Raw genomic sequence first — 57,671 nt, 5'->3', positions numbered from 1 at the left:
CGACGGTGAACGAGATGCCCTTGACGGCTTCGATCTTGCCGTAGGCGACGCGGAGGTCCTCGACCTCCAGCAGTGCGGTCATCGGTTGCCCTCCTCTTCCGTCTCTTCCGTGCTCGTGTGGGCCTCGGCCGCTTCGACCTCGGCGACTTCGTCCGCGCCGGGGGCGCCTTCGAAGGGGGTGCCGAGGTAGGCGGCGATGACGCGTTCGTCGCTCTGGACCTCGGACGCGGTGCCTTCGACGAGTTTCTCGCCCTGGACGAGGCAGGCGACGCGGTCGCAGAGGTTGAAGATGAAGCGCATGTCGTGCTCGATGACGAGGACGGCGATGCCCTGGTCCCGGATCGCGAAGATGAGCTCTTCGGTGACGCGGGTCTCCTGGGGGTTCATGCCGGCGGTGGGCTCGTCCAGGAGGAGGAGGCCGGGCTCGCTGGCGAGGGCGCGGGCGATCTCCAGTTTGCGCTGGTCTCCGTAGGGGAGGTTGCGCGCGAGGTGGTCGGCCTTGTCCTGGAGGCCGATGAACTCCAGGAGTTCCATGGCGCGTTCGCGGCTGGAGTTCTCCGCGGCCCGGTAGCCGGGCAGGTGGAGCAGGGCGGACCAGAGCCCTTCCTTGGTCCTGGTGTGGCGTCCGACGAGGACGTTCTCCAGGACGGTCATGTTGGCGAAGAGCCGGATGTTCTGGAAGGTGCGGGCGATGCCGGCCTTGGTGACGAGGTGGGGCTTGGGCGGCAGGACGGTGCCCTTGTAGCTGACCTTGCCCTCGGTGGGGACGTAGAGGCCGGTGAGGCAGTTGAAGAAGGTTGTCTTGCCGGCGCCGTTGGGGCCGATGAGGCCGACGATCTCGCCGCTGTTGACCTGGAGGTCGACGTCGCGGACGGCGGTGAGGCCGCCGAAGCGCATGGTGACCCCGCTGGCGTCCAGGACGGTCGTCCTGGTGGCGGTCTCTGTGGTGGTGGTCATGGTGTTACGCCCCCGCCTTGGCGATGCCGGCGTCCGTTTCGTCGGACTTCCGGGGTGTGGGCACGTCGAGCTGGTCGGTCTCGTGGAATTCGAGCTGTTTCCTGCGGTCGGCGATCAGGCCCTCGGGCCGGAAGCGCATCAGGAGGACGAGCGCGATTCCGAAGAGGAAGAGCTGGTAGTCCTGCATGAACTGGAGCTTGGCCGGGATGAGGTAGAGCAGTGCGGCGCCGACGAAGGGTCCGCTGAGGGTTCCCATGCCGCCGAGGATGACGGCGGCGAGGAGGAACGCGGAGTTCGGGGGCACGGATCCGGCGAACTGGTACTGCTCGGGCGTCACGGTGTAGTTGACGTGTGCCTGTACGGTGCCGGCGAGGCCGGCGAGCGTGGCGCCGAGGGCGAAGGCGAGGAGCTTGAGCCGGAAGGCGTTGATGCCCATGGCGGTGGCTGCGGTCTCGTCCTCGCGGATGGCGACCCAGGCGCGGCCGATGCGGGATTCCCCGGAGCGGCGGAAGACGAGGACGACGACGGCGGTGACGACGAGCATCAGCAGGTAGTAGTTGGCCGGCCTGCTGAGGGTGAAGGGTCCGACGTCGTGGCTGAGGGCGAAGTCGATCCCGAATATGTTGAGGTCGGGGATGCTGGGGATGCCCTGGGAGCCGTTGGTGAGGTCGGGGCCGCTGTTGCCGTTGAGGTTGTTCACGGTGACGCGGAAGATCTCACCGAAGCCGAGGGTGACGATGGCGAGGTAGTCGCCGCGCAGGCGCAGGGTGGGGGCCCCGATGAGGACGCCGAAGATCATCGAGACGACCGCTCCGGTGAGGACGGCGGCCCAGAAGGGGAACTTGACGCCGATCGCGGAGAGGGGTGCGCCGGAGACCAGGGCGGCGGTGTAGGCGCCGACGCCGAGGAAGGCGACGTAACCGAGGTCGAGGAGGCCGGCGAGGCCGACGACGACGTTGAGGCCGAGTGCGACGGTGGCGAAGATGAGGATGTTGACGCCGATGAGGGCGTATTCCGCGGTGTCCTGGGTGAAGGGGAAGCAGAGTGCCGCGACGAGGGCTGCGGCGAGGGTGACGTTGCGGTGCTTGGCGGTCAGCGCGGTGAGGCGGGCGATGAGGCCGGCCCGGGTGAGTGCGGTGAAGGCGAAGGCCGCGGTGATGAGGAAGCCGATGAACTGTTCGGAGTCCTCGGTGGGGATGTCGATCCCGTAGGTGAAGATGTACAGCGCGAGGCCGAAGGCGACGGCGATGATGATGATCTCGGCCCAGGCCGGGAGGGCCTTGGTGCGGGGTGCCGAGGGTGCGGCGAGGCTGTTGCGGAAGCGCTGCCAGGCGCCCGGCGCGGGGCCGTCGGCGGGGAGCGGGACGTCGTAGGGGAGGGCGAGGGAGGCGATGACGGCGACGAGTGCGCCGATTCCGCTGACCCAGGCTCCCGGTTCGAGGTTGACGACGCCGCCGAGTTCGTAGGAGATGGCGCCCATGGCGTAGCCGGTGGTGCCGAAGGTGGCGAGGGCCGCGAGGCGGACGGGGCTGTTGGTGCCGGCGGGGGTGAGCCAGCGCAGTCCGGGGATGCCGTAGCCGGTGAGGGCGAGGAGCAGGGTGAGGACCGCGCCGGTGAGGGTGAGGACCTGGAGGCCGCCGGGGTAGCCGGTGACGGTGAGGTCGCCGGGGAATTCGGAGGTCCAGGTCCAGGGGAGCAGGGTGCCGGCGAGGGCGGCCGCGGCGCCGGTGAGGGTGGCGATGCGGGCGGCGGGGGCGGGGATGGGGAGGAGTGCGGTGGTCATCCGTATCACGCCCTGTCCGCGACGCGTTCGCCGAGCAGGCCCTGGGGCCGCAGCAGCAGGACGACGATGAGGAGGACGAAGGCCCATACGTCCTTCCAGGCGCCGCCGCCGAAGAGGTCCATGCCGGGTACGTCGCTCATGTAGCCGGTGGCGAGGGATTCGGCGACACCGAGGACGACGCCGCCGAGCATGGCGCCGTAGATGTTGCCGATGCCGCCGAGGACGGCGGCGGTGAATGCCTTGAGGCCCATGAGGAAGCCCATGCGGAAGCCGATCTGGCCGTTCTTGAGCCCGTAGGCGACGGCGGCGACGGCGGCGAACGCGGCACCGATGGCGAAGGCCATGACGATGATGCGGTCGGTGTTGATACCCATGAGCTTGGCGGTGTCGGGGTCCTGCGAGGTGGCCTGCATGCCGCGGCCGGCGCGGGTCTTGGAGACGAAGAGCCCGAGGGCGATCATGCAGACGGGGGCGGAGATGAGGACGAAGAGGTCACCGCGCTGGACGTGGGCGCCGAAGAGTTCGAAGGCGTCGCCCTTGAACTGGGGGAAGGGGTGGTCCTTGGTGGCGTCGGGGTACCACTTCCAGATGGCCTGCTGGAGTGCGAGGGAGAGTCCGATCGCGGTGATCAGCGGGGCGAGCCGGGGGGCGTTGCGCAGGGGCCGGTAGGCGAAGCGTTCGGCGGCGACGCTGACGGCGACGGAGCATATGACGCCGCCGATGATCATGAGGGGGACGATAGCGAGGAGGTTGGAGCCGGCCGGCATCCAGAGGTACACGGTGAGAGCTCCGAAGCCTCCGATCATGAAGATCTCGCCGTGGGCGAAGTTGATGAGCTGGATGATTCCGTAGACCATCGTGTAGCCGATCGCGATGAGTCCGTACATCGCGCCGAGGATGAGTCCATTGGCCAGCTGTTGCGGCAGTTCGTGCACCGCAGGGCCTCCGTGGAGTGGTTCGGATATGGCACCGCGCGGGAGTGCTCGTAGCGCTCCCGCGCGGTCTGGGGTCGGTCGGGGTGTGCCCGGGAGCGGTTACGGCTTGTAGGCCTCGCTGAGCTTGGAGGCCCACTTGCCGCCGTCGACCTGGTAGGCGGTCATCATGGTGTTGGTGGTGTCGCCGTACTCGTCGAAGGAGACGGGGCCGGTGACGCCGTCGAACTTGACCTTGCTCATGGCGTCGAGGACCTTGGCGCGGGCGTCGTCGGGGAGCTTGCCGTCGTTCTCGGAGACGGCGAGCTTGACGGCCTCGATGATGGCCCAGGTGGCGTCGTAGGTGCCGCCCCCGTATGCCTCGTAGGCGTCCTTGTAGCCGGCGGTCTTGTAGTCCGCGATGAACTTCTTGGCGGAGTCGAGTTCCTCGACGGGCTTGCCGACGGAGGTGGCGATGTCGCCCTGGGCCTTCTTGTTGAGCTTGATGAAGTCGGCGCTGTACATGCCGTCGCCGCCCATGAGCGGGATCTGGACGCTGTCCTTGAGCTGCTGGCTCAGGGGGGCGCCGGCGGGGTATTCGCCGCCGTAGTAGACGGCCTTGGCGCCGGACTTCTTGACCTTGGTGACGACGGCGTTGAAGTCGCGGTCGTCGGGGTTGACGTGGTCGGAGCCGACGATCTTGCCGCCGAGGCCGGTGAAGGTCGCCTTGAAGGAGGCGGCGAGACCGGCGCCGTAGGGCTTCTGGTCGTCGATGAGGTAGACCTGCTTGATCTTCGCGTTGTTGTACAGGTACTTCGCGGCGAAGGCGCCCTGGATCTGGTCCGTGGTGGCGGTGCGGAAGTAGGTCTTGAAGGGGCGCTTCTTGTCGCCGGTCTTCCAGTTGTCGCCCTGGGTCAGCTCGGTGCCCGTGTTGGCGGGGGAGACCTGGGTGAGGCCGGCGTCGTTGAGCGGCTTCTGCATCGACTGGGAGACGCCGGAGTTCAGCGGGCCGACGACACCGACGACCTTCTTGTTGTCGATGAACTTCGTGGCGTTCTGCTGGCCGACGGAGGGCTGGGCCTGGTCGTCGAGCGGCTGGACCTCGAAGGTGATGCCGGGGACCGTCTTCTCCTTGTTCGCCGTTTTGGCGGCGAGGTCGGCGGAGTTCTTGATGCCGAGGCCGAGGGCGGAGAGGTCACCGGTGAGGGGCGCGTCGACGCCGATGACGACGGTCGTGTTGGAGCTGCCGCCGTTGCCGTCGCTCTTGTTGTCGTCGTCGCGCGACCCGCAGGCGGTGAGTGTCAGTGCACCGGTGGTGAGCACTGTGGTGAGGATGAGCAAAGAACGGTGTCGCACGAAAGGTCCTTTCCCTGGCGCGGCCTCCTCGCTTGAGGTGCCGTGTCGTTCGCCGGGCCGTACTGGGTTGGTACAGGGCCGTGCTTGCAGACGCGCCCGGCGGCGCGGTGACTGGCCGTGACTCTAAGGGCAGTGGTGGGGGTCGGGAGTGGTGGCGGCCAAGGATGTGACTGTCTTGTTATGCCCTTGAGCAAGGCTTGAGGTGGCTGGGTGGACATGTACGGCTTTTTACCGGACCGTGAAGTGACCGCAATGTGAGAACGCGCAGCTCTGCTAAGGGGCTTGAGGTGATCTTGCTGCTGTCGCGCGGCGGGGCCCGGTGCGGGGGCGCGGGGGCACGGCGAAGGGGCCCGGTGGCTGCGGGGCCGGGCCGGTCGCGTCACGGCGGAGGGCTCCATCCCGGGCGTTGATTACGCTGCGTTACGTGGGAGGGGGTGCGGCGACGCGGTGTGGTGGTGGGGGCGGGTGAGGTGTGGCAGCTGAGTGGGCCATGGAACGGGGCGCCGGGTCAAGGGGGTTGAAGCGGTGTGCCGTTCAATTTGCCTGTCTGTGGCGGTGGTTGTGCCCGGATATGCCGCTGCCCGGCCGTTTTGGGTCACGGCCGGGCAGGGGGTGGCGCGGGGTCAGGAGGCTTGGGGGGCGGGGGCCTCGCGCAGCAGGCAGGTGAGGCGGGCGGTGCAGACCCGCTTGCCGTGTTCGTCGGTGATGGTGATCTCGTACGTGGCGGTGGAGCGGCCGCGGTGTACGGGGGTGGCGGTGCCGGTGACGAGGCCGCTTCGTACCCCGCGGTGATGGGTGCAGTTCAGGTCGACGCCCACGGCGACCTTGGAGGGGCCGCCGTGCAGCATCGACCCGACGGAGCCCAGGGTCTCGGCGAGGACGGCGGACGCGCCGCCGTGCAGGAGCCCGTACGGCTGGGTGTTGCCTTCGACCGGCATGATGCCGACGACGCGCTCGGCGGAGGCTTCGACGATGCGGACGCCCATGCGTTCGCCGAGGTGGCCGGCGGAGAAGAGGGCGGGCAGGTCGACGCCGAGCGCGGCGTACTCGTCGATGATCTCCTGGGGGAACGTGGGTGCGGTGTGCTCGCCCATGGGTCCGCCTTTCGTCTCGGTGTGGTGCTCGTCTGCGTCGTTCTTATCAGACGCCTGAGCGGGCGCTTAGCGCGCGGGTTCGAAGCGCACCACGACGGACTTGGAGGCGGGGGTGTTGCTGGTGTCGGCGGTGGAGTCGAGGGGGACCAGCACGTTGGTCTCCGGGTAGTACGCGGCGGCGCAGCCCCGGGCGGTGGGGTAGTGGACGACCCGGAAGCCGGGGGCGCGGCGTTCGACGCCGTCCTTCCACTCGCTGACGAGGTCGGTGTAGGACCCGTCGGCGAGCCCGAGCGCCTCGGCGTCCCCGGGGTGTACGAGGACGACGCGGCGGCCGCCCTTGATGCCCCGGTAGCGGTCGTCCAGGCCGTAGATGGTGGTGTTGTACTGGTCGTGGGAGCGCAGGGTCTGGAGCAGCAGCCGGCCTTCGGGGAGTTCGGGGAACTCGACGGGGGCGGCGGTGAAGTTGGCCTTCCCGGTGGCGGTGGGGAAGCGGCGGGAGTCGCGGGGGCCGTGCGGGAGGGTGAAGCCGCCGGGGTGGGCGATGCGCGCGTTGAAGTTCTCGAAGCCGGGGACGACGCGGGAGATGCGGTCCCGGATCGTGGCGTAGTCCTTCTCGAACTCCTCCCAGGGGGTGGCGGATCCGGTCCCGAGGACGGCGCGGGCGAGGCGGGCGACGATGGCGGGTTCGGAGAGGAGGTGGGGGCTCGCGGGGGTGAGGTTGCCGCGCGAGGCGTGGACCTTGCTCATGGAGTCCTCGACGGTGACGAACTGCTTGCCGCCCGCCTGGACGTCCTTGTCGGTGCGGCCGAGGGTGGGCAGGATCAGCGCGCGGGCGCCGGTGACCGCGTGGGAGCGGTTGAGTTTGGTGGAGACGTGGACGGTGAGGCGGGCGTTGCGCATGGCGGCCTCGGTGACGTCGGTGTCGGGGGTGGCGGCGACGAAGTTGCCGCCCATCGCGAAGAAGACCTTGGCGTCGCCGTCGCGCAGGGCACGGATGGCGCGGACCACGTCGTAGCCGTGGTGGCGCGGTGAGGTGATCCCGAACTCCTTGTCGAGGGCGTCGAGGAAGGCGGGTGCGGGGCGTTCGAAGATGCCCATGGTGCGGTCGCCCTGGACGTTGGAGTGGCCGCGCACGGGGCACACGCCGGCGCCGGGGCGGCCGATGTTGCCGCGCAGCAGGAGGAAGTTGACGACCTCGCGGATGGTCGGCACGGAGTGCTTGTGCTGGGTGAGGCCCATGGCCCAGCAGACGACGGTGCGTTCGGAGGCCAGGACCATCGCGAGGGCCTGTTCGATGGCGGTCCGGTCGAGTCCGGTCGCGGCGAGCGTCGCGTCCCAGTCCGCGTCGGCCGCGGCGGCGGCGAACTCCTCGTAGCCGTGGGTGTGTTGGGTGACGAACGTGTGGTCGACGGCGCCCTCGGTCTCCAGGATCAGTTTGTTCAGGAGGCGGAAGAGGGCCTGGTCGCCGCCGATCCGGATCTGGAGGAAGAGGTCGTTCAGCGGGGTGCCCTTGAGCATGCCCTGCGGGGTCTGCGGGTTCTTGAAGTGTTCGAGGCCGGCCTCGGGCAGCGGGTTCACCGAGATGATCTTCGCGCCGGCCGCCTTGGCCTGTTCCAGGGCGGAGAGCATCCGGGGGTGGTTGGTGCCGGGGTTCTGCCCGGCGATGATGATCAGGTCGGCGTGGTGCAGGTCCTCCAGGGACACCGAGCCCTTGCCGACGCCGATCGTCTCGGTGAGCGCGGAGCCCGAGGACTCGTGGCACATGTTGGAGCAGTCGGGCAGGTTGTTGGTGCCGAATTCGCGGGCGAAGAGCTGGAGGAGGAACGCGGCCTCGTTGCTGGTGCGCCCGGAGGTGTAGAAGACGGCCTCGTCGGGGGAGGCGAGGGCGGTCAGCTCCTCGGCGACGATCTCGAAGGCCCGCTCCCAGGTGACGGCCTCGTAGCGGTCGGCGCCCTCGGGGAGGTGGACGGGCTGGGTGATGCGGCCCTGCTGGCCGAGCCAGTAGCCGCTGCGCCCGGCGAGGTCGGAGATGGGGTGCGCGGCGAAGAAGTCGGGGGTGACCCGGCGGAGCGTGGCCTCTTCGGCGACGGCCTTGACGCCGTTCTCGCAGAACTCGGCGGTGTGCCGCTTGTCGCCCTCGGGCCAGGCGCAGCCGGGGCAGTCGAAGCCGTCCTTCTGGTTGACCTTGAGGAGGGTCCGGGCGGTGCGGCGCAGGCCCATCTGCTGCTGGGCGACGCGCAGGCTCTGGGCGACGGCGGGCAGCCCGGCGGCCGAGTGGTGGGCCGGTCCGACCCGGGGGGCGTCCTGGACGGGGTCTCCTGCGGGCGGCTTCTTGGCCATGGTGCTCCCCTTCGGGCCGGCTGCGGGGCCCCGGGAGGTGTCTCGCGGGTCCGCCGTGGGTGATTCCTGTCCTCCGATCCTGGCACGGGGTGCGGGCCGGGTGCTTGGTGAGGCGTCGCGGGCGGTGGCCGGTCCGGATTGTCAGTGGTCCGTGGCAGGATCGGGGTGTGGCTGAGACGGCATCGAAGAAGACGGCAGACAACCGACCGCGCCTGCTCCTGATGGACGGGCACTCCCTGGCGTACCGGGCGTTCTTTGCGCTGCCCGCGGAGAATTTCACGACGGCGGCGGGCCAGCCGACGAACGCGGTGTACGGCTTCATGTCGATGCTCGCGAACACGCTGCGTGACGAGGCGCCGACGCATTTCGCGGTGGCGTTCGACGTGTCCCGCAAGACGTGGCGTGCGCAGGAGTTCCCGGAGTACAAGGCGAACCGGTCGAAGACCCCGGACGAGTTCAAGGGGCAGGTCGAGCTGATCGGGGAGCTGCTGGACGCGATGCACGCGGACCGGTTCGCGGTCGAGGGCTTCGAGGCGGACGACGTCATCGCGACGCTGGCCACGCAGGCCGAGGCGGCCGGCTTCGAGGTCCTGATCGTCACGGGCGACCGTGATTCGTTCCAGCTGATCACGGACAACGTGACCGTGCTCTACCCGACCAAGGGCGTCTCCGAGCTGACCCGGTTCACACCGGAGAAGGTCGTGGAGAAGTACGGTCTCACCCCCCGGCAGTATCCGGACTTCGCGGCGCTGCGCGGTGACCCGTCGGACAACCTTCCGAGCATCCCCAAGGTCGGTGAGAAGACCGCCGCCAAGTGGATCAACCAGTTCGGCTCGTTCGACGAGCTGATCGCGCGGGCCGACGAGGTCAAGGGCGTGGCCGGGCAGAATCTCCGCGACCATCTGGACGCGGTGAAGATGAACCGCGTGCTGACCGAGATGGTGCGGGACGTGGAGCTGCCGAAGACCCCGGAGGGTCTGGAGCGCGCTCCCTACGACCGCACGGCGGTCACCGGCATCCTCGACATACTGGAGATCCGCAACCCGAGCCTGCGCGAGCGGCTGCTCGCGGTGGACCCGGGCGCGGCGGAGGCCGAGCCGCCCGCGCCCGCCGCCGGGATCGAGCTGGACGGGGCCGTGCTCGGTACCGGAGAGGTCGGGCCCTGGCTGGCGGAGCACGGCGCGCAGCCGCTGGGCGTCATGACGGTCGACACCTGGGCGCTCGGTACCGGTGCGGTCACCGAGGTCGCGCTCGCCGCCGCCGACGGTTCCGCCGCCTGGCTGGACCCGGCGCAGCTGGACGAGGCAGACGAGCAGGCGTTCGCCGCCTGGGTCGCGGACCCGGCGCGGCCCAAGGTCATGCACAACGCGAAGAGCGCGATGCGTGTCTTCCCGGAGCACGGCTGGCACCTCGACGGTGTCGCGATGGACACCGCGCTCGCCGCGTATCTGGTGAAGCCCGGCCGGCGCTCCTTCGCGCTGGACGCGCTGGCCGTGGAGTATCTGGGCCGGGAGCTGGCCCCGGCCGCGGCGGCCGACGGTCAGCTGGCGTTCGGCGCCGACGACCGGGCGGAGGCGGACGCGCTGATGGCGCAGGCGCGCGCGGTGCTGGATCTCGGTGACGCGTTCACGGAGCGGCTGAAGGAGGTCGGCGCGGCGGAGCTGCTGCACGACATGGAGCTCCCGACGTCGATTCTGCTGGCCCGCCTGGAGCGGCACGGCATCGCGGCGGACCGGGCCCATCTGGAAGGCATGGAGCAGCAGTTCGCCGGTGCGGTCCAGCAGGCGGTGAAGGAGGCGCACGCGTCGGTGGGCCGGGAGTTCAACCTCGGTTCGCCCAAGCAGCTCCAGGAGGTCCTGTTCGGCGAGCTGGGTCTGCCGAAGACCAAGAAGACCAAGACCGGTTACACGACGGACGCGGACGCGCTGGCCTGGCTGGCCGCCCAGACCGAGCACGAGCTGCCGGTCCTGATGCTCCGCCACCGGGAGCAGGCGAAGCTGCGGGTCACGGTCGAGGGCCTGGTGAAGACGATCGCGGCGGACGGCCGCATCCACACCACGTTCAACCAGACGGTGGCGGCGACCGGCCGCCTCTCCTCCACCGACCCGAATCTGCAGAACATCCCCGTCCGCACGGACGAGGGCCGGGCGATCCGTCGCGGCTTCGTCGTCGGCGAGGGCTTCGAGACGCTGATGACGGCGGACTACAGCCAGATCGAACTGCGGGTGATGGCCCATCTCTCCGAGGACGCGGGCCTGATCGAGGCGTTCACCTCCGGCGAGGACCTGCACACCACGGTCGCCTCGCAGGTCTTCGGCGTCGAGAAGACGGCGGTCGACCCGGAGATGCGGCGCAAGATCAAGGCCATGAGCTACGGCCTGGCGTACGGGCTCTCCGCGTTCGGCCTCTCCCAGCAGCTGAACATCGAGGCGGGCGAGGCCCGGGTGCTGATGGACACCTACTTCGAGCGGTTCGGCGGAGTCCGGGACTATCTGCGCCGCGTCGTGGAGGAGGCCAGGGCCACCGGGTACACGGAGACGATCTTCGGCCGCCGCCGCTACCTCCCGGACTTGAACAGCGACAACCGCCAGCGCCGCGAGACCGCCGAGCGGATGGCGCTCAACGCCCCGATCCAGGGCACCGCCGCCGACATCGTCAAGGTCGCCATGCTCCACGTCGACCGGGCGCTGGCCGAGGCGGGGCTGAAGTCCCGGATGCTGCTCCAGGTGCACGACGAAATCGTGCTGGAGATCGCCGAGGGCGAGCGGGAGCGGGTCGAGGGCATCCTGCGCCATGAGATGTCCGCGGCGGTGCGGCTGCGCGCCCCGCTGGACGTGTCGGTCGGCGTCGGCGGCGACTGGGAGTCAGCGGCCCACTGACCGCTTCGAGCCGGGGCCCGGTTCTTCGGACAGGTCCCGGCCGGTCCCGGCCGTGTCCCGGCGTACGGAGGCCGGGCGTACCGCCGCCGCGTACAGCAGGAGCCCGGCCGCGAGGCCCGCTCCGGCGCCGAAGCAGGCGGTCGGGATGATGTCCAGCGGTGTGTCGATGTGCCCGTGGTACGCGTACCAGCGGGCGCACCGGTGGGCGGTGCCCAGCACGGCGCAGAGCCCGATCGAGGCGAGCGCCCAGCCCCGGACCCGCGCGGTCAGGACCGGTACGGAAGCGGGTACCGGCCGGGCCCCGGTCCGCCGCAGCCCCGACACCGTGAACCACGCGAGCAGCAGCAGGGCCGGGGCGGACGTGCCGTACTGGACGAGCGTGAAGACGGGGTACCCGGCGACGCTGCCGTCGAGCCCCGGCACCAGCCGTACACCCCACCGGTCGTGGTGGGTGAAGGCGTCCCAGACGACGTGGGTGGCGGACCCGGTCACCGCCGACACCGCGAACCACGCGGCGTCCCTGGGGCGAAGTCCCCGCCGCCCGGGGCCGGTCGCGGGTCCGCCGCCCCGCAGCCAGGCGTGTACGCGCCCCCGCCACCGCTCCGGCAGCAGCGCCACCAGCGGGTCGCGCAGCAGCAGCCACAGTCCGAGCGCCAGCGCGGTGATCAGGACGTCCACGGTGACGACGCCCCACACCGCGTGGGTGACCTCCCCGAACTCCATGGCGCCCGGGATCACCGAGTCCGCGAAGTACGTCAGGTCGGGGGCGAACGACCCGGCGACCAGGGCCGAGGCGAGGAGCGGACCGCGGCCGGAGCCGTCGCGGCGTATCCCCGGGAGCACGGCGGCGGCATGGCTCAGCGTGAAGGGCATGCGGGCAGTATGCGTGACCCGGAGGGGCAGTTACGGGGTGGCCCGTCGGGCAGGAAGGTCCGTCACGGGAATGTCCTCACGTGGACGACTTGTGTTCAGGAAGGTGAGAAGGCGGTAAGAACCGTCCCGCCCGCTGTGTGCGAGCCGGAGGAGTTGCCGTAGGGTCGCCTGAGTCCAGGCGCAGGGGAGCGCCGACAGCGACAAGGGGGAGGGCCCACACGTCATGGCAGCACAATTCGGTCGCCGGTTCTACAGGGGAGCGGCCACCACCGCCGTGGCCGCTGTGGCCGTGGCGGCGCTTTCCGCCTCGCAGGCCCCCGGGGCCCCGTCCCCGCTGATCGCGGGGGACGGCGACCACCCCACCGCGGGCTCCTCCACCCCCGCCGGCCAGGGCGGCGGCGTCTCCGGCGACTCGCCGTACTACACGGACCTGCCGCCGCTGAACACCCCCGACAAGCCCGGAAGTTCGGCCAACCTGCCGGTGACCGGCAGCGCGGAGTCCGGCATACCCGCCTCCGTCCTCGCGGCGTACAAGAAGGCCCAGGACACCGTCGCCGGCACGGACGCTGCCTGCCGGCTGCCGTGGCAGCTGCTCGCCGCGATCGGCAAGGTCGAGTCCGGGCAGGCCCGTGGCGGCCGGGTCGACGCGCAGGGCACCACGCTCTCCCCGATCCTCGGCCCCGCCCTCGACGGCAACGGCTTCGCCCTGATCAAGGACACCGACAACGGCGCCTACGACGGGGACCGGACGCACGACCGGGCGGTCGGTCCGATGCAGTTCATCCCGTCCACGTGGGCGACCTGGGGCCAGGACGGCAACGGCGACGGCCGCAAGGACCCCAACAACGTCTACGACGCAGCGCTCGCGGCCGGACGCTACCTCTGCGCCGGTGACCGCGACCTTTCGACCGCCACCGACCTGGACCGGGCGGTCCTGAGCTACAACCACTCCGACGTGTACCTGCGTACGGTCCGCTCCTGGTTCACGTACTACAACCGCGGTACGCACGAGGTCCCCGACGGCACCGGTGTCCTGCCGACCGGCCCGACCAGCCGGAACCCGGGCCCCAGCCGGCCGGGCGGCGGCCCGTCGAGCACACCGTCCCCGACGCCCTCGCCGTCCACGTCCGAGACCCCGGGGCCGGGTGCTTCCCCGAAGCCCCCGAAGCCCTCGAAGCCGTCCGAGCCGTCCGCCGAGCCCGCGGACCCGGCCGGGACCACCAAGCCGCCGGCGCCGTCGCACACGCCGAAGCCGGAGACCAGCCCGACGCACGTCGCGGCCTCGCTGGAGAAGGTGTCCGGCATCGGGGACACCGCCATCGCCGGCGAGACCTTCAAGGGGCACGCGGCGGTGCGGGCGCGCAGCCTCCTCGGCGGCCCGGTCCCCAACCAGGTCGTGGCCTTCAGCATCACCGGTAACACCGGTGTCACGTTCGAAGGCGGCCTCAGGACCGTCGAGGTCCAGACCGGAGCCGACGGCATCGCGACCGCCCCAGCCGTGCGCGCGGGCGAGCAGACCGGCGAGTTCCAGCTGAATGCGAGTGCCCGCGGCGTCACGTCGGTCTGGACCTACTTCCGCGGTACGGTCACCTCGCACCTGCCCGACGCCCTTGTGCTGACCGGCACCCCGAAGCTGACCGCCGTCGCCGGTGAGGCTTTCGAAGGCATCACGGTCGCCGCCACCTACAAGGGCAAGCCCGTGGGCGAGCTCATGGCCTATCCCTCCATCGTCACCGACGGCCGCGACCCGGACGCGCCCGGCCAGGGCCCGTTCTGGACGAGCGGCTCCGGCGACGAGGACGACGTCACCCGCAGCCTCGACGAGCAGTACACGGATGCCAAGGGCGTCTACAAGGTGCCGACGTTCTACGCCGACGGCCCGGCCGGTACGTACACGCTGCGCATCACCGTCGGCTCCGCCGCGATCGACATCGAGTTGACCGTCGTGGCGCCCCCGGTCCGCGCCGGCTCCTGACGCGATGCGCCGGACAGCCCCTCCGCCGCTCGCCGGCCGAGGGGCTGTCCCGTGTCTCACTCCCGCTTCGGCCGCGCCTTCGTGAACCGGGTCGCCTCCACCGTCGTCGGGTCCTCCGGCCACGGGTGCTTCGGGTAGCGGCCGCGCAGCTCCGCCCGGACCGCCTTGTAGCCGTCGCGCCAGAACGACGCCAGGTCCGCCGTCACCGCCGCCGGCCGCCCGGCGGGGGACAGCAGGTGCACCAGGACCGGCACGCCCGCCACCCGTGGGGTCTCCTGGAGGCCGAACAGCTCCTGGAGCTTCACCGCGAGCACCGGCTGGTCCCCGCCGTACTCCACCCGGATCCGCGAACCGCTCGGCACCTCGATCCGCTCCGGTGCCAGCTCGTCCAGGCGGACCGCCTCGCCCGTCGCCCACGGCAGCAGCCGGCGGAGCGCCTGCCCCGCGTCGAGCACGGCCAGGTCGGAGCGCCGCCGCGCCCGGGACAGCTCGGGCTCCAGCCAGGCCCCGGGGTCCGCGAGCAGCGCCCCGTCCGACACGTCCGGCCACGGTTCACCCAGCACCCGGTGGAGGAAGGCGAGCCGCTCCCGCAGCTGCCCCGCGTCCCGGCTCCACCGCAGCAGCTCCGGGCCCTCCTGCCGCAGACCTTCCACCAGGGCGTCCCGGACCAGCGCGGGATCGGGCCGCTTCAGCGGGCGCGCGGCCAGCTCGACCGCGCCCAGCCGCTCCACCCGGCGGGCCACCACGTCCCGGCCGTCCCAGCGGACCTCCTCGCCCGCGAACCGCAGCGGGCCGGCCGCCAGGAGTGCGGTGTCCTCGTCGATGACGGCCGCCAGGCGCACCCGGGCGGACGCCGCGTGCGCGGGCCGGTCCGCCACCGCCACGGCCAGCCAGGGCGCCCCGCGCAGCCCGGAGCCCTCGCCGGGTTCCGCGCCCGTGCCCGACGCCATCAGGAACGCGCCGCCGCCCCGCGCCCGCGCCACCCGCTCCGGGAAGGCGAGGGCGGCCACCAGCCCCACCGCCGCGTCGTCCGCTACGGACCGGCCGCCGTCGGCCTTGAGCGCGGACGACAGGCGCCGCACCTCCTGGCGCCAGCGCCCCGCGTACGCGTCCTGGCCCCGGCGCGCGGTGCGCAGCGCGGCCGCCAGATCGTCCCCGTACGAGCGGGGCGGTTCCTCGCTCAGCAGCGCCACCACCTCGGCGGCCCGGCGCCCGCCCACTTCGGCCGCCCCGTCCAGCAGCGCCCGGGCCAGCCGGGGGTGCAGGCCGAGCCGGGACATCCGCACCCCCCGCTCGGTGACCCGGCCGTCCGGGCCCACCGCGCCGACCGCGCCGAGCACCTGGCGCGCGGCGGCCATCGCCCCGTCCGGCGGCGCGTCGAGCAGGGCCAGCCCCGAGGCGTCCGGGTCGCCCCAGCAGGCCGCCTGGAGGGCGAACGCCGTCAGGTCCGCCACCCGGATCTCCGGCGACGGGAAGCGGGCGAGCCGGCCGTCCTCCGCCTGGTCCCAGCAGCGGTAGACCGTTCCCGGTGCCTCGCGTCCGGCCCGGCCCGCGCGCTGCCGGCCCGCCGCCTGCGAGGCCCGTACGGTCGTCAGCGCGCTCAGCCCCCGGGCGTGATCGGTGCGCGGCTCACGGGCCAGCCCGGAGTCGACGACCGTCCGGACCCCGGGGACCGTCAGCGAGGACTCGGCCACCGAGGTCGCCAGGACCACCCGACGCCCCTCGGCCGAACCGGCCAGCACCGCGTCCTGCACCGCCGCCGGGGCCCGCCCGTGGACCTGGAGCACTTCGGCCCCGACGCCCGCCAGCTGTCCGGCGACCCGGCCGATCTCGCCGACGCCGGGCAGGAAGCACAGCACGTCGCCGTCCCGCTCGGCGAGCGCCCGCCGCACCACGGAGGCGACATGGGCCAGCAGCGCCGGATCGACCCTCATCCCGTGCGGCGGGCGGACCGGGGCCGGCGGCGGGGCCCACACCACCTCCACCGGATGCGACACGCCCCGCGCCTCGATGACCGGGGCGTCCCCGAGCAGCCGCGCCCAGCCCTCCGCGTCCGTCGTCGCGGACGCCGCCACCAGCCGCAGATCCGGGCGGAGCGCCGCGCGCACGTCCAGCAGGAACGCGGCCACCGTGTCCGCGTCCAGGTGGCGCTCGTGGCACTCGTCGATGATCACCGCGTCCACCCCGGCCAGCTCCTGGTCGCGCTGCAACCGCTGGAGCAGCACGCCGGTCGTGACGACCTCCACCACGGTGTCCGGGCCCGCCACCCGCTCGCCGCGCACGGTGAACCCGACGCGTTCCCCGGTCTTCTCACCCAGCAGCCACGCCATGCGCCGGGCCGCGGCGCGGGCGGCGATCCGGCGCGGCTCGGCGACGACGACCCGGCGCACCGGGCCCTCGCCGGTCAGCCCGGCCAGGGCGAGCGGGACGAGGGTGGTCTTGCCGGTGCCGGGGGGTGCGCACAGCACCGCGGTCCCGCGGTCGTCCAGCGCCCGCCGGAGGGCGGGGACGGCGGTGCGGACGGGCAGCCGGTCGAGGGCGTCGGTGCGGATCACGCCTCCAGTCTCGTACGGCGTGCCCCCGGGGCCCGCACCGGCCGGTGGCTAGTCCCGTACGCAGACGAAGATCGCGGTTCCCGGGATCAGGTTGCCGCGCAGCGGGGACCAGCCGCCCCACTCCTGGTCGTTCCAGGCGGGCCACTCGGGCTCGACCAGGTCCACCAGCCGGAAACCGCCCGCGACCACGTCCCGGATCCGGTCGCCCAGGGTGCGGTGGTGCTCGACGTAGACGGCGTCGCCGTGCTCGTCCTGCTCGACGTAGGGGGTGCGGTCGAAGTAGGAGGCGGCCACCGACAGCCCCTCGGGCCCGGGCTCGTCGGGGAAGGCCCAGCGGACGGGGTGGGTCACGGAGAAGACCCAGCGGCCGCCGGGGCGCAGCACCCGGTGCACCTCGCGGAAGACCTCGACCGGGTCGGCGACGAACGGCACCGCGCCGTAGGCGGAGCAGGCCAGGTCGAAGGAGGCGTCGCGGAAGGGCAGCCGGCCGGCGTCCGCCTCGACCAGCGGGACGTCGTCGCCGATGCGCAGGGCGTGCTGGAGCTGGCGGTGGGAGAGGTCCAGGGCGACGGGGCGGGCGCCCTGCGCGGCGAGCCAGCGGGAGCACTGTGCCGCGCCGGCGCCGATCTCCAGGACGTCGAGCCCCTTCAGCGCGTCGGCGGGGCCCAGGAGACCGGCCGTCGCCTCGTCCAGGCCCTCGGGGCCCCAGACGAAGCGGTCGTCGCCGAGGAAGGCGCCGTGGTCGCTCTGGTACTCGTCGGCGTTGCGGTCCCACCAGCCCCGGCTGGCCCGGCTGCTCTCGGCGGTCCCGGCGCCGCGGCGGGTCGCCTCGGGTTCGGCGGCGTACATCTCTTGGCTCATCGTGTCCGTCGTTGTAGTTTGCCTTCACCCCGCCGTACGCGGTACGTACCAAGGGGGCCTGCGCAGCGCTGGACGGGTGTGTCCGGATGTTGTCGGACACGATCTGGCCTCGGTGAACCCGAGTTGTGCCGGATATCGGGCTTTCCGCCCGCGGTGTCCGCCTTCGCGCATTGACCGTGCCCTGCTGCCCCCGTATGCTACAAGTTGCGCTGCGAGCCTGCGCTCCTCAGACCTAGCAGGCCGCGCTCGCATCTGTTGCTAGTCCCCTCGGTTCACGAGGCGCCTTCCGGTCACGGAATTGGCGCTTCCCGGGCTGTCCGGCTTAGGCAGAGGCGATACGGGCTTTCGGCGTAGCAGTACCTACGACTCACTGTCCGTACCGGAGCCCTTTCCCACATGACGAGCAGCACCGAGACCACCGCCACCACTCCGCAGGTTGCGGTCAACGACATCGGCGACGCGGACGCGTTCCTCGCGGCGATCGACGAGACGATCAAGTACTTCAACGACGGCGACATCGTTGACGGTGTCATCGTCAAGGTTGACCGGGACGAGGTTCTCCTCGACATCGGTTACAAGACCGAAGGTGTCATCCCGAGCCGCGAGCTCTCGATCAAGCACGACGTCGACCCGAACGAGGTCGTCAAGGTCGGTGACGAGATCGAGGCCCTGGTTCTCCAGAAGGAGGACAAGGAAGGCCGCCTGATCCTCTCGAAGAAGCGCGCTCAGTACGAGCGTGCCTGGGGCACCATCGAGAAGATCAAGGAAGAGGACGGCATCGTCACCGGTACCGTCATCGAGGTCGTCAAGGGTGGTCTCATCCTCGACATCGGCCTCCGTGGCTTCCTTCCGGCGTCGCTCGTCGAGATGCGTCGTGTCCGCGACCTCCAGCCGTACGTGGGCAAGGAGCTCGAGGCCAAGATCATCGAGCTGGACAAGAACCGCAACAACGTGGTCCTGTCCCGCCGTGCCTGGCTCGAGCAGACCCAGTCCGAGGTCCGCCAGACGTTCCTCACGACCCTCCAGAAGGGTCAGGTCCGCTCCGGCGTCGTCTCCTCGATCGTCAACTTCGGTGCCTTCGTGGACCTGGGTGGCGTCGACGGTCTGGTGCACGTCTCCGAGCTGTCCTGGAAGCACATCGACCACCCCTCCGAGGTTGTCGAGGTCGGCCAGGAGGTCACCGTCGAGGTCCTCGACGTCGACATGGACCGCGAGCGCGTCTCGCTGTCGCTCAAGGCGACGCAGGAAGACCCGTGGCAGCAGTTCGCCCGTACCCACCAGATCGGGCAGGTCGTCCCCGGTAAGGTCACCAAGCTCGTTCCGTTCGGTGCGTTCGTCCGCGTGGACGAGGGCATCGAGGGCCTGGTCCACATCTCCGAGCTGGCCGAGCGCCACGTGGAGATCCCGGAGCAGGTCGTCCAGGTCAACGACGAGATCTTCGTCAAGGTCATCGACATCGACCTCGAGCGCCGCCGCATCAGCCTCTCGCTGAAGCAGGCCAACGAGGCGTTCGGTGGCGACCCGGCCTCGGTCGAGTTCGACCCGACCCTGTACGGCATGGCCGCGTCCTACGACGACCAGGGCAACTACATCTACCCCGAGGGCTTCGACCCCGAGACCAACGACTGGCTCGAGGGCTTCGAGGCTCAGCGCGAGGTCTGGGAGACCCAGTACGCCGAGGCGCAGCAGCGCTTCGAGCAGCACCAGGCCCAGGTCATCAAGTCCCGCGAGGCCGACGAGGCCGCTGCCGCCGAGGGCGCTGCCGCCCCCGCCGGCAACGCCCCGGCCGCCTCGGGCGGCGGCGGCGGCTCCTACTCCTCGGAGTCCTCGGACAACTCCGGCGCCCTGGCGTCGGACGAGGCCCTGGCCGCGCTCCGCGAGAAGCTGGCGGGCGGCCAGAGCTGACGCTCTGTCCCTCCGGCCGGTCATCGGCTGCGGTAGGTAAGTGACCGTGAGGCCCGCTCCCTTCGGGGGGCGGGCCTCACGTGTTTCCGGCGTGAAAGAGCGTGTACGGGGAATGACCGGGACACCCGTGGCGTTCTTCCCCAGGAACACAAGGAGGAGCGGTAACCGTGCCTGATCCGCAGAGTTTGTACGAATGGGAGCCGAAGGGCCTGGCTGTGGTAGACATGGCGCTCGCCCAGGAGTCGGCCGGTCTGGTCATGCTCTACCACTTCGAGGGCTACATCGACGCGGGTGAGACCGGCGAGCAGATCGTGGACGGCCTGCTCGAATCGCTGCCGCACCAGGTCGTGGCCCGCTTCGACCACGACCGCCTGATCGACTACCGCGCCCGGCGCCCGCTGCTGACGTTCAAACGCGACCGCTGGGCGGCGTACGAGACCCCCGCCCTGGAGGTCCGCGTCGTCCAGGACGCCACGGGCGCGCCGTTCCTGCTGCTGTCCGGGCCGGAGCCCGACGTGGAGTGGGAGAGGTTCTCCGCCGCCGTCGAGGAGGTCGTCGAGCGCCTGGGTGTCCGCCTCGCGGTCAACTTCCACGGCATCCCGATGGGCGTCCCGCACACCCGCCCCGTCGGCATCACCCCGCACGGCAACCGCACCGACCTCACGCCCGGCCACCGCAGCCCCTTCGACGAGGCGCAGGTCCCGGGCTCCGCCGAGGCCCTGGTCGAGTACCGGCTGATGGAGGCGGGCCACGACGTGCTCGGCGTGGCCGCCCATGTGCCGCACTACGTCGCCCGCTCCGCCTACCCCGACGCGGCGCTCACCGCGCTGGAGACGATCACGGCCGCGACCGGCCTGGTCCTGCCGTCCGTCGCGCACGCCCTGCGCACCGAGGCGCACCGCACCCAGACGGAGATCGACCGCCAGATCGGCCAAGGCGACGAGGAACTGGTCTCGCTGGTCGAGGGCCTTGAGCACCAGTACGACGCGGTCGCGGGCGCCGAGACCCGGGGCAACCTGGTCGCCGAACCGGCGGACCTGCCGTCGGCGGACGAGATCGGCCTCGAATTCGAGAAGTTCCTCGCCGAGCGCGAGGGCGACGTCTGAACCGTTCGTCCTGTGCCCGCCGCCCCGCCGCCCCGCGCACCGCGTGACGGCGGCGGGCACTAGGCTGCCGGGATGCTGAAAGTGGGCCTGACCGGTGGCATCGGAGCCGGCAAGAGCGAAGTGTCCCGGCTGCTCGTCGGCCACGGTGCCGTCCTCATCGACTCGGACCGCATCGCCCGCGAGGTGGTCGAGCCCGGAACCCCCGGACTCGCCGCCGTGGTCGAGGAGTTCGGCCCCGGCATCCTGACCCCGGACGGCACCCTGGACCGGCCCGCGCTCGGCGCGATCGTCTTCGCCGACCCGGACCGCCTCGCCGCGCTCAACGCGATCGTCCACCCCCTCGTCCGCGACCGCTCCGCCGCACTGGAGAAGGAGGCGGGACCCGACTCCGTGGTCGTCCACGACGTCCCCCTCCTCACCGAGAACGGCCTCGCCCCCCTCTACGACCTGGTCGTCGTGGTCGACGCCACCCCGGAGACCCAGCTCGACCGGCTCGTCCGGCTGCGCGGCATGACCGAGGAGGACGCCCGCGCCCGCATGGCCGCCCAGGCCACCCGCGAGCAGCGGCGCGCCGTCGCCGACCTGGTCGTCGACAACGACGGACCGGTCGAGGAACTGGTGGCCCGGGTCCGCGAGGTCTGGGCGGAGCTGACCCGGCGTGCGGCGGAGAAGGGCTGAGCCCGTCGCCGTACGGCCTCACGCCTGGTGAGCCCGTCGCCGTACGGCCTCACCGGGCGAGCCGGCAGCCGTACCGGAATACCCGCGGCCGCGCCCGTGTTCACCCCGGGACGGACCAGGGAAGGATGCCACCGTGCCCGAGAGGAACCCGGAAACCGACGTCATCGACTTCCGTGCGGCCGAGCAACTGCTCGCCGCGCGTGACCCCCGGGGCGCCGTGCGGCTGCTCGACTCGGTGATCGCCGCCCACCCCGAGAACACCGCCGCCCGGCTGCTGCGCGCCCGCGCCTTCTTCGCCGCGGCGCAGTTGCGCCCCGCCGAGCTGGAATTCGAGCTGGTGCTGGAGCGCGAGCCGGACAACGCCTTCGCGCACTTCGCCCTCGCCCGCACCTTCGAGCGCTCCGGCCACCCCGAGCGCGCCACCCGCCACTTCCGGCTGGCCGCCGCGCTCGACCCGAAGCCGGAGTACCTGCGCGCGGCCCGCTTCGACAGCTAGGGCGTGCCCGGCGGCGGGCCTTTGCCGCCGCGTGGGCCGTGGTCGGGTTCGTACGGGGGGACGGAGCGGCCCGGCTGGTAGTGCGGGCCCTGGCGCAGCCGGTGGACGACCACGCACAGGTCGACCAGGACCAGCACGAGCAGCACCCCGCAGACCGCCGCCCAGCCGGTGCGGCCGTTCACGGCGAAGGCCGTCACCCCGAAGACGGCCCAGGCCAGGCCCCACAGACTCAGCCAGAGCCGCATCCGCAGCGGACTGCGGGCGGTCGTCGGTTCATTGCCGGTACGCATGGCATCGCCTCCCTACCAGCATGGACCCACGGCCGGGCAGATGCGGCACGACAGCGGGACGAGGCCGCAGGACCGCTGTCCGGGCTGCTGATCCCCGGCCGCGGGCCGCATGGTCAGCCGGTCAGCAGCTTCGCCCGCAGCGCCGCCACGGTCGCCGCGTCGAGCTTCAGCCCCTCCCGTACGTACGTGTCGAAGTCGCCGTAGATCTGGTCCACCTCGGCGTACGCGGCGCGCAGCCAGCTCAGCTCCACGGCCTCCGGGTCGCCGGTGTACTGGTTGCTGGCCAGGAAGTCCGCCTCGACGGTGGCCCGGGGGACGCCCAGCAGGGTGAGCAGGACGGCGGTGCCCCAGCCGGTGCGGTCCTTGCCGGCGCTGCAGTGGAAGACCGTGGCGCCGGAGGTGTTCGTGGCGACGGCCGTGACGAGGTCGTGGAAGGCGTAGTCCGCGCCCACGAAGTTGACCATGAACGGGTAGCCGATGGACTGGCCGAGGTCCGACGAGCCGGAGAAGAGCCCGGCGGCGACGGCCTCCGCCAGGGTCATCAGGGCCGAGTCGTGGAAGCGGATGCCGTGGGCGAGCGAGACGACGTCCGCGACCTGGTAGCGCACCCCGGCGGGCAGCCGGTCCGGGTCGTCGTGCCGCTCCTGGACGTTGCGCAGGTCCACGTCGAGCGTGAGCTTCTGGGAGACCAGCCGCTGCTGCTCGGCGTCGGCGAGCTTGCTCAGCTTGTTGGAGCGGTAGACCAGGCCGGGGCGCACCCAGTGTCCGTCCGTGGTGCGGTAGCCGCCGATGTCCCGGAAGTTGCGGGCGGAGGCCAGGCCGAGGGAGCGGTCGGCGACGACGAGCGGGCTGCCGCTGTCCGGGACCAGCCGGAAGTACCAGCGCCCGGCCTCCGGGAGCGTGCCCGGCGCGACGGTCAGCGAGCCGGTGCCGGGGGCCGTGCCGAGCGCGGTGCCGCTGGTGGCGTCGGGCGAGGTGACGGCGGTGACGGTCACCGAACCGGCGGGCGAGGCCCAGGAGAGGGTGTGGCCGCCGTCGGCGGCGCGGGTGGCGGTGGCGGCCGTGAACGGCACGGCGGACTGCGCGACGGCCGCCGAAGCGGTGGCGGGCGGCGCGGCGAGGGCGGCCGGGGCCATGACCGTACCGGTGAGGAGGGCGGTCGCGAGGACGGTGCCGGCTATGCGGTGTGTACGCATGGTGCTCCTTGTCGTGACCCTGCGGGGCAGGGGAGGCGTCAGGAGGTCGGGGTGGCGGTGCACGGGGTGGTGCCGCAGACATTGATGACCCGGCCGGTTGTCAGGAAGGTGGCCTTCTGCTGACGTGCGGCGGGCGAGTTGCGGGGGTCTTCGTGCGGGTCGTGCCCGTACGCGGGCCCTTGGGGCGGGGTGTTGGTGACCGGCGGTGCGGGCGTACCGCTGTCCCAGACGGTCATCGCGGAGCCCCGGTACGGCAGTCGGCGCGGGGAGACGGTCCGGATGCCCCAGTACGGGACCGCGTCCGGGCTGCGGCCGGGGGCGAGCGCCGGGGTGAGCAGCCGGGCGCCGATGGTGCGCGCCTCCACGTCGGCCGCCGCGTTCGCGACCTGGTGGTCGCCGTACGCGATGTGCATCAGGACCTGGTGGCGGTCGGTGAGGTGGTTGGCGTACGCGTTGGCCTCGCCCCGGTCCCAGACCAGCTGGAAGAGCTGGAGGACCAGTTGCTGGTGCAGCTTGTCCGGGTAGGCGGCGTCCAGGACCTGCTGGAACGGGGCGAAGTCGGCGCTGCGGTCGAGGAGCAGCCCGTAGTTCATCCCGGTGACGCCGAGCACCCCGCGCCGGATGTCGGGCGAGGCGGCGACGAGTGCGCCGCCGAGGATGCCGCCCTGGCTGTTCCCGTCGTACGCGAGGCCGTGCCGGGTGTCGATGAGCGGGCGCCCGTCGGCGGTGCGGAACGCCGGATCGGTGGTCAGGCCCTCGGCGTGGATCAGGGCGCGGCCGAGGAACAGGGCGTTCAGCATGCCCTGTTCGCTGCGCTCGGGGACGGCCGGGAAGAGGCCCGGGTCGGCGAGCGCGGCCATGACCACGGGGATGTCCGCCTTGGCCATGCCGATCCAGTCCGTCGCGCAGAACGTGAAGTCGTGCTCGGCGGCCATGTCCTTGACGTTGCCCGCGCCGACCTCGTTGCGTGAGCCGAGCAGCCCGTGTCCGTACAGCGAGGGGTGCGACGGCCCGCGGAAGGCGGCGCGCGGGATCTCGCAGCGGAACGCGGCGGTCACGGTGCTGCCCGGAAGCGCGCGCGGGGTGCCGTTCCGGTCGCGGTTCAGCACGGCACCGGGCGGCCCGCCGGGCGCGTCCAGATAGCCGGGCACGGTGATCTCGCCGGTGACCTCGCGGGCGATCCGGGCGTCCTGCTCCCGGGTGAGGTCGGTGACCCCGGTGACCTCGAAGGCGGGTGCCCGGTCGCCGAGCCGGCGGAACGCGTCGTCGCGGATGGTGAACAGGTCGCCGGTGAGGCTGCGCGTCGAGGCGATCGTGAAGTCCCAGGCCAGGTTGAGCCCCCGGGGCGGGACGCCCGCCCGGCGCAGCGCGGACAGCGCGGGCCGCAGCCGGTCCTGGCGGGCGCGCAGCGGATCGTGCGCGGGCAGCCGTTTCCCGGCCACGGCGGCGAAGGGGGCGGCGGCCGGAATCGTACGGCCCGACCCGTCCTTGAGGTGGCGCAGCGCCACGGCGTAATGGTGGCCGTCCAGGAAGTTGCGGGCCGGGTGGATCAGCAGGGCGCGGCGCGCGGGGTCGGTGGCGTTACTGTCCGGCTCCGCCCAGTAGGGCCACCGCTCACCGGTCGTGGTGTCCAGCAGGACGACCGGCGCGTCCCGGTCCAGGGACCGGCCGATGTCGGTCAGCGGGGCCGCGCCGGTCCTGACCGGGTCGAGCCCCGGCACCTGGGCGATCAGCGTGGAGCCGGGGGAGAAGCCGTCGGACCGGTTCCAGGCGGCCGGGTCGACGGCCTGCCCGGTCGCGGGCCGGGGGAGGGCCGAGGGGTCGAAGGCCACCCGGCGGCCCGTGTCGGTGCGCGGGTCCGGCCGGGTGTACCAGTCGTTGGGGAAGGGCAGCAGGCACTCGGCGGGTGCCAGCGGGTCGCAGCCCCGCGCCGGGGAGCGGTCCGCCGGGGCCGCGTGGGCGGGCGGGGCGAGGAGCGCGGCGGCGCCGAGCGCCGCGGCGAGCAGTCCGGCGAGTGTCCGCTGCCGCACGGTTCAGCTCCCCTGGAGGTGGGCGCCGATGATGCGCGCGTAGGCGGCCTCGCCCCGCTGGTTCGGGTGCAGCGGGGCGGCCGAAGCGGTCGGCACGTACCCCTCGACCCACTTGTCGGAGGGGGCCTGGCAGGCGTCGTGGCCCTTGCTGGGGGTGGCGACGTCGATGTACTCGGCGCCGTGCGCGGCGCTCTGCTCGGCGATCACCGCGTTCATCCGGTTCACGCTGCCCTGGAGGAAGTCGGCGTCGACCGGCAGCACGGGCTGCAGCGGCCAGCAGCCGCCCGGCTTGATGTAGAGCCCGTAGCCCGTCACGAGGACTCTCGCGTGCGGCGACCGCTGGTGGATTCCGTCGAGTACGGCTCCGAGGCGCGGCGCGAAGGCGTCGATCCGCTGCGCGACCTGGTCGACCCCGCCCTCGGTCAGCTTGTCCCTGCACGGGGTGGCGGTCGGGTCGAGCTGCATGCAGTCCTGTGCGATGCCGACGAGACCGGCGTCGTTGCCGCCGATGGTGAGGGTCACCAGGTCGGTGTCGGCGCGCAGCGCGTCGAACTGGGGCGCCGCCGAGCCCATCGGCACGTCGAGCAGCGACAGGGACTGCTTCTCCGTCATGTGTTTGGACTGGGCCCCGCTGCACGTGACGTCGCGCAGCGAGGCGCCGATGCTCGCGGCCAGCTCGTGCGCGTAGTTGTGCGTGGAGCGGCCGCAGGCCAGCGGTCCCGTGATGCCCGGGATGAGCGGTCCCGAGGCCATCGAGTCGCCGAGGGCGACGTACTGCACGGGGTCGTCCGCGCTCGCCGCCCAGGCGCCGGACGCGGTGGTGCCGACGGCCAGGGAGGCCAGGGCGACGGCGGTGGCGGCTCCTCCGACAGTACGACAGAATGCCTTGTTTCGGGACGATTTCACGACGACCTCCGGTGCGCTATGAGTGGGGGCATGGCGGGTGTCGCCGGTCATCATGCAGACTCGAACGCCGTCGTTTAACTGGTGGGTAACGCAGACTTCGCCGGGGGCCTTTGTGACGCGTGACAATGAACGGGCTTGCGAACAGAGCCCGTTGGCCATTTCCGGGCGTCCGGTGGCGGTGCGGCTGCGGGCCCGTGTCCCCGCGTTGACCACCCGGGTGGTCGCCCGTCTTCTCAGTGACCTCCCGGTCTACGCGGAGCTGCCGCACGAGGAGATCGCGGGCGACATCGCCGACATCGTCCAGCACAACCTTCGGCTCTTCGCCGACGTGCTCGAACACCGCAGGGCCGCCACCGACGGCGAACTCGCCCAGCAGCGCGACTCGGCCGCCCAGCGCGCCGAGGAGGGCGTGCCGCTGGACGCCATCCTCACCGCCTACCAGGTGGGCGTCGCGATGTGCTGGGAGGAGACCGCGCAGGACGCCGGGCCCGGGGACCTGCCCGCCGTGCTGGAGATCATGGACCGCATCCTCGTCCTCCAGCAGCAGCTGACCTCCGCGGTGAGCGGCGCCTATCTGGAAGCCCGGCAGATCCTGGACAGCCAGGAGCACGGCGGCCGGCACGCCCTGATGGCGGCGCTGCTGACCGGTGAGGACCTGGACGGCTTCACCCGCCGCACCGGCCTGCGCCCGGCCGCCCGCTATCTGACCATGACGCTCGCGCTGGCCCCCCACCCGGACGAGACGGGGGCGGGCCCGGCGCAGGGCCCCGGGGCCGGTCCGGCGTCCGGTCCCGGCTCCGGGGCGGGCTCGGGCGTGGCCGCCCGGCGGAAGATCCGGCGCATCCGGACGGCCCTCGACCGGTTCGCCGGGACACCCGCGCTGACCGCCCTGGACGCGTCCGGCGGCACCGTGCTGCTGCCCGTCGCGGAGCCGCCGCCGTGGGAGGGGCCCGGCGGGCTGTGCGGCCTGATCGCCGAGGCGACCCGGGCGGCGGGCGTCCCCGTCACGGCCGCCGCCGAGACCGCGTCACCGGACGGGGTGCCGGCTGCGGTGGCCCGTAACGGCGAGATCGTGGACCTGGTGGCCCGCACCGGCCGGGCCCCCGGCCTCTACCGGCTCGCCGATGTGCTCCTGGAGTACCAGCTGAGCCGGCCCAGCGAGGCGCTGCGCGGACTCGCCGGGCTGCTGAGCCCGCTGGACGCCAAGCCGGAGCTGCTGCACACCCTGGAGACGTACCTCGGCCACGGCCTGGACCGCCGGGCCGCGGCGGCGGCGCTGCACGTCCACCCCAACACCGTCGACTACCGCATCCGGCGCATCGACCGTCTCACCGGTCTCTCCCCGGCCCGCCCCGCCGACCTCCAGCACCTGAGCGCGGCCCTGGTGGCGCGCCGCTCGGTCTGAGGGGCGGGAACGACTGCCCCCGTACGGTCGTTCGGCAGGCATGAGCGGACAACTGGTACGCGAGGGCTACGCGGGGACCGGTCCGGGCGCCATCACCCCGGACGGCTGCGCGGTCGAGCTGTACAGCAGGCTGGCCGTGGGCGACGAACCGGACGTGATCGCGGCGGCCGTCCCCGCCGGCGCGCACATCCTGGAACTGGGCTGCGGGGCGGGCCGGGTGACGCACCCGCTGGTCGAGCGGGGCTTCCGGCTGACCGCCGTGGACGAGTCGCCGCAGATGCTGGAGCGGGTGCGCGGCGCGCGGACGGTGTGCGGCCCGATCGAGTCGCTGGACCTCGGCGACGAGACGTTCGACGTCGTCATGCTCGCGTCGTTCCTCGTCCACGCGGGCGACCACCAGGTGCGCGACGGGCTGCTGCGGACCTGCCGCCGGTACGTACGCGACGGAGGGGTGGTGCTCCTCCAGCGCGAGGGGGCGGACTGTCACGACGCGCTCCCGCGCGAGCGCGTCCACCCGGCCGGCTACACGGTGCGCATCGTCTCCTCGGAGCCGGTCGGCGACGGGGTGCGCTCGGTGCGCGCGGAGTACGAGTTCGCCGACGCCCGGTGGACGCAGACCTTCCGGTCCCGGCCGCTGACGAGGGAGGCGTTCGAGGGGCACCTCCGGGCCGCGGACCTGAGGGTGGACCGCTATCTCACGGACGACGGCGTCTGGGTGCGGGCCGTGCCCGTGCAGCGGCCGCCCGGCGGTCAGTGAATGGTGCTGAAGCTGCGCCAGGGAAGCGCGTTCGGCGAGTTGACGTCCGAGAAGGTGGTCGCGACGTACGTCGTTCCCTTGCCGGTGCAGTCGGGCGTCCGGTACAGCACGATGTCGATCAGGGTCTCGTTGGCCACCGCCTTCGCGCCGGCCGGGGCGAGCCGGTGGCAGCCCTTGACCGAGGGGCTGTTCACCTCGATCACGGCGTCCCGCTCGGTGGTGTAGATGACCGGGCCGACCGCGGTCCGGCCGAGGCCCGAACAGCCTGCGACGGTGAGGGTCAGGAGCACGGCCTGGGCGGCGATGCCGAGCCGGCGGCGTCGGCGGTCGATCACGGGCATGGGCGGATCCTCGTCTGTCTCGTCACCACGCACACCGCGGGTGTACGTGCCGGTGCCGCTCACCCTGCCCGCTTCCCCGGGCCCCGGCATCCGGGAAGCGGCCGGGCGGGGGAGTGCCGCACCACCGGGCGTACACGCAGGGGTTCGACCCCGAGCGAAACCAGGCATACCGTGGTAATAGCGCACGAAAGGTGCGGCGCCGATGGCCGGGCTCCTCCGGCCGGCAGGGGGCCGTCATGGTCCAGGCACTCGTGATCGCGGTGGTCGCGGCAGCGGCGGTGGGCGCCCTGTACCTGGCGGCGGCCGCCAGGGTCGTCAGGCAGTACGAACGGGGCGTGGTCCTCAGACTGGGCCGGCTCCGAGACGAGGTTCGCCCGCCGGGGTTCACGATGGTGCTGCCGGGCGTCGACCGGCTGCGCAAGGTCAACATGCAGATCGTGACCATGCCCGTGCCCGCCCAGGACGGGATCACCCGGGACAACGTCACGGTCCGGGTGGACGCCGTCATCTACTTCAAGGTGGTCGACCCGGCGAGCGCGGTCGTCGAGGTCGAGGACTACCGCTTCGCGGTCTCGCAGATGGCGCAGACGTCCCTGCGTTCCATCATCGGCAAGAGCGACTTGGACGACCTCCTCTCCGACCGGGAGAAGCTGAACCAGGGCCTGGAGCTGATGATCGACAGCCCCGCGGTCGGCTGGGGCGTCCAGATCGACCGGGTCGAGATCAAGGACGTCTCGCTGCCGGAGACCATGAAGCGCTCCATGGCCCGCCAGGCCGAGGCCGACCGTGAGCGGCGCGCCCGGGTCATCAACGCGGACGCGGAGCTCCAGGCGTCCAAGAAGCTGGCCGAGGCGGCGTCGCAGATGTCCGCCCAGCCGGCGGCGCTCCAGCTGCGACTGCTCCAGACCGTGGTGGCCGTGGCGGCCGAGAAGAACTCCACGCTGGTCCTGCCGTTCCCGGTCGAGCTGCTGAGGTTCCTGGAGCGGGCCCAGCAGGGGGCGCCCGCCCCCGAGGTCGCGCGGGCGCCGGACGCCGGCACGCAGGCGGGGCCGGCCGCGGCCCCCGGTGCGCCTGCCCCGGACGGCGCGCGGCCCGCGGACCCCGGTACGTCCGCCCCGGACGGCGCGCGGCCTGCGGCGCCCGGTGCGCCGACCCCGCGTCCGGGCGCCTCCTCGAAGCCGTACGCCCACCACTGACCTCTCCGCGCGGTCGCTCCCCGGCCGTCGTCCGACCCGTACGAGCTGCGGGAACGGCGGCGGCCGGGCCCTTGTCCGGGGCGTTGTCAGACCTCCCGCCTAGACTCGCCAACCAGAGGACGAGACCGTGCTGACCAGGCGCGGAACGCCAGGACGCGGCCGCCGGGCCGCGACGGACGGGAGGGAGGACCGATGGGCACCGCACCGCCGCCGCAGGACGCGGACAGCAGCCGTCTGCTGCGCTGCGCCGCCGTCTTCCTGCCCGGCACGCCGCCGCGCCGGGGCCGCGTCGCGTTCTGGGACCCGCTCGACGCCGCGCTCCCCGGGACGGCCGACGCCCGGAGCGAGGCGATCACGGTCGTCCGGCCGTACGGCGCCGAGGGCGAGGTCCGCCCGCAGGACGTGCCCGCGCTCCTGCTCACCGTCGGCGACGCCCTGCCCCTGCTCGCCCGCGCCCGCCACCTGCGCTCCGCCCACCCGGCGACCCGCGCCTGGGGCGCGGCCGCCCTGCACGCGCTGCACCTGGTGGCCGGTGGCCGCATGCTCCCCGGGCTGACCGCCGACGACCACGACGCCTGGCGGGCCGGCCCGCGCGACGCCGGGGACGTCGCCCACCTGCGCGCGGTGGCCGCCGCCCTGCCCTGGGAGGGACACGCCGTCCCGCTGCCCGACCGGAGTCCGCCCCGGCTGCCCGACCCCGAGGCGCTGATCGGCGCCTTCCTCGACGCCGTCGCCGACACACTGCCCCGGACGCCCGCCGCCGCGTTCGCCGTCGGCGCCCCCTTCGCGGCGGCCGAGCCCCAGCACCTGCCCGGCGCCCGGGAATGGGCCGTCGAGGTCGCCTCGGGCCTGGACGCCGGGGTCCGGATCTCGCTCCGCCTGGACCTCTCCGCGTACGAACTGTTCGACACGAGCGACACGACCGGTCCCGACGGGACGGCGGTTCCCCCCGAGCGGCACGCCGCCGCCGCGGTCACCCAGGTGCACAGCCTCGCCGACCCCACCTACGTGGTCGACGCCGCCGCCCTGTGGGCCGGTGAGGCGGGCGAGCCGTTCGGGCCCCGGGCGCGGGTGGACACCGCGCTCGCCCTGCGCCGGGCGGCCCGCGTCTGGGCCCCGCTCGAACGGCTCCTCGACCAGCCGGTCCCCGATGTGCTGGCCCTCGGCGAGGACGAGCTGTACGAGCTGCTGGGCGACGCCGGGAGCCGGCTCGCCGCCGCCGGGGTGAGCGTCCACTGGCCCAGGGAGCTGGCCCGCACCCTCACCGCCGCGGCCGTGGTCAGGCCCGCGCCCGGAACGGCCACGGACGGCACCGCCTTCTTCGACGCCGACCAGCTCTTCGCGTTCGACTGGCAGCTCTCGCTCGGCGACGAGCGACTGACCGAGGCCGAGATGGACGTGCTCGCCGAGGCCCATCGTCCCGTGGTGCGGCTCCGGGACCAGTGGGTCGTCGTGGACCCCGCACTCGTCCGCAAGGCCCGCAAGCGGGAGCTGGGCCTGCTCGACCCGGTGGACGCCCTGGCCGTCGCCCTGACCGGCAGCGCCGAGGTGGACGGCGAGCAGGTCGAGGCGGTCCCCGCCGGAGCGCTCGCGGAGCTGCGCAACCGCCTCCTGACCGACGAGACCGCACTCGCCCCGCCCCCCGGACTCCACGCCACGCTCCGGGACTACCAGCTGCGCGGCCTGGCCTGGCTGGACCGGATGACCTCGCTCGGCCTCGGCGGCTGCCTCGCCGACGACATGGGCCTCGGCAAGACGATCACCCTGATCGCCCTCCACCTCCACCGCGCCCACCCCGCGCCCACCCTGGTCGTCTGCCCCGCCTCCCTGCTGGGCAACTGGCACCGCGAGATCAACCGCTTCGCCCCCGGCGTCCCCGTGCGCCGGTTCCACGGCACCGGCCGCACCCTCGCCGGAGCGGACCGGGGCTTCGTCCTCACCACGTACGGCACGATGCGCTCCAGCGCCGCCGAGCTGGCCGCCCACGGCTGGGGACTGGTCGTCGCCGACGAGGCGCAGCACGTCAAGAACCCGCACTCCTCCACCGCGAAGGCCCTGCGCACCATCCCGTCCCCGGCGCGCGTCGCCCTCACCGGCACCCCCGTGGAGAACAACCTCTCCGAGCTGTGGGCGCTGCTCGACTGGACCACGCCGGGACTGCTCGGCCCGCTCAAGGCGTTCCGGGCCCGGCACGCCAGGATCGTGGAGAACACCGGCACGGCGGCCAGCCTCGGCAACGACGAGGCGGTCGAGCGGCTGTCCCGGCTGGTCCGGCCCTTCCTGCTGCGCCGCAAGAAGTCCGACCCCGGGATCGCCCCCGAGCTGCCGCCCAAGACGGAGACCGACCACCCCGTCTTCCTCACCCGCGAGCAGGCCACGCTGTACGAGGCCACGGTGCGCGAGACCATGGCGTCCATCGAGGCGTCCGAGGGCATCGCGCGGCGCGGCCTGATCATGAAGCTGCTGGCCTCGCTCAAGCAGATCTGCAACCACCCCGCGCAGTATCTGAAGGAGGACGCCGCCCGGCTCACCGGCCGCTCCGGGAAGCTCGCCCTCCTGGACGAACTGCTCGACACGATCCTGGCCGAGGACGGCTCGGTGCTCGTCTTCACCCAGTACGTGACGATGGCCCGGCTGCTGTCCGCCCACCTGACCGCCCGCGCGATCCCCTCCCAGCTCCTGCACGGCGGCACCCCGGTGCCCGAGCGGGAACGGATGGTGGACCGCTTCCAGTCCGGCGAGGTCCCGGTCTTCCTGCTCTCCCTCAAGGCGGCGGGCACGGGGCTCAACCTCACCCGGGCCGCCCATGTCATCCACTACGACCGCTGGTGGAACCCGGCGGTCGAGGAGCAGGCCACCGACCGGGCCTACCGCATCGGCCAGACCCAGCCCGTCCAGGTGCACCGGCTGATCGCCGAGGGCACGGTGGAGGACCGGATCGGCGAGATGCTGCTCGCCAAGCGGGCACTGGCCGACGCCGTCCTCGGCAGCGGCGAGAGCGCGCTCACCGAGCTGAGCGACCGCGACCTCGCCGACCTCGTCTCCCTCCGGAGGCCGTCATGAGCCCCGCCCGCCCCGGCGCCCCCCGCCCCACCACCGGGCCGCTCGCCGCCCGCGGGGACAACCGCCCCGGCGCCCGCTCCCGCCCCGGCCCCGACGACCTGCGGCGCACCTTCGAGGCCGTCCCGGCGCGCACGTCCGGGGAGGGCGAGCCGTTCGCGGAGAGCTGGTGGGGCCGGGCCTGGGTGGCGTCGCTCGAATCCCTGTCGATGGACGGCCCGCGCCTCGCCCGGGGCCGGGACTACGCGGACGGCGGCCACGTCGCCGCGATCACCGTGACACCGGGGCACGTCGTCGCCTACGTGCACGGCAGCCGGCCCCGCCCGTACCGGGCCGAGCTGCGGCTGCGCACCTTCACCGACCCGGACTGGGACACCCTGCTCGACGCGGTCGCCGCCCGCCCCGGGCACCTCGCCGCGCTCCTCGCCAAGGAGATGCCGCACTCCCTGGCCGAAACGGCGACCGGCGCCGGGATGACCCTGCTGCCCGCCCCGGGCGACCTCGACCCCGCCTGCACCTGCCCCGACCGGGGCAGGCCCTGCAAGCACGTCGCGGCCCTCAGCTACCAGACGGCCCTCCTGCTCGACACCGACCCGTTCGTCCTGCTCCTGCTGCGCGGCCGGGGCGAGCGCGCACTCCTGGAGGAGCTGGCCCGGCGCAACGCCGCGCACTCCGCCCGGGAGCGGCCCCCCGCCCCCGACACCCCGTCCGTCCCGGCCGAAGAGGCGCTGGCCGACCGCTTCCTGCCCCCGCTGCCCGCGCCCTTCCCCGTGGACCCGCACCCGGGCCGCCCGCCCGCCTACCCCGTCCTTCCCGGTGCCCGGGACCCGCTCGCCCTGGACCAGCTCGCCACCGACGCGGCGGCCCGCGCCCACGCCCTGCTCACCACCGGCCGCGACCCGCTCGCCGGGCTCACCACCTGGCAGGACGCCGTCCGTCTCGCCGCGGCCGGACCCACCGCCGGGCTCACCGCGACCACCCGCGCCCTCTACCGGGAGCTGGCCTCCGCCACCGGCCGCAACACCACGGACCTGGCCCGCGCCGTGGCCGCCTGGCGGCAGGGCGAGGCCGAGGGGCTTGCGGTCCTGGAGACCCCGTGGGACCCCCCGGCCGGCCCGTTCGACCGCGCCCGGCCCGCCCTCGCCGCCGCCGGCTTCCCCCGCTTCCAGCCCTGGCACAACCACCTCACGCATCCCGGCGGCGCCCTTCAGCTCCGCTTCGGCCGCGACGGCCGCTGGTACGGCTACGAGTCGGACCCGGGCCAGGACGAGTGGTGGCCGCGTGCTGCCCCTGACCACGACCCGGTCGGCGCGCTTTTGGAGCTGACGGGCGGCTGAGGAGCCCCGGAACCCCGCGGGCTCAGGTCCGCCCGGCGGGCAGCACCGCGTCGACCACGGAGGCGGCGAACCCGGGCGGGACGGCCTCGTTCCTGAGCACCGCCCGCACCCACACGGCCCCGGCGATCAGGTCGAGCAGCAGCTTCGGGTCGGTCCCCGGCGGCAGCTCCCCGCGTGCGGCGGCCCGGGCGAACACCGGCTGCTCGCGCGCGAACCGGTCCGCGAAGAAGTCCCGGGCCAGCGCGGCGAGCTCGTCGTCGGCCAGCCCCGACCCCGAGGCCAGAGCCCGCACGACCGCCCGGGTCCGTACGCCGGTGACCAGGACGGCCACCTGCTCGGTGAGGGCGATCAGGTCCCCGCGCAGCGAACCGGTGTCCGGGATGCCGATGTCCAGCACCCGGGCCCGGAGCAGCGCGGCGCGCAGCAGCGACGCCTTCGACGGCCACCAGCGGTAGATCGTCGTCTTGTTGACCCCGGCCTCGTGGGCGACGGCCTCGATGGTGAGCCCCGCGTACCCGCGTCGGGCGAGGAGCCGCAGCGTGGCGTCGAAGATGGCCTCGGCGGCGCGGGGGCCCTTCTCGGGGCGGGGGCGCGGGGGAGGGGCGGGCATGGCGGCTCCGGGAGATAGTGCAACGCAACGTTGCGTTGCACTATAGGCTGCGGCCGACCACCAGGACACGACACGCAGGGGGATGCCCATGAAGGACGACCGGAACTCCGGGGTCTCCGGAGCGGTGACCTGGGGGCTGCTGGCCTCCTGGGCGGCCAACGACCTGGAGGAGATCGCCACCATGGCGGGCTGGCTCCGGACCGCGCGGCCGAGGTTCAGGAAGCGGCTGCCCCGGGTGCCCGACCGGGTGTGGGACCGGGCGGCCCTCTCGCAGCGCGAGGTGAACACGGCCATCGGCCTGATGGGCGTGCTCATCGCGGCGGCCGCGGCCGACGGGGCGCGCACGGGCGGGCGCAGCCCCTTCTTCCGTACCGTCCTGACCGGATTCGGGCTGCACGGGGTGGTGCACCTCGCGCAGTCGGCGGCGTACGGCGGCTACACCCCGGGCGTGGCCACCTCGCCGACCGTCGTCATCCCGTACTCGCTCTGGGCGCTGCGCCGGCTGCGGGCTGCGGGCATCCCGGCCGGCGGCGCCCGTGGCACGGCGGCCGGGCTGGCGGTCCTCCCGGTCGCCGTGGCGGGCGCGCACGCGGTGGCCAGGGCGCTGGCCCGGCCCCGTACACCCGGCGCGTGACACGGCCGGGCGGGGCCGGACCGCCCCCGGCGCACGACTCGGCGGGACGGCCCGGCGCCGTGACCCGGCACGCGAACGGGCCGCGGCTCAGAAGTCGGCCGTCAGCCGTTCCTCCAGCCGGGCCACCGAGTCCTGGGCGTACGCCTTCTCGTAGGCGTTGCGGACGCGCTCGATCTGGCGGCCGCGCACCCGAGCCTCGGAGGCCGGGTAGAGCAGTGTCAGCTCGTAGCTGCGCTCGCGCTCGATGACGCCGTGGGAGTCCCGCCACTGCCCCCGGCCGTCCTGGATGGTCAGGCCGTTCGGGAAGCGCGGTGTGACCTCCTCGTCGATGAACGCGAGGAACTGCCGGTCGGTCACGTCCGGGCCGCCGTCCGGGCGTTCGGTGCCGAAGAGCAGCCGGGTCTCGATGTAGTCCTGGCCCCGTACGGCGTCCGCCACCGCCGGGCGCGGTTCCGGCGAGGCGCCGGAGCCGAGGGTGGCGTACGCGACGGGCGCGCCCGCCCCCAGGACGGCGAGGGCCGCCGTGGCGGCGACGAGCGCGGTCCGCCGGCGCGGGTGGCGGTTGTCGGAGGGGCCGGCCGGCTCACTCGCGGCGGTCGTGCGGGACGGGAGAGGCATGGGGGGCCCTTCGATCCGGTTACGGGAGAGGCGCAGACGCGCGGGCCTCACTGTCGCAAGCGGGCCCCCGCGGAGGGCGGCGGAAGCCGGGCGGCACCGGGAAACCACCCGATCGGGCGGGCGCGCACCGGCGCGCGAAAGGCGGCCGGACCGCCGGAAAACCTTTGGCCCAGGCCGTGTTGGCGCTGCTAGTTTCCTCGGCGTGGCGAAACTCAATCAGATCATCGCAGTGGAGAAGGGCGTCAAGTCCAAAGCGCACCAGGACCTGACGGCGGCACATCACGGCCTCCAGAAGGCCGGACTCCTCGCCGGGATCTCCCGGACCTACCAGCCGAAGGACGAGGAGGGCGAGCAGCTGCCGCCCGAGTCGACGCTGGTGCAGGTCAAGGCCGAGGACGTGCTGCGGGAGACCGCCAAGACGCTCACCCGCCTGTTCGACGTGACCGCCACGAAGGACTGGGCGAACTGCGCGGCCCGCGCCGATGTGACGGTCGACGGCCGGGTCCTGGTGAGTGACGTGCCGGTGTCCTACCTGCTCTTCCTGGAGAAGCAGCTCGTCGACATCAACACCTTCGTCCGCAAGCTGCCGGTGCTCGACGCCGCCGAGGCGTGGGCCCAGGACCCGTCCACCGATGCCTGGAAGACCGAGCCGGTCCGCACCCTGCGCACCAAGAAGGTGCCCCGCAACCATGTGAAGGCGGAGGCCACCGAGAAGCACCCGGCGCAGGTCGAGGTGTACTACGAGGACGTGCCGATCGGCTACTGGACGACCGTGAAGTTCTCCGGGGCGCTGCCCGCGCGCCGGGTCAACGAACTCCTCGACCGGGTCGAGAAGCTGCACCAGGCCGTCAAGTTCGCCCGCGAGGAGGCGAACGGCGTGGACGTCACGGACCAGAGGGTGGGTGACGCCGTATTCGGTTACCTCTTCGGGTGACCGACCATGGATCCCCCGGCGGCCGTCGAGGCCGTCGGGGTGCGCGAGGAGCGCAAAGCTGAAACTGAAGTTTGTCGTGACGAAGCGGCTCCGGTGGAGACCGTGATCAATCTCAGACTCTCGCTCCAGGCTCAGCATGCGCCGCCTATCGCCGGATCGACCGGGCCCGTGCCCGTGTGCGTCGAGATGCCGGTTCGACTCCGGCCCGTGGAGCTTCGGTCCGCGGTCGTCTAAAGGCAGGACGCGACGACATAAAACTGACACGGGACCTTAAACGCGCCGGTGTGCGACAGCAGGCGGCACCACAGGGCTCGGGGGCCGGCTACGCCCCCGGGCCCGCTCCTCATTCGGCCCGGACTCACTGCCGGTAGCCCGCCAGGAACCGCCCGATGCGGCTGATCGCGGCGTCGAGGTCGTCGACGTGCGGCAGGGTCAGGATGCGGAAGTGGTCGGGGCGCGGGTAGTTGAAGCCGGTGCCCTGGACGACCTGGATCTTCTCGCGCAGCAGCAGGTCCAGGACGAACTTCTCGTCGTCCACGATCGGGTGCACCTTCGGGTCGATGCGCGGGAAGGCGTACAGCGCTCCCTTCGGCTTCACGCAGGACACGCCCGGGATTTCGTTCAGCTTCCGCCAGGCGCGCTCGCGCTGCTCGTACAGCCTGCCCCCGGGCACCACGAGGTCCTTGATCGACTGCCGGCCGCCGAGCGCGGCCTGGATGGCGTACTGGGCGGGTGCGTTGGGGCACAGCCGCATCGAGGCAAGCATCGTCAGCCCCTCCAGATAGCTGCGGGCGTGCTGCTTCGGGCCCGACACCACCATCCAGCCGGAGCGGAACCCGGCCACCCGGTACGTCTTCGACAGACCGCTGAAGGTGAGGCAGACCAGGTCGGGGGCGAGCACCGCCACGCTGTGGTGCTCGGCGTCGTCGTAGAGGATCTGGTCGTAGATCTCGTCGGCGAACACCATCAGGCCGTGCCTGCGGGCCAGGTCGAGGATGTCCTCCAGGACCTCGCGCGGATAGACGGCGCCGGTCGGATTGTTGGGGTTGATGATCACGACGGCGCGGGTGCGGTCGGTGATCTTCGAGGCCATGTCGGCGACGTCCGGGTTCCAGTCCGACGCCTCGTCGCAGGCGTAGTGCACGGCCTTCCCGCCGGCCAGCGTCGTGACCGCGGTCCACAGCGGGTAGTCCGGGGACGGGATCAGCACCTCGTCGCCGTCCTCCAGGAGCCCCTGGACGGCCATCGAGATGAGCTCGGAGACGCCGTTGCCGAGGAAGACGTCGTCCACGCGGACCTCGGACAGGCCCATCGCCTGGTAGCGCTGGGCCACGGCGCGCCGGGCGGACAGGATGCCGCGCGAGTCGGTGTAGCCGTGGGCCTGCGGGAGCATCCGGATCATGTCCTGGACGATCTCCTCCGGCGCCTCGAAGCCGAAGAGGGCCGGGTTGCCCGTGTTGAGCCGGAGCACGCTGTGGCCCGCCTCCTCCAGGGCGTTGGCGTGCTCGATGACGGGGCCCCGGATCTCGTAGCAGACCTCGTTGAGCTTGCTGGACTGGCGGAATTCCATGCGGTGCCTCCCCGACCCGATTGCGATACTTGGTTTTACCAAGCTCGGGCTTGGAAAGTCCAACAACATGTCTAGACTGCGTCGCATGCCACGTCAGCCACAGCCCTCGACCCGCCCGGCCCGCCGCCGGAGTTACGACCAGTTCTGCGCCGGCGCCCGGGCGCTGGACGCGGTCGGCGACCGCTGGACGTTGCTGATCGTCCGTGAACTGCTGGCAGGCCCCCGGCGTTACACCGATCTCCACGCCGACCTGCCGGGCGTCAGCACGGACGTCCTGGCCTCCCGGCTCAAGGACATGGAGCAGGGCGGCCTCGTCACCCGCCGCAAGCTCCCGCCGCCGGCCGCCGCCACGGTGTACGCGCTCACCGCGCGCGGGCACGGACTGCTGCCGGTCCTCGCCGCGCTCGCCGAGTGGGGCGCCCCGGCGCTGGCCGAGCGGCGGCCCACGGACGCGGTCCGGGCGCACTGGTTCGCACTCCCGCTGCTGGGCGCCCTGAAGGGGGCGGCCGCGGGCGTGCTCGATGTCCGCCTGGACGAGGGCGAGTTCCACATCCGTACGGGGGAGGTGGCGGCCGGCGAGCCGGTGTACGGGGACGGGCCCGCAATCGACGCCGACGCGCGCATCGTCCTCGACGCCGAGCTGTGCCTCGCGCTGGGGCGCGGCGAGCCGACGTTCGCGGAGGCGGTCGGGGACGGCCGGATCGAGGTGCACGGGGACGGCGCGCTGGCCGAGGCGCTGCGCGGTCGCTGACAGCCCCGGGTTGGGCCGGATGCCGAGGGCGTGGTTCTCGCGTTCCCGTTCCGGGTAGCGTCGGGACATTTGCGATGGCCGTGACACCCGACGACGGGAGCGACGCGTGAGGACCGACGGACAGCGGGGGCTGACGGGGCAGCAGGGACGAGGGGAACGGCGGGGGCGGCTGGGCCGGAAGCTCGTCACCGCGGCGGGCGTGGCCGCGCTCGCCTTCGTACCGACGGCGGCCGGTGCGACGCCCGGCAGCGGGGTGACCGCCACCGTGGTCGCCAAGGGCACCTCGCCCGGCCCGCTGAGGGTGAGCGCGCCCGAGGGCCGGGCGGACGTCACCTTCACCACCGCCACCATCGCGCCGGGCGGCTCCACCGGCTGGCACACCCACAGGGGCCGGCTCATCGTCGTCGTCAAGTCCGGCACGCTCACCCGCACCCTGGACGACTGCTCGGTCGAGGTGTCGCCGGCCGGCACGTCCTTCGTCGAGCCGTCCGGCCGGAACCACCGCCACATCGGCCGCAACCTGGGCAGCGAGCCCGTCGTGCTCTGGGTGACCTATCTGCTGCCCGAGGGCAGCGCACTCTCCGACGACGCCGAGGCGGTGGAGTGCCGGCCGGGGAAGTGACCCCCCGCGGGGGCACCCGCCCGGCGGCCCACCGTCAGCGGGCGGCTGTCTCCCCGTACGCGCCGAGCCCGGCGATCACCAGCCCGTCGCGGAGGGTCAGCACCTCGTACACCCGGCCGCCGATCTGGTTCCGGTAGTCGATCACCAGCGTGTCGACGCCCGCCCGGACGTCCATCACCTCGAACTCCAGGTCCGGGATGAGTTCGAGCCCGCGCGCCCAGTACGCCCGCAGGGCGTCCTTGCCGCGCACGGTCCCGGAGGCATCACCGGTGAACCGCGCGATCATCGGGGAGCTGAAGGTCACGTCCTCGTGGTAGTGCGCCAGGATGCGTTCCAGGTCGCGGGAGTTCCAGTCGTCCTGCCAGCGCGCTGCGAACTCACGGGCGAATTCAAGATCCATGGCCATGACCGTAGACCTCGCGGCGGATTCCGTCGGCTGCGTTCCGGCATCCGGTCCCCGGGCAGGACGCGCGATGATGGACGCGTGCGATTCGAAGCGATCACCTGGGAACGGCTGACGGACGCGCTCGCCGCGCACGCCGACGCCCGGGAACCGGCGGACGGCGGACCGTGGCTGAAGATCGCCGTCGACGGAGCCCCGGCCGCCCGCCCCGGGGACCTGGCCGAATCCGTCGCGGAGACGTTGAGGCTCCGGGGCCGCGCCGTGCTCCCCGTGTCCACCGCCGGATTCCTGCGGCCGGCGAGCCTGCGGTACGAGTACGGGAAACGGGACCCGGACTCGTACTTCGGCAGCTGGTTCGACACCGGTGCCCTGTGGCGCGAGGTGTTCGGCCCCCTGGAACAGGGCGGCAGCGGACGGGTGCTGCCCGACCTGTGGGACCCGGCGACGGACCGGGCCACCCGCAGCCCGTACCGGCGGCTGCCGGAAGGCGGGGTGCTGATCCTGCACGGACCGCTGCTGCTCGGGCACTGGTTCCCCTTCGACCTCACCGTCCACCTCCGGCTGTCGGCGGGTGCGCTGCGGAGGCGCACGCCGGAGGACGAGCTGTGGACCCTGCCCGCCTTCGAGCGGTACGAGGACGAGGTGGCGCCCGCCGACAGCGCGGACGCGGTGGTGCGCGCGGACGACCCGGGGCACCCGGCGTGGACGGGGCTGCGGTGAGACGTGCGGGTTCGAGTCCCGCTACTCACCCGGCAACGGCGGCCGCCCGCCCACCGTCGTGACGGCCTCCGCTCCCGCCCGGCACCCCGCCGCCGCGGCCGCCGCGTCGTCCGCGCCCGCCAGCCGGGCCGCGAGGAAGCCTCCGGTGAAGGCGTCGCCCGCACCGGTCGAGTCCACGGCGCGCCCGACCGGCTCCGCCGGGACCCGGCCGGTCACCGCGCCCCCGGTGGCGAGCAGCGCCCCGCCCTCGCCGAGCGTCACGACGACCCGGCGGGCGGGCATGCTCAACTTGGCGGCCGCGTCCGCGGGATCCGGCAGGCCGGTGAGCAGCCGGGCCTCGTCCGCGTTGGGCAGCAGCAGGTCCGCCCGCTCGGTCAGGGCGAGGAACCGGTCGACGCCGAGCCCGGCCAGGAAGCCCGCCGACGCGGGGTCCACGCTCACCGGAACGTTTCGCCGCACAGCCTCCCGCAGGGCGAGCAGGGCCGTCGCCCGGCTCGTACCGGCGAACAGCAGGTAGCCCGACAGGTGGAGATGGCCGACCCCGTCGAGCAGCGCCGGCGACCAGTCCTCGGGGGAGAGCCGCAGCACCGCGCCGCTGTCGGTGAGGAAGGTGCGCTCGGCGGCGGCGTCCACCAGGGCGACGACGGTCGCGGTCGGCGCCTCCTCGTCCACCGCGAGCAGCCCGCGGACCCCCGCCCGCCGCAGCAGACCGCGGTGCCAGTCCGCCGAGTCGGCGCCCACCCGGGCCAGCAGCCGCACGTCCCGGCAGCCCGCGCGCGCCGCCCAGCAGGCCACGTTGGCCCCCGCGCCGCCCGCCCGGGTCCGGATCACGGCCGCCGTGTCCGTGCCGTGGGCGAGCGCCGATCCGTGCCGGGCCACCACATCGGTGACCACGTCCCCGACGACGAGGAGGCCGCCGCTCACCGTGCCGCCCAGGCGGTGGCGATCCGGGCGGCGAGTGCCACATTGCCCCGCACCGCCGCGAGGTTGGCCTCCAGCGAGGCGCCCCCGGTGTGCCGCACCAGATGGTCCAGCAGGAACGGCGTGACCGCCTGCCCCGTGACCCCCCGCTCCCGGCACGCCTCCAGCGCGTCGGCCAGTACCCGGTCGTGCAGCCCGGGGTCCAACTGCTCCTCCTCCGCCACGGGATTGGCCACGATCAGCGCGGCGTCGGGGCCGCCCAGCGCGTCCTGGGCGGCCATCACCGCGGCGACCTCCCCGGGCGAGGCCACCGTCCAGTCGACCGGCTCGCCGGAACTGCTCAGGTAGAACCCGGGGAAGGTGCTGGTGCCGTAGCCGAGCACGCCGACGCCCAGCGTCTCCAGGCGTTGCAGCGTGGCCGGGACGTCCAGGATCGACTTCACGCCCGCGCAGACCACGGTGATCCCCGTCCGCGCCAGCAGCCGCAGGTCCGCGGATTCGTCCTGCGTCTCCGTCCAGCCCCGGTGCACCCCGCCGAGCCCGCCGGTCGCGAAGACCCGCAGCCCGGCCCGGGCCGCCAGGAAGGCGGTCGCCGACACGGTCGTCGCCCCGCTCGCCCCGGCCGCCAGTGCCGGGGCGAGGTCGCGGTGGCCCAGCTTGCGCATCCCCGGGTCCTCGGCCACCCGTTCGAGCTCCGCCTTGTCGAGCCCGATCCTGGCCCGCCCGTCCAGCACCGCCACGGTCGCGGGCACGGCCCCCGCGGACCGTACGAGCCCCTCCAGCTCCCCGGCGACCCGCAGGTTGCGGGGGCGGGGCAGGCCGTGGGCGATGATCGTCGACTCCAGGGCGACGACCGGCCGGTGCGCGGCCATGGCGGCCCGCACCTCGGCGGAGAGAGCCGGTGCGTACGGAGTGGCGTCGAAGGGCGCGTTGAGTGACATGTCCACATCCCTGTCGCGGGTGGGCGGGGCTCAAACGTGAGCGGCCCCGGCCGGTGGCGCGAAACTGCTGTCAGCAGCCGCGCACTGCCCCTAAGGTCGGCCCATGCCTTCCTCGGCCCATCAACCCGCCGCCCCCGTACGCGACTTCTACGACGACCTGGCCTCCGACTACGACCTCATGTACGCCGACTGGCAGGCGGGCATCGACCGCCAGGGCGCCGCACTGTCGGGCTTGATCGGTACGGCACTCGCCGAGGGCGCCTCGTACGACGTGCTGGACTGCGCCTGCGGCATCGGCACCCAGGCGCTGGGCCTCGCCGCGCTCGGACACCGGGTCACCGGAAGCGACCTGAGCCCCGCCGCGGCGGCCCGCGCCGAGAAGGAGGCGGCCGCGCGCGGCCTGGAGCTGCGCACGACGGCCGCGGACATGACCCGGCTGCCGTTCGACGACGGTTCCTTCGACGTCGTCGTGTGCGCCGACAACTCGCTGCCGCACCTGCTCACCCCGGAAGCGGTGGAGGCGGCGCTCGGCGAGATGCGCAGGGTGCTGCGCCCCGGCGGCGTGCTGCTCGTCTCCACCAGGCCGTACGACCGGCTGCGGAGCGAGCGGCCCGCCTCCACACCGCCGCAGATCAGGGAGGGGGCCGGCGGCCGGGTCGTCACCTTCCAGCTGTGGCACTGGCGCCCGGACGGCGAGCGCTACGACCTGGAGCACTTCCAGCTGCACCCCGCGGCGCAGGGGGACGACGGCTGGGACGTGCGCACGCGCCGGACGTCGTACTGGGCGCTCACGCAGGACCGGCTGACCGGATTCGCCCGGCGGGCCGGCCTGACGGAGCCCGCGTGGCACGAGCCGGCGGACACGGGCTTCTTCCAGCCGGTGATGGTCGCGCACAGGCCGGCCCCGGACGCCGCCTGACGGCACCGCTCAGAACAGCGGCTCCGGCAGCACGCCCTCCAGTGCCAGCAGCCGACGCTTGGTCTCCAGGCCGCCGCCGAAGCCGCCCAGGCCGCCGTCGCTCTCCACCACCCGGTGGCACGGCACCACCACCGGAAGAGGGTTGGACCCCATCGCCGCGCCGACCGCCTGGGCCGCTCCCGGCTGTCCGACCCGCTCGGCCAGATCCCCGTAACCGGCGACCGCCCCGTACGGCACGCCCCGCGCCAGCTCTTGCAGCACCTGGCGGTTGAAGCCGGCGGTCAGCGACCAGTCCAGGTCGAGCGAGAACTCCCGCAGCGTCCCCGCGAAGTACGCCGCGAGCTGGCGTACCGGCTCGGCCAGCCGGGCGGAACCGGGGGCCTCCACCGGCTCCGCGCCGAGCCGGCCGCGCAGCCGGTCGAGTGCCCTGTCCCGTATCTCCGGGCGGGCGTGGAAGACCACGCCGACCAGTCCGGTCTCCGTCGCGGCCAGCATCAGCGGACCGATGCCGCTCTCGACGACGGTCCACTCGACGACCCCGTTGCTGTCCATGCCACCACCGTACGGCCGCCCACTGACAACGGGCCCCGGCGGCCTCAGCCCCGGGTGGCCGCGCGCACCACGTCGGGGGTGTTCGTGATGATGCCGTCCACCCTCATGCCCTCGACCCGGCGGGCGGCCGCCGCGTCGTTCACCGTCCAGGGGTTCACCCGGAGCGCCTTGCCGTGCGGGCCCTTCAGGGCGTGCGCCGCCGTCACGTAACCGCCCGACAGGCCGGCGTACGAGGGGTTGATCTGGTCGGCGAACGCGGCGTACGCGGGCAGCTCGGAGACGGCCGGGGCGCCGAGGAAGCCGGTGACCACGTCCGGACGCAGGGAATGCACCGTACGCACGCTGTCGGCACCGAAGCTCTGGATCACCAGGCGGCCCTGGACGTGGCTCCGGTCCAGCCAGCCCTCCTCGCCCAGCACCCGGAGGGTCGCCCGCTCGATCCCCGGGTAGCTCTCCGGGCTCTTGATCTCCAGCAGGAGGTTCTGGCGATTGCGGCCGAGCCGCTCCAGATACTGGCGCAGGGTCGGCACCCGGGTCCCGGCGTACGCCGGCCCGAACCAGCCGCCCGCGTCCAGCCGGGCGATCTCGGCGGCCGTGAAGTCCCTGACCGCCCAGGGCGCGCGGTCCGGGAACACCTCCTCGGCGTTCGTCGTCCGCCTGAGGTTTGTGTCGTGGATGACGACCACCACCCCGTCCCTGGTGAGCTGGACGTCGTTCTCCACCCAGCCGAAGCCCAGAGCGTCGGCCCGGTCCACGGCCGGGAGCGTGTTCTCGGGGGCGTACGCGGAGGCGCCCCGGTGGGCGTAGACGCGCGGGTGGTCCCCGGCGGCGTCGGCGGCCCGGCGGATCGGGGCGAGCTGCTGAACCGGGTGCCGGGTCAGCGGGGTGTCCGCGACCGGGGCGCCCGGAAGCGGCGTCAGCAACGTGCCGGCGCCCATGACGGCAGCGGCGGCGACGGAGGCGGTGGCGGTGCCTGCGTACACGTGGACTCCTTGCGTCAGAGTTGCGGACGGCCCGAGCGTCCCAGCCGCCCCCGAACGGGGGACAGGCGAAGGATGGCCACCGTGTGAACGCACCTCGGGGACCGCGCCACGCGCTGTCGGCCCGGTCGATAAGATGCGGCACTTCTGTTGTGTCTGCCGGGCCTTGCGCCCGGACGACAGGCCCTGGGATCGTCCTGACCCGGGCTTGCTGCTGCGAAGGGCGTACAAGGATGCAGGGCACGATCGACGGCTTCAGCTACGGGGCGGTGACTCCTGCGGCCGCGTTCCTCATGGCGTGCCTCGGCGCGGCGCTGGGCCTGCGCTGCACCACGCGGTCACTGCGTACCGAGCGTTCCTTCAGGGCCGGCTGGCTGGCTCTCGGGGCGACCTCCATAGGTTCGGGCATCTGGACCATGCACTTCATCGCGATGGTGGGCTTCTCCGTCGAGGAGGTGCCGATCGGCTACGACAGACCGATCACCTTTGCCAGCCTCGCCGTCGCGATCGTCATGGTCGGCATCGGGATCTTCCTGGTCGGTTACCGGGGCGCCACCCGCATGGCCCTGGTGACGGGAGGCACGATCACCGGACTCGGCGTGGCCTCCATGCATTACCTCGGCATGGCCGGGATGAGGCTTGATGGGCAGTTCGAGTACGACACGATCACCGTGGCCCTCTCCGTGGTCATCGCCGTCGTCGCCTCGACCGCCGCGCTGTGGGCCGCCGTGTCCATCCACGGCTTCCTGCCCAGCCTCGGCGCGAGCGTCGTGATGGGCGTCGCCGTGAGCGGCATGCACTACACCGGCATGGCCGCGCTCCGCGTCCACCTGCACCCGTCCGCCACGACCGCGGCCCACGCCCCCGGCGACAGCGCCGGCTCGCTGCTGGTGCCCATGCTGCTCGGCCCCGCCTGCTTCCTGGTGCTGGCCGCCGTCGTCGTCATGTTCGATCCGCTGGTGGTCATGGGCACGCCCGACTGGGACGACCCGCGCGCCGCGCGGATCCCCGGTGTCCCGGCCCGGCGCCAGATCCCGCGCTTCGGCACGTACGCCGACCCGGCCTCCTTCCACTCCCGCCCGCGCGACGCCGTGGAGCCCGCGGACTGGTGAACCGGCCCCGTTGTCAGTGGTGGGTCGTACGGTGGTTGCATGCGGCCAGTCTCGAAGATCGAACGTACGGTGGCGCCTTTCGAGGTCGTCAGCCCCTACCAGCCCAGCGGCGACCAGCCCGCGGCCATCGCCGAGCTGGAGAAGCGCGTCCGCGCGGGTGAGAAGGACGTCGTGCTCCTCGGCGCGACCGGCACCGGTAAATCCGCGACCACCGCGTGGATGATCGAGAAGCTCCAGCGCCCCACGCTGGTCATGGCGCCCAACAAGACGCTCGCCGCCCAGCTGGCCAACGAGTTCCGCGAGCTCCTGCCCAACAACGCCGTCGAGTACTTCGTCTCGTACTACGACTACTACCAGCCCGAGGCGTACGTCCCGCAGTCGGACACCTACATCGAGAAGGACTCCTCGATCAACGAGGAGGTCGAGCGGCTGCGCCACTCCGCGACCAACTCGCTGCTCACCCGGCGCGACGTCGTCGTGGTCGCCTCCGTCTCCTGCATCTACGGCCTCGGTACGCCGCAGGAGTACGTGGACCGCATGGTCCAGCTCAAGGTGGGCGAGGAGATCGACCGCGACGCGCTGCTGCGCCGCTTCGTGGAGATCCAGTACACGCGCAACGACCTGGCCTTCACCCGGGGCACCTTCCGGGTGCGCGGCGACACCATCGAGATCTTCCCGGTCTACGAGGAGCTGGCCGTCCGCATCGAGATGTTCGGTGACGAGATCGAGGCCCTGTCCACCCTGCACCCGCTGACCGGCGAGGTCATCAGCGAGGACCGGTCCCTCCACGTCTTCCCCGCCAGCCACTACGTGGCGGGCCCCGAGCGCATGGAGAAGGCCGTCAGCGGCATCGAGCGGGAGCTGGAGGAGCGCCTGGCGGAGCTGGAGAAGCAGGGCAAGATGCTGGAGGCCCAGCGGCTCCGCATGCGTACGACGTACGACATCGAGATGCTCCGCCAGATCGGCACCTGCTCCGGCGTCGAGAACTACTCGATGCACTTCGACGGCCGCGCCCCCGGCACCGCCCCCAACACCCTCCTCGACTATTTCCCGGAGGACTTCCTCCTGGTGCTGGACGAGTCGCACGTCACGGTCCCGCAGATCGGCGCCATGTACGAGGGCGACGCCTCCCGCAAGCGGACCCTGGTCGACCACGGCTTCCGGCTGCCGTCCGCCCTGGACAACCGCCCGCTGAAGTGGGAGGAGTTCCTCCAGCGGATCAACCAGACGGTCTACCTGTCCGCCACCCCGGGCAACTACGAGATGTCCCGCGGCGACGGCTTCGTGGAGCAGATCATCCGCCCGACCGGCCTGGTCGACCCCGAGGTCGTCGTCAAGCCCACCGAGGGCCAGATCGACGACCTGGTGCACGAGATCCGACTGCGTACCGAGCGCGACGAACGGGTCCTGGTCACCACGCTCACCAAGAAGATGTCGGAGGACCTGACCGACTACTTCCTGGAGCTCGGCATCCAGGTCCGCTACCTCCACAGCGACGTCGACACGCTGCGCCGCATCGAGCTGCTGCGCGAGCTGCGCTCCGGCGAGTACGACGTCCTGGTCGGGATCAACCTCCTGCGCGAGGGCCTGGACCTGCCCGAGGTGTCGCTCGTGGCCATCCTCGACGCTGACAAGCAGGGCTTCCTGCGCTCGGGCACGTCGCTGATCCAGACCATCGGCCGCGCGGCGCGCAACGTCTCGGGCCAGGTCCACATGTACGCGGACAAGGTCACCCCGGCCATGGCGCAGGCCATCGACGAGACCAACCGCCGCCGCGAGAAGCAGATCGCCTACAACACCGAGCGCGGCATCGACCCGCAGCCGCTGCGCAAGAAGATCAACGACATCGTCGCCACCATCGCGCGCGAGGAGATCGACACCGAGCAGCTGCTCGGCACCGGTTACCGCCAGGGGAAGGAGGGCAAGGCCCCCGTGCCCGCCCTCGGCAAGCACGCTGTCCCGGGCGACGGCAAGGCTGCGACGGCCGGAAAGTCCGCGAAGGCCGGCAAGGCGGGCAAGGCGGGCCGGGACGCGGCGGCGGTCACCGACCGCCCGGCGACCGAACTGGCCGGGATCATCGAGGAGATGACGGACCGGATGCGCGCCGCCGCGGCCGACCTGCAGTTCGAGGTCGCCGCCCGGCTGCGTGACGAGGTGGGGGAGTTGAAGAAGGAGCTGCGCCAGATGCGCGAGGCCGGTCTGGCCTGACCGGCCGGACGGCCGGGACCCGGGCCGCATGTTGCAGGACCGACACAAAACGGCCCAGGCCCTCCGCGCGGGTGACACCACTGCGTAGGGTGCGGGGAAACCGCACAAGGACGGTTGCGGGGAATGCGGAGAGGGGACAGCGCGTGACGGTCAATATGACCAAGGGTCAGGCCATCAGCCTGCAGAAGAGCGACGGGGGGACCCTGACCGCGGTACGGATGGGGCTCGGCTGGCAGGCGGCACCGCGCCGCGGTCTGTTCGGCTCGCGCACCCGGGAGATCGACCTGGACGCCTCGGCCGTCCTGTTCGCCGACAAGCAGCCGGTCGACGTCGTGTTCTTCCGGCACCTCACCAGTGACGACGGCTCGGTGCGGCACACCGGGGACAACCTCGTGGGCGGTGCCGGTTCCGGCGGCGACGACGAGGCGATCCTCGTGGACCTCCAGCGGGTGCCGGTCCACATCGACCAGATCGTCTTCACGGTGAACTCCTTCACCGGCCAGACGTTCCAGGAGGTGCAGAACGCCTTCTGCCGCATCGTGGACGAGACCAACGGCCAGGAGCTCGCCCGCTACACGCTGGACGGCGGCGGGCAGTACACCGCGCAGATCATGGCGAAGGTGCACCGCGCGGGCAACGGCTGGAAGATGACCGCCATCGGCGCCCCGGCCAACGGCCGCACCTTCCAGGACCTCATGCCGGCGATCCTGCCGCACCTGTAGGACCGCACGCCGGACCGTGAGGTCCGTATCGCGTCACGCGCAGCTCCCGGCGGCACCGGCCGCCGGGAGCTGCCCGTGTCGCGGCACCACCGCACCACCCGGAGCAGAGACACCACGCACAGCTTCATCCACACCAGCGGTAATACGTCGAGGGGACAGGGCAATGACGGCCGAGCTGGTCCGGGGGCAGAACCACACCTTGCCCCAGACCCGTCTGGAGATCCGGATATCGGCCGGGGCGCCCGTCGTGGCCGGTGCCACGCTCGGCGACGAGCAGGGCAGAGTGGCCGGCGTCGAGTGGATCGCCCACCCCGGATCGCCGCAGCTGCACGGCCTGGAAGTCTCCCGGCAGGCCGCCGCCGACCACCGCCTCGCCGTCGACCTCGACGCCCTGCCCGACGGGGTCCACCGGGTCACGGTGCTGCTGGCCCTCCCGCTCGGCGCCGGCGGCCCGACCCGCTTCGGCGCCGTCGCCTCGCCGTTCGTCGCGGTCACCGCCCTCGACGGCACCGAGATCGCCACGTTCACGCTGACCGGCCTCGACAGCGAGTCCGCGGTCGCCGCCCTGGAGCTGTACCGCCGCCAGGGCGCCTGGAAGGTCCGCGCGGTCGGCCAGGGATACGCGGGCGGCCTCGCCGCCATGCTCGCCGACCAGGGCGTGGACCGGGCCGCCGAGCTGGCCGGGACCATCCAGGAGGCGGTCGCCCAGGGCCTGGCCCGCTCGGTGGCCCCGCCGCCGCCCCGCACCCCGGAGGGCGACCGGGTCAGGCACGCGCCCACCCCGGCGCCCGCCCCGGGCAACGGGCAGCCGCCCGTCCCGCCGCCCGCGCCCGCCACACCCCAGCCCGCCACGCCCTCGCAGCCCGAGCCCCTGGCGGAGCCGGCCGCCCCGGGCGGCCCGGTCAACTACGCGCACCCGCGCCGCCAGTCCACCGCGCCCCCGCCGCCGCCCCCGGCCGCGCCGCCCGCCCGGCCGGGGCAGCCCGCGCAGCCCGTCGCCGGGGACGCGACCGGCTGGTCCATGGACGAGCGCCTGTACAACCAGGTGTGGGGCATGTTCGAGGACCTGGCCCGCGCCGTTGCCGCCTACCGCAGCGCCGTCGACTTCGCCGAGTCCCGGATGGACCAGGAGCTGGAGCGCGCCCTGTCCGACCCGCGCAGCCGCATCGGGGGAGCGGGCGACCGGGCCCGCGAGGAGGCCCGCGCCAAGCGCGACGAGCTGACCGACCGGGCCCGCGCGTCCCTGGACCGCGACCTCGCCCAGCTCGCCGCCGAGTCCGCCGTCGTGGAGCCCGCGCTCCCGGCCCCCTACGCGGGCTGGGACAACCCCGTGTGGCACGGCCACCGGGTGCCCATGGAGATCCCCATGGCGCTGCGCATCGGCGACCTCCACCTCCCGGAGCGGGCCGACCTGCGCATCCCGCTCCTCGTCCGGCTGCCGCTGGAGCGGGGCATGTGGATCGACAGCGGGCGCACGGCCTCGGAGGCCGCCGCGCTGACCGGCACGGACCAGCTGCGCCGGCTGGCCATGGAGACCGCCGTGCTGCACGCGGCCCGGCTGCTGGCGGTCTACCCGCCGAACGAGTTCACGGTCCACGTCATCGACCCGGCCGGTTCGGCCGCCGGCGCGCTCGCCCCGCTGGTCCGCTCCGGGGTGCTGCCCTCGCCGCCCGCCGCCGGGGCCCAGGGCGTCTCCGCGGTCCTCGCCCACCTCACCCGGCGGGTGGACCTCGTGCAGATGGCGATCCGGGCCGGTGCCGCCGACTCGTTGCCGCCGGACCTGGACCCGGCCGAGCAGCTGCTGATCGTCAACGACTTCCCGCACGGCTTCGACGACCGGGCGGTGACCCAGCTCCGCTACCTCGCCGACGAGGGGCCCTCGGTGGGCGTCCACCTGATGATGGTCGCGGACCGGGAGGAGGCGTCCGAGTACGGCCCGGTCCTGGACCCGCTGTGGCGCTCGCTGCTGCGGGTCACCCCGGTCGCCGACGACCATCTGGCCGACCCCTGGGTCGGTCACGCGTGGACGTACGAGCCGCCCAGGACGCCCCCGGGGAGCGCGGTCCTGGACCAGGTGCTGGAGCGGGTGGCCCACGCCCGCCGCACCGGGTCCCGCTGAGCTGCCGCTCGTCCCCGCACAGCTCGGCACGTCCTCGTAAAGCCCACGGCAAAGCGTCCCTGACGCCCTGACCTGCGATTTTGGAGATCCTTTAGGTTCCCCTTTACCTTCCCTTGGTATTTCCTGTACCGTTCATGGAGCGGAGGGGAGTACTCCCATACGCGGCGTTCCCGTCAGTACGGACTGTGACCGGTCCCGGGGCGCCGGCCCGGTGCGCAGCCCGCGCGCCCGGTGGAAGAGACCTCCGGCAGCGACGACGCTGATCAGTAGCCCGTAGCGAACTGCCGGAGGCGCAGTGGACGTTTCATGGACCCTCTGGGCGCTGACCATCTTTGGTCTGTGCGCCCTCATCGCCGTCGACTTCTTCATCGGGCGCAAGCCCCATGACGTGTCGACCAAGGAAGCCGGGATCTGGACGATCGTCTGGATCGTGCTGGCCGCCCTCTTCGGCCTCGGGCTGCTCGTCTTCGGCGAGAGCCAGGCATCGGGCGAGTTCTTCGCCGGCTACATCACCGAGAAGTCGCTCAGCGTCGACAACCTCTTCGTCTTCGTGCTGATCATGGCGAAGTTCTCGGTACCCTCCCACCTCCAGCAACGGGTGCTGCTGATCGGTGTGCTGATCGCGCTGGTGCTGCGGGCGGTCTTCATCGCCGCGGGCGCCGCCGTCATCGCCAACTTCTCGTGGGTCTTCTACATCTTCGGCGCGTTCCTGATCTACACCGCCTGGAAGCTCATCCAGGAGGCCAGGGCCGACGACGAGGACGAGGAGTTCGAGGAGAACCGCCTCCTGAAGAACATCGAGCGCCGCTTCGGCGTCGCCGACCGGTACCACGGCACCAAGCTCTTCATCCGCAACAACGGCAAGCGCGTCCTGACCCCGCTGATGGTCGTCATGCTCGCCATCGGCACCACCGACGTGCTGTTCGCGCTGGACTCCATCCCCGCGATCTTCGGCCTCACCCAGGACCCGTACATCGTCTTCACCGCCAACGCCTTCGCCCTGATGGGCCTGCGCCAGCTGTACTTCCTGATCGGCGGTCTGCTGGAGAAGCTGGTCCACCTCAGCTACGGGCTGTCGGTGATCCTCGGCTTCATCGGCGTCAAGCTGGTGCTGCACGCCCTGCACGAGTCCGGGGTGCACGTCCCCGAGATCTCCATCCCGGTCTCGCTCGGCGTCATCTGCGGGGTGCTGATCATCACCACGATCACCAGCCTGATGGCCAACAAGAGGAAGGCCGAGGCCGAGGCCCGCGAGGCGAGGACCGGAGACCGCGTCTAGGGCGTGCGTCGAAAGTAGCGCCGTCCCGCCCGGAGGGCGGGTCCGGCGGCGTCCGGTGCGTGCGATCGCAAGCCGGAGGGTCGCCCCGATACCGGGTGTATCGGGGTGATCCCGACAACGCGGCGAGCGTGCGTGCCAGGCGTCGCCGGACAGACGGACGGCCCCGCCTCACCAGCCCCGGGCGCGCCACTCGGGCAGGTGGGGCCGTTCGTCCCCCAGCGTGGTGTCGCGTCCGTGGCCCGGGTAGACCCAGGTCTCGTCCGGCAGCGGCGCGAAGAGCTTGGTCTCCACGTCCTGCAGCAGGTTCGCGAAGGCCTCGGGGTCCTTGTGCGTGTTGCCGACGCCGCCGGGGAAGAGGCAGTCCCCGGTGAACAGATGCGGCGCACCGTGCGGGTCGTCGTACAGGAGCGTGATCGAGCCCGGGGTGTGACCGGTCAGACGGCGGGCGGTGAGCGCCACCTCGCCGACCCGGATCGTGTCGCCGTCCTCGACCAGGACCTCCGTCGGCACCTCGATGCCCTCGGCGTCGAACCGCCCCGCGTAGGTGCGCGCCCCGGTCGCCGCGACGACCTCGCCCAGCGCCTGCCAGTGGTCGCGGTGCCGGTGGGTGGTGACGACGGAGAGGATCGAGTCGTCACCGATCAGCCGCAGCAGCGTCCCGGCCTCGTCGGCCGCGTCGATCAGCAGCTGCTCGCCGGTGGCCCGGCAGCGCAGCAGATAGGCGTTGTTGTCCATCGGGCCGACGGCGACCTTCGAGATCATCAGGTCCGTCAGTTCGTGCACATCGGCGGGCCCGCCGACCCTGACCGCTCCGCTGTACGTCATGTTCCTCAGCCTATAGCGGGGCCGCGGCCTACAGCGGGGGCAGTGCCGGAAGCGGTCCGCCTCCGACCGTCAGCGCGGAGCCGTCGCGCCGCCCGCTGAGCCATCCCAGCAGCTCGGGCGCCGTGCCCCGGACCCCGACCGGCCCGCCCTCCGCACCGCCGCCGGTCGTCCATACCCGCCCGGTGTCGTCGGCGAGCGACGCCGGCACGACCTCCGGGTGGCCGGCGAACCGCGCGGCCAGGAAGTCGATCTCCCGTGCGGTGAACTCGTCCGGCAGGTCCTCCAGCTCGTAGCCGACGTCCAGATCGACGTGGTGCAGCTCCACCTCGCCGCGGCGCCGGAACGGCACGAGTGACGCCGAATCCGTCACACCGTTGCGCAGGGTCACCGTGCGCGACCAGTCCCCGGGTTCGGCCGCCGCCGCGACGAAGCGGGCCGCGCTCGCCGTCAGATCGGCCAGTTGCTGCGCGTGGGACCGGGGGGCGTCGCGCTCGATGTCGCGGTCGCGGGTTTCGCTGTCTGCGTACATCGGCAGCCCGCGGAGAACATTTACGAGCGCGTCGGCGTTACGGGAAAGGTGCGCGATGACATGACCGCGGCTCCAGCCCGGCAGCCGCGACGGCTCGGACAGCGCCGCGTCGTTCATTTTGCCGGTGGCTCCCAGCAGTCGATCCGTCGCTTCCCGGAGTGCCGCCAGGTCGTGCGCATGATCAGTCATGGGGTCGAGCCTAGCCTCGTCCACTCGTTCGGGTGAAGGAGTTCTCAGCCGTCCGCAATTCGAATGTGCGTGCTATACGCTCGAAGTCGAAAGCTTCCTACACCGCTGTGGCGCCCCCCATACCCTGGGCGAGGGGCTCAGTTCCCCCGCTTCTCTCTAGAAAGGTGCGGACCGGCGTGGCCGACCGTCTCATCGTCCGTGGCGCTCGCGAGCACAACCTCAAGAACGTCTCGCTCGACCTCCCCCGCGACTCCCTCATCGTCTTCACCGGGCTCTCCGGGTCGGGCAAGTCGTCGCTCGCGTTCGACACGATCTTCGCCGAGGGCCAGCGGCGCTACGTGGAGTCGCTCTCCTCGTACGCCCGGCAGTTCCTCGGCCAGATGGACAAGCCGGACGTCGACTTCATCGAGGGCCTGTCGCCCGCCGTCTCCATCGACCAGAAGTCGACCTCGCGCAACCCGCGCTCGACGGTCGGCACCATCACCGAGGTCTACGACTACCTCCGGCTGCTCTTCGCCCGGATCGGCAAGCCGCACTGCCCCGAGTGCCGCCGCCCCATCTCGCGCCAGTCGCCGCAGGCCATCGTGGACAAGGTCCTCGGCCTGCCCGAGGGCAGCCGCTTCCAGGTGCTCTCGCCGCTGGTGCGCGAGCGCAAGGGCGAGTTCGTGGACCTGTTCTCGGACCTCCAGACCAAGGGCTACAGCCGCGCCCGGGTGGACGGCGCCACGATCCAGCTCTCCGAGCCGCCCACGCTCAAGAAGCAGGAGAAGCACACCATCGAGGTCGTCATCGACCGCCTCACCGTGAAGGACAGCGCCAAGCGCCGGCTGACGGACTCCGTCGAGACCGCGCTCGGCCTCTCCGGCGGCATGGTCGTGCTCGACTTCGTGGACCTCCCCGAGGACGACCCCGAGCGCGAGCGGATGTACTCGGAGCACCTCTACTGCCCGTACGACGACCTCTCCTTCGAGGAGCTGGAACCACGCTCCTTCTCCTTCAACTCCCCGTTCGGCGCCTGCCCCGACTGCACCGGCATCGGTACGCGCATGGAGGTCGACCCGGAGCTGATCGTCCCGGACGAGGAGAAGTCCCTGGACGAGGGCGCCATCCACCCCTGGTCCCACGGCCACACCAAGGAGTACTTCGGCCGCCAGATCAACGCCCTGGCCGACGCCCTCGGTTTCCGTACGGACATCCCCTGGGCCGGGCTGCCGCAGCGCGCCAGGAAGGCCCTGCTGCACGGCCACAAGATCCAGACCGAGGTCCGCTACCGCAACCGGTACGGGCGCGAGCGCGCCTACACCACCCCGTCCTTCGAGGGCGCCGTCCAGTTCGTCAAGCGGCGGCACTCCGAGGCCGAGAGCGATTCCAGCCGGGAGCGCTTCGAGGGGTACATGCGCGAGGTCCCCTGCCCGACCTGTGAGGGGACCCGGCTCAAGCCGATCGTCCTCGCGGTCACGGTGATGGAGAGGTCCATCGCCGAGGTCTCCGCGATGTCCATCAGCGAGTGCGCCGAATTCCTCGGCCGCCTCAAGCTGAACGCCCGCGACAAGAAGATCGCCGAGCGGGTCCTCAAGGAGGTCAACGAGCGGCTGAAGTTCCTGGTCGACGTCGGCCTCGACTACCTCTCGCTGAACCGCGCCGCGGGCACCCTGTCCGGCGGCGAGGCCCAGCGCATCCGGCTCGCCACGCAGATCGGCTCCGGCCTCGTCGGCGTGCTCTACGTGCTGGACGAGCCCTCCATCGGGCTGCACCAGCGCGACAACCACCGGCTGATCGAGACCCTGGTCCGCCTCCGCGACATGGGCAACACGCTCATCGTCGTGGAGCACGACGAGGACACCATCAAGGTCGCCGACTGGGTGGTCGACATCGGCCCCGGCGCCGGTGAGCATGGCGGCAAGGTCGTCCACTCCGGCTCCCTCAAGGAGCTGCTGGCCAACGACAAGTCGGTCACCGGGCAGTATCTGACCGGCAAGAGGTCGATCCCTGTGCCCGAGGTGCGGCGGCCCGTCGACCCCTCGCGGCTGCTCACGGTGCACGGCGCCCGGGAGAACAACCTCCGGGACATCGACGTCTCCTTCCCGCTCGGCGTGCTGACCGCCGTCACCGGCGTCTCGGGCTCCGGCAAGTCGACGCTGGTCAACGACATCCTCTACACCCACCTGGCCCGCGAGCTGAACGGCGCCAAGTCGGTGCCCGGCCGGCACACCCGGGTCGACGGGGACGACCTGGTCGACAAGGTGGTGCACGTCGACCAGTCGCCCATCGGCCGGACGCCCCGGTCCAACCCGGCCACCTACACCGGTGTCTTCGACCACGTCCGCAAGCTTTTCGCCGAGACGATGGAGGCCAAGGTCCGCGGCTATCTGCCGGGCCGGTTCTCCTTCAACGTGAAGGGCGGCCGCTGCGAGAACTGCTCCGGCGACGGCACCATCAAGATCGAGATGAACTTCCTGCCCGACGTGTACGTCCCGTGCGAGGTCTGCCACGGTGCGCGATACAACCGGGAGACCCTGGAGGTCCACTACAAGGGCAAGTCCATCGCCGAGGTGCTGGACATGCCGATCGAGGAGGGCCTGGAGTTCTTCGAGGCCGTGCCGACGATCGCCCGCCATCTGCGCACGCTCAACGAGGTCGGCCTCGGGTACGTGCGGCTCGGCCAGTCCGCGCCGACGCTCTCCGGCGGCGAGGCCCAGCGGGTCAAGCTCGCCAGCGAGCTCCAGAAGCGCTCCACCGGCCGCACCGTCTACGTCCTGGACGAGCCGACCACCGGTCTGCACTTCGAGGACATCTCCAAGCTGATCAAGGTGCTCTCCGGCCTGGTCGACAAGGGGAACTCGGTGATCGTCATCGAGCACAACCTCGATGTCATCAAGACCGCCGACTGGGTGATCGACATGGGCCCCGAGGGCGGCAGCGGCGGCGGCCTGGTCATCGCCGAGGGCACCCCGGAGTACGTGGCCGGCGCCCCCGCCAGCCACACCGGGAAGTTCCTCCAGGACATCCTGGACGCCGACCGGGTCAGCGAGGCGGCCGTCCCGGCCGCGCGCAAGCCGGCGGGCAAGAGGGCCGTGAAGAAGACGGCCGGTTCGAAGCCGGCCTCGGCCACTGGGACGGCCACGGCGAAGACGGCGAAGAAGCCCGCCGCCAAGAAGACGGCCCGCGCCCGGAAGGGCTGACCCCGGGACACGCGGTACGAGGCGGCGGCCCCCACGACAGAGAT

Annotated in this window: 48 protein-coding genes (1 of these 48 running past the window's edge); 23 read left to right on the top strand and 25 right to left on the bottom strand. The window is 72.5% G+C overall.

The window, feature by feature from the left end; translation table 11 throughout:
• From ACN6LM_RS08850 to ACN6LM_RS08820, 7 genes are all read right to left on the bottom strand, one after another.
• Positions 1-82, bottom strand: the 5' portion of a protein-coding gene (locus ACN6LM_RS08850; protein ID WP_445064738.1) for an ABC transporter ATP-binding protein. Its footprint begins 635 nt before the window's first position; only the first 82 of its 717 coding nucleotides appear in the window; it begins with the start codon at positions 80-82; its stop codon lies off the left edge, out of view.
• Positions 79-957 (bottom strand): ABC transporter ATP-binding protein, encoded by an 879-nt coding sequence (locus tag ACN6LM_RS08845; protein WP_445064737.1) that lies wholly within the window; start codon positions 955-957, stop codon positions 79-81. The genes ACN6LM_RS08850 and ACN6LM_RS08845 overlap by 4 nt, the downstream gene beginning before the upstream one ends.
• Before the next feature lie 4 nt (positions 958-961).
• Complete coding sequence (locus tag ACN6LM_RS08840; RefSeq protein WP_445064736.1) at positions 962-2,740, bottom strand: branched-chain amino acid ABC transporter permease; 1,779 nt, start codon at positions 2,738-2,740, stop codon at positions 962-964.
• A gap of 5 nt (positions 2,741-2,745) precedes the next feature.
• Positions 2,746-3,675: a branched-chain amino acid ABC transporter permease gene (locus tag ACN6LM_RS08835; protein ID WP_445064735.1), complete on the bottom strand. Its 930-nt coding sequence runs from the start codon at positions 3,673-3,675 to the stop codon at positions 2,746-2,748.
• 99 nt (positions 3,676-3,774) lie between these two features.
• Positions 3,775-4,992 carry a branched-chain amino acid ABC transporter substrate-binding protein gene (locus tag ACN6LM_RS08830; protein ID WP_445064764.1) on the bottom strand — a complete coding sequence of 406 codons (1,218 nt, stop codon included), beginning with the start codon at positions 4,990-4,992 and terminating at the stop codon, positions 3,775-3,777.
• Between the two features lie 638 nt (positions 4,993-5,630).
• Complete coding sequence (locus ACN6LM_RS08825; RefSeq protein ID WP_445064733.1) at positions 5,631-6,101, bottom strand: PaaI family thioesterase; 471 nt, start codon at positions 6,099-6,101, stop codon at positions 5,631-5,633.
• Between the two features lie 66 nt (positions 6,102-6,167).
• Positions 6,168-8,441 carry an FdhF/YdeP family oxidoreductase gene (locus ACN6LM_RS08820; RefSeq protein WP_445064732.1) on the bottom strand — a complete coding sequence of 758 codons (2,274 nt, stop codon included), beginning with the start codon at positions 8,439-8,441 and terminating at the stop codon, positions 6,168-6,170.
• A 167-nt stretch (positions 8,442-8,608) separates the two neighbouring features.
• On the opposite strand from ACN6LM_RS08820, the gene polA reads away from it, so the two are divergent.
• A complete protein-coding gene (polA, locus tag ACN6LM_RS08815; RefSeq protein ID WP_445064731.1) occupies positions 8,609-11,320 on the top strand; it encodes a DNA polymerase I in 2,712 nt (903 codons plus the stop codon).
• Here polA and ACN6LM_RS08810 read toward each other — a convergent pair.
• A complete protein-coding gene (locus ACN6LM_RS08810) occupies positions 11,306-12,193 on the bottom strand; it encodes a DUF4184 family protein (protein WP_445064730.1) in 888 nt (295 codons plus the stop codon). The genes polA and ACN6LM_RS08810 overlap by 15 nt on opposite strands.
• A 223-nt stretch (positions 12,194-12,416) precedes the next feature.
• On the opposite strand from ACN6LM_RS08810, the gene ACN6LM_RS08805 reads away from it, so the two are divergent.
• The gene (locus ACN6LM_RS08805; protein ID WP_445064729.1) at positions 12,417-14,168 is read left to right on the top strand and encodes a lytic murein transglycosylase; all 1,752 of its coding nucleotides are present in this window, start codon (positions 12,417-12,419) and stop codon (positions 14,166-14,168) included.
• Between the two features lie 56 nt (positions 14,169-14,224).
• Here ACN6LM_RS08805 and hrpB read toward each other — a convergent pair whose 3' ends face one another.
• Entirely contained in the window at positions 14,225-16,723 is a 2,499-nt protein-coding gene (gene hrpB, locus ACN6LM_RS08800; protein ID WP_445064728.1) for an ATP-dependent helicase HrpB, read from the bottom strand.
• A gap of 48 nt (positions 16,724-16,771) precedes the next feature.
• On the bottom strand, positions 16,772-17,572 hold the full coding sequence (locus ACN6LM_RS08795; protein ID WP_445064763.1) for a class I SAM-dependent methyltransferase: 801 nt from the start codon (positions 17,570-17,572) through the stop codon (positions 16,772-16,774).
• A 408-nt stretch (positions 17,573-17,980) separates the two neighbouring features.
• On the opposite strand from ACN6LM_RS08795, the gene rpsA reads away from it, so the two are divergent.
• The 4 genes from rpsA to ACN6LM_RS08775 all read left to right on the top strand — a co-directional run bounded on the left by rpsA (position 17,981) and on the right by ACN6LM_RS08775 (position 21,769).
• Positions 17,981-19,489, top strand: coding sequence for a 30S ribosomal protein S1 (gene rpsA / locus ACN6LM_RS08790; RefSeq protein ID WP_445064726.1), 1,509 nt, complete (start codon positions 17,981-17,983; stop codon positions 19,487-19,489).
• A gap of 167 nt (positions 19,490-19,656) precedes the next feature.
• Positions 19,657-20,595, top strand: coding sequence for a PAC2 family protein (locus tag ACN6LM_RS08785; RefSeq protein ID WP_445064724.1), 939 nt, complete (start codon positions 19,657-19,659; stop codon positions 20,593-20,595).
• Positions 20,596-20,667: 72 nt separating this feature from the next.
• A complete protein-coding gene (gene coaE, locus ACN6LM_RS08780; protein WP_445064722.1) occupies positions 20,668-21,273 on the top strand; it encodes a dephospho-CoA kinase in 606 nt (201 codons plus the stop codon).
• A gap of 133 nt (positions 21,274-21,406) precedes the next feature.
• Entirely contained in the window at positions 21,407-21,769 is a 363-nt protein-coding gene (locus ACN6LM_RS08775) for a tetratricopeptide repeat protein (RefSeq protein ID WP_361029407.1), read from the top strand.
• Here ACN6LM_RS08775 and ACN6LM_RS08770 read toward each other — a convergent pair.
• The 4 genes from ACN6LM_RS08770 to ACN6LM_RS08755 all read right to left on the bottom strand — a co-directional run bounded on the left by ACN6LM_RS08770 (position 21,766) and on the right by ACN6LM_RS08755 (position 26,191).
• A complete protein-coding gene (locus ACN6LM_RS08770; RefSeq protein WP_445064720.1) occupies positions 21,766-22,059 on the bottom strand; it encodes a DUF6343 family protein in 294 nt (97 codons plus the stop codon). The genes ACN6LM_RS08775 and ACN6LM_RS08770 overlap by 4 nt on opposite strands.
• Positions 22,060-22,172: 113 nt before the next feature.
• A complete protein-coding gene (locus ACN6LM_RS08765; RefSeq protein ID WP_445064718.1) occupies positions 22,173-23,255 on the bottom strand; it encodes a tyrosine-protein phosphatase in 1,083 nt (360 codons plus the stop codon).
• A gap of 38 nt (positions 23,256-23,293) precedes the next feature.
• Positions 23,294-25,285, bottom strand: a complete 1,992-nt coding sequence (locus tag ACN6LM_RS08760) for a hypothetical protein (protein ID WP_445064716.1) — start codon at positions 25,283-25,285, stop codon at positions 23,294-23,296.
• Between the two features lie 3 nt (positions 25,286-25,288).
• Complete coding sequence (locus ACN6LM_RS08755) at positions 25,289-26,191, bottom strand: SGNH/GDSL hydrolase family protein (protein ID WP_445064715.1); 903 nt, start codon at positions 26,189-26,191, stop codon at positions 25,289-25,291.
• 151 nt (positions 26,192-26,342) lie between these two features.
• On the opposite strand from ACN6LM_RS08755, the gene ACN6LM_RS08750 reads away from it, so the two are divergent.
• Positions 26,343-27,596, top strand: coding sequence for a PucR family transcriptional regulator (locus ACN6LM_RS08750; protein ID WP_445064713.1), 1,254 nt, complete (start codon positions 26,343-26,345; stop codon positions 27,594-27,596).
• 40 nt (positions 27,597-27,636) lie between these two features.
• Entirely contained in the window at positions 27,637-28,353 is a 717-nt protein-coding gene (locus ACN6LM_RS08745) for a class I SAM-dependent methyltransferase (RefSeq protein WP_445064712.1), read from the top strand.
• Here ACN6LM_RS08745 and ACN6LM_RS08740 read toward each other — a convergent pair.
• A complete protein-coding gene (locus ACN6LM_RS08740) occupies positions 28,347-28,694 on the bottom strand; it encodes a hypothetical protein (RefSeq protein ID WP_445064710.1) in 348 nt (115 codons plus the stop codon). The genes ACN6LM_RS08745 and ACN6LM_RS08740 overlap by 7 nt on opposite strands.
• Positions 28,695-28,930: 236 nt before the next feature.
• Between ACN6LM_RS08740 and ACN6LM_RS08735 the strand changes: the two genes are divergently transcribed.
• The 3 genes from ACN6LM_RS08735 to ACN6LM_RS08725 all read left to right on the top strand — a co-directional run bounded on the left by ACN6LM_RS08735 (position 28,931) and on the right by ACN6LM_RS08725 (position 34,287).
• Positions 28,931-29,890 (top strand): slipin family protein, encoded by a 960-nt coding sequence (locus tag ACN6LM_RS08735; protein ID WP_445064709.1) that lies wholly within the window; start codon positions 28,931-28,933, stop codon positions 29,888-29,890.
• A 192-nt stretch (positions 29,891-30,082) separates the two neighbouring features.
• Positions 30,083-32,953, top strand: a complete 2,871-nt coding sequence (locus ACN6LM_RS08730; protein ID WP_445064708.1) for an SNF2-related protein — start codon at positions 30,083-30,085, stop codon at positions 32,951-32,953.
• A complete protein-coding gene (locus ACN6LM_RS08725) occupies positions 32,950-34,287 on the top strand; it encodes an SWIM zinc finger family protein (protein ID WP_445064706.1) in 1,338 nt (445 codons plus the stop codon). Before ACN6LM_RS08730 ends, ACN6LM_RS08725 begins: the two co-directional genes overlap by 4 nt.
• Positions 34,288-34,309: 22 nt before the next feature.
• On the opposite strand, the gene ACN6LM_RS08720 is transcribed toward ACN6LM_RS08725, so the two are convergent.
• Positions 34,310-34,897 carry a TetR/AcrR family transcriptional regulator gene (locus ACN6LM_RS08720; RefSeq protein ID WP_445064705.1) on the bottom strand — a complete coding sequence of 196 codons (588 nt, stop codon included), beginning with the start codon at positions 34,895-34,897 and terminating at the stop codon, positions 34,310-34,312.
• 88 nt (positions 34,898-34,985) lie between these two features.
• Here ACN6LM_RS08720 and ACN6LM_RS08715 point away from each other — a divergent pair, with 88 nt between their 5' ends.
• On the top strand, positions 34,986-35,531 hold the full coding sequence (locus tag ACN6LM_RS08715) for an HXXEE domain-containing protein (RefSeq protein ID WP_445064704.1): 546 nt from the start codon (positions 34,986-34,988) through the stop codon (positions 35,529-35,531).
• Between the two features lie 87 nt (positions 35,532-35,618).
• Here ACN6LM_RS08715 and ACN6LM_RS08710 read toward each other — a convergent pair whose 3' ends face one another.
• Entirely contained in the window at positions 35,619-36,149 is a 531-nt protein-coding gene (locus ACN6LM_RS08710) for a DUF3574 domain-containing protein (RefSeq protein WP_445064703.1), read from the bottom strand.
• A gap of 202 nt (positions 36,150-36,351) precedes the next feature.
• Between ACN6LM_RS08710 and ACN6LM_RS08705 the strand changes: the two genes are divergently transcribed.
• Positions 36,352-37,083, top strand: a complete 732-nt coding sequence (locus ACN6LM_RS08705) for a DUF7873 family protein (protein WP_445064702.1) — start codon at positions 36,352-36,354, stop codon at positions 37,081-37,083.
• A gap of 358 nt (positions 37,084-37,441) precedes the next feature.
• Here ACN6LM_RS08705 and ACN6LM_RS08700 read toward each other — a convergent pair whose 3' ends face one another.
• The gene (locus ACN6LM_RS08700; protein ID WP_445064701.1) at positions 37,442-38,653 is read right to left on the bottom strand and encodes a pyridoxal phosphate-dependent aminotransferase; all 1,212 of its coding nucleotides are present in this window, start codon (positions 38,651-38,653) and stop codon (positions 37,442-37,444) included.
• An 85-nt stretch (positions 38,654-38,738) separates the two neighbouring features.
• On the opposite strand from ACN6LM_RS08700, the gene ACN6LM_RS08695 reads away from it, so the two are divergent.
• Together ACN6LM_RS08695 and ACN6LM_RS08690 are read left to right on the top strand one after the other, a co-directional pair.
• Positions 38,739-39,404, top strand: a complete 666-nt coding sequence (locus ACN6LM_RS08695) for a winged helix-turn-helix transcriptional regulator (protein ID WP_445064700.1) — start codon at positions 38,739-38,741, stop codon at positions 39,402-39,404.
• A gap of 130 nt (positions 39,405-39,534) precedes the next feature.
• Complete coding sequence (locus ACN6LM_RS08690) at positions 39,535-40,026, top strand: cupin domain-containing protein (RefSeq protein ID WP_445064762.1); 492 nt, start codon at positions 39,535-39,537, stop codon at positions 40,024-40,026.
• 34 nt (positions 40,027-40,060) lie between these two features.
• Here ACN6LM_RS08690 and ACN6LM_RS08685 read toward each other — a convergent pair whose 3' ends face one another.
• A complete protein-coding gene (locus tag ACN6LM_RS08685) occupies positions 40,061-40,426 on the bottom strand; it encodes a nuclear transport factor 2 family protein (RefSeq protein ID WP_445064699.1) in 366 nt (121 codons plus the stop codon).
• Positions 40,427-40,510: 84 nt separating this feature from the next.
• Between ACN6LM_RS08685 and ACN6LM_RS08680 the strand changes: the two genes are divergently transcribed.
• Positions 40,511-41,149, top strand: coding sequence for a uridine kinase (locus tag ACN6LM_RS08680; protein ID WP_445064698.1), 639 nt, complete (start codon positions 40,511-40,513; stop codon positions 41,147-41,149).
• Between the two features lie 21 nt (positions 41,150-41,170).
• Here the strand turns inward: ACN6LM_RS08680 and ACN6LM_RS08675 are convergent, their stop codons facing one another.
• Together ACN6LM_RS08675 and ACN6LM_RS08670 are read right to left on the bottom strand one after the other, a co-directional pair.
• The gene (locus tag ACN6LM_RS08675) at positions 41,171-42,073 is read right to left on the bottom strand and encodes a carbohydrate kinase family protein (RefSeq protein ID WP_445064697.1); all 903 of its coding nucleotides are present in this window, start codon (positions 42,071-42,073) and stop codon (positions 41,171-41,173) included.
• Positions 42,070-43,011: a pseudouridine-5'-phosphate glycosidase gene (locus ACN6LM_RS08670; protein ID WP_445064696.1), complete on the bottom strand. Its 942-nt coding sequence runs from the start codon at positions 43,009-43,011 to the stop codon at positions 42,070-42,072. The genes ACN6LM_RS08675 and ACN6LM_RS08670 overlap by 4 nt, the downstream gene beginning before the upstream one ends.
• A 103-nt stretch (positions 43,012-43,114) precedes the next feature.
• On the opposite strand from ACN6LM_RS08670, the gene ACN6LM_RS08665 reads away from it, so the two are divergent.
• Complete coding sequence (locus ACN6LM_RS08665) at positions 43,115-43,930, top strand: class I SAM-dependent methyltransferase (protein WP_445064695.1); 816 nt, start codon at positions 43,115-43,117, stop codon at positions 43,928-43,930.
• A gap of 9 nt (positions 43,931-43,939) precedes the next feature.
• On the opposite strand, the gene ACN6LM_RS08660 is transcribed toward ACN6LM_RS08665, so the two are convergent.
• Together ACN6LM_RS08660 and ACN6LM_RS08655 are read right to left on the bottom strand one after the other, a co-directional pair.
• Positions 43,940-44,482 (bottom strand): methylated-DNA--[protein]-cysteine S-methyltransferase, encoded by a 543-nt coding sequence (locus ACN6LM_RS08660; RefSeq protein ID WP_445064694.1) that lies wholly within the window; start codon positions 44,480-44,482, stop codon positions 43,940-43,942.
• 44 nt (positions 44,483-44,526) lie between these two features.
• The gene (locus tag ACN6LM_RS08655) at positions 44,527-45,465 is read right to left on the bottom strand and encodes a glycerophosphodiester phosphodiesterase (protein WP_445064693.1); all 939 of its coding nucleotides are present in this window, start codon (positions 45,463-45,465) and stop codon (positions 44,527-44,529) included.
• A gap of 230 nt (positions 45,466-45,695) precedes the next feature.
• Between ACN6LM_RS08655 and ACN6LM_RS08650 the strand changes: the two genes are divergently transcribed.
• The 5 genes from ACN6LM_RS08650 to ACN6LM_RS08630 all read left to right on the top strand — a co-directional run bounded on the left by ACN6LM_RS08650 (position 45,696) and on the right by ACN6LM_RS08630 (position 52,902).
• Positions 45,696-46,574: an MHYT domain-containing protein gene (locus ACN6LM_RS08650; protein ID WP_445064692.1), complete on the top strand. Its 879-nt coding sequence runs from the start codon at positions 45,696-45,698 to the stop codon at positions 46,572-46,574.
• A gap of 39 nt (positions 46,575-46,613) precedes the next feature.
• On the top strand, positions 46,614-48,782 hold the full coding sequence (gene uvrB / locus ACN6LM_RS08645; RefSeq protein ID WP_445064691.1) for an excinuclease ABC subunit UvrB: 2,169 nt from the start codon (positions 46,614-46,616) through the stop codon (positions 48,780-48,782).
• 143 nt (positions 48,783-48,925) lie between these two features.
• On the top strand, positions 48,926-49,504 hold the full coding sequence (locus ACN6LM_RS08640; protein WP_445064690.1) for a TerD family protein: 579 nt from the start codon (positions 48,926-48,928) through the stop codon (positions 49,502-49,504).
• Between the two features lie 163 nt (positions 49,505-49,667).
• Positions 49,668-51,623, top strand: coding sequence for a TerD family protein (locus ACN6LM_RS08635; RefSeq protein ID WP_445064689.1), 1,956 nt, complete (start codon positions 49,668-49,670; stop codon positions 51,621-51,623).
• 295 nt (positions 51,624-51,918) lie between these two features.
• Positions 51,919-52,902 carry a TerC family protein gene (locus ACN6LM_RS08630; protein WP_445064688.1) on the top strand — a complete coding sequence of 328 codons (984 nt, stop codon included), beginning with the start codon at positions 51,919-51,921 and terminating at the stop codon, positions 52,900-52,902.
• Positions 52,903-53,070: 168 nt separating this feature from the next.
• Here ACN6LM_RS08630 and ACN6LM_RS08625 read toward each other — a convergent pair whose 3' ends face one another.
• A complete protein-coding gene (locus tag ACN6LM_RS08625) occupies positions 53,071-53,727 on the bottom strand; it encodes an MBL fold metallo-hydrolase (RefSeq protein WP_445064687.1) in 657 nt (218 codons plus the stop codon).
• A 28-nt stretch (positions 53,728-53,755) separates the two neighbouring features.
• Complete coding sequence (locus ACN6LM_RS08620; protein WP_445064686.1) at positions 53,756-54,445, bottom strand: maleylpyruvate isomerase family mycothiol-dependent enzyme; 690 nt, start codon at positions 54,443-54,445, stop codon at positions 53,756-53,758.
• 176 nt (positions 54,446-54,621) lie between these two features.
• Here ACN6LM_RS08620 and uvrA point away from each other — a divergent pair, with 176 nt between their 5' ends.
• Entirely contained in the window at positions 54,622-57,627 is a 3,006-nt protein-coding gene (uvrA, locus tag ACN6LM_RS08615; protein ID WP_445064685.1) for an excinuclease ABC subunit UvrA, read from the top strand.
• The last annotated feature ends 44 nt before the right edge of the window (positions 57,628-57,671 follow it).

Source organism: Streptomyces sp. SAS_281, from assembly GCF_052542855.1.
Note: the sequence above shows the minus strand (reverse complement) of the source record. Positions and strands in the feature narration are given on the sequence as shown.

Coding starts and splice junctions, on each gene's coding strand:
- ACN6LM_RS08845 (WP_445064737.1), bottom strand. CDS start 957: ATGACCACCACCACAGAGACCGCCACCAGGACGACCGTCCTGGACGCC.
- ACN6LM_RS08840 (WP_445064736.1), bottom strand. CDS start 2,740: ATGACCACCGCACTCCTCCCCATCCCCGCCCCCGCCGCCCGCATCGCC.
- ACN6LM_RS08825 (WP_445064733.1), bottom strand. CDS start 6,101: ATGGGCGAGCACACCGCACCCACGTTCCCCCAGGAGATCATCGACGAG.
- ACN6LM_RS08820 (WP_445064732.1), bottom strand. CDS start 8,441: ATGGCCAAGAAGCCGCCCGCAGGAGACCCCGTCCAGGACGCCCCCCGG.
- ACN6LM_RS08810 (WP_445064730.1), bottom strand. CDS start 12,193: ATGCCCTTCACGCTGAGCCATGCCGCCGCCGTGCTCCCGGGGATACGC.
- ACN6LM_RS08805 (WP_445064729.1), top strand. CDS start 12,417: ATGGCAGCACAATTCGGTCGCCGGTTCTACAGGGGAGCGGCCACCACC.
- ACN6LM_RS08795 (WP_445064763.1), bottom strand. CDS start 17,572: ATGTACGCCGCCGAACCCGAGGCGACCCGCCGCGGCGCCGGGACCGCC.
- rpsA (WP_445064726.1), top strand. CDS start 17,981: ATGACGAGCAGCACCGAGACCACCGCCACCACTCCGCAGGTTGCGGTC.
- coaE (WP_445064722.1), top strand. CDS start 20,668: ATGCTGAAAGTGGGCCTGACCGGTGGCATCGGAGCCGGCAAGAGCGAA.
- ACN6LM_RS08770 (WP_445064720.1), bottom strand. CDS start 22,059: ATGCGTACCGGCAATGAACCGACGACCGCCCGCAGTCCGCTGCGGATG.
- ACN6LM_RS08765 (WP_445064718.1), bottom strand. CDS start 23,255: ATGCGTACACACCGCATAGCCGGCACCGTCCTCGCGACCGCCCTCCTC.
- ACN6LM_RS08745 (WP_445064712.1), top strand. CDS start 27,637: ATGAGCGGACAACTGGTACGCGAGGGCTACGCGGGGACCGGTCCGGGC.
- ACN6LM_RS08740 (WP_445064710.1), bottom strand. CDS start 28,694: ATGCCCGTGATCGACCGCCGACGCCGCCGGCTCGGCATCGCCGCCCAG.
- ACN6LM_RS08735 (WP_445064709.1), top strand. CDS start 28,931: ATGGTCCAGGCACTCGTGATCGCGGTGGTCGCGGCAGCGGCGGTGGGC.
- ACN6LM_RS08730 (WP_445064708.1), top strand. CDS start 30,083: ATGGGCACCGCACCGCCGCCGCAGGACGCGGACAGCAGCCGTCTGCTG.
- ACN6LM_RS08725 (WP_445064706.1), top strand. CDS start 32,950: ATGAGCCCCGCCCGCCCCGGCGCCCCCCGCCCCACCACCGGGCCGCTC.
- ACN6LM_RS08720 (WP_445064705.1), bottom strand. CDS start 34,897: ATGCCCGCCCCTCCCCCGCGCCCCCGCCCCGAGAAGGGCCCCCGCGCC.
- ACN6LM_RS08715 (WP_445064704.1), top strand. CDS start 34,986: ATGAAGGACGACCGGAACTCCGGGGTCTCCGGAGCGGTGACCTGGGGG.
- ACN6LM_RS08710 (WP_445064703.1), bottom strand. CDS start 36,149: ATGCCTCTCCCGTCCCGCACGACCGCCGCGAGTGAGCCGGCCGGCCCC.
- ACN6LM_RS08700 (WP_445064701.1), bottom strand. CDS start 38,653: ATGGAATTCCGCCAGTCCAGCAAGCTCAACGAGGTCTGCTACGAGATC.
- ACN6LM_RS08695 (WP_445064700.1), top strand. CDS start 38,739: ATGCCACGTCAGCCACAGCCCTCGACCCGCCCGGCCCGCCGCCGGAGT.
- ACN6LM_RS08685 (WP_445064699.1), bottom strand. CDS start 40,426: ATGGATCTTGAATTCGCCCGTGAGTTCGCAGCGCGCTGGCAGGACGAC.
- ACN6LM_RS08670 (WP_445064696.1), bottom strand. CDS start 43,011: ATGTCACTCAACGCGCCCTTCGACGCCACTCCGTACGCACCGGCTCTC.
- ACN6LM_RS08665 (WP_445064695.1), top strand. CDS start 43,115: ATGCCTTCCTCGGCCCATCAACCCGCCGCCCCCGTACGCGACTTCTAC.
- ACN6LM_RS08660 (WP_445064694.1), bottom strand. CDS start 44,482: ATGGACAGCAACGGGGTCGTCGAGTGGACCGTCGTCGAGAGCGGCATC.
- ACN6LM_RS08650 (WP_445064692.1), top strand. CDS start 45,696: ATGCAGGGCACGATCGACGGCTTCAGCTACGGGGCGGTGACTCCTGCG.
- uvrB (WP_445064691.1), top strand. CDS start 46,614: ATGCGGCCAGTCTCGAAGATCGAACGTACGGTGGCGCCTTTCGAGGTC.
- ACN6LM_RS08635 (WP_445064689.1), top strand. CDS start 49,668: ATGACGGCCGAGCTGGTCCGGGGGCAGAACCACACCTTGCCCCAGACC.
- ACN6LM_RS08625 (WP_445064687.1), bottom strand. CDS start 53,727: ATGACGTACAGCGGAGCGGTCAGGGTCGGCGGGCCCGCCGATGTGCAC.
- ACN6LM_RS08620 (WP_445064686.1), bottom strand. CDS start 54,445: ATGACTGATCATGCGCACGACCTGGCGGCACTCCGGGAAGCGACGGAT.